The sequence below is a fragment of the Sphingobium sp. SA916 genome, from assembly GCF_002894065.1.
GTDB lineage: Bacteria > Pseudomonadota > Alphaproteobacteria > Sphingomonadales > Sphingomonadaceae > Sphingobium > Sphingobium fuliginis.
The window spans coordinates 1-56,544 of sequence record NZ_LXYF01000039.1; the positions used below are offsets into that span (position 1 = coordinate 1).

Annotated in this window: 53 protein-coding genes (1 of these 53 only partly in view); 21 read left to right on the forward strand and 32 right to left on the reverse strand. The window is 65.8% G+C overall.

Annotated features, from left to right (window positions below; all coding sequences use genetic code 11):
• Positions 1-154 precede the first annotated feature (154 nt).
• From A8G00_RS11865 to A8G00_RS11885, 5 genes are all read right to left on the reverse strand, one after another.
• The gene (locus A8G00_RS11865) at positions 155-817 is read right to left on the reverse strand and encodes an OmpW family protein (RefSeq protein ID WP_103000786.1); all 663 of its coding nucleotides are present in this window, start codon (positions 815-817) and stop codon (positions 155-157) included.
• A 336-nt stretch (positions 818-1,153) separates the two neighbouring features.
• Complete coding sequence (locus A8G00_RS11870; RefSeq protein ID WP_044660964.1) at positions 1,154-1,930, reverse strand: SDR family NAD(P)-dependent oxidoreductase; 777 nt, start codon at positions 1,928-1,930, stop codon at positions 1,154-1,156.
• A 175-nt stretch (positions 1,931-2,105) separates the two neighbouring features.
• Positions 2,106-3,077, reverse strand: coding sequence for a Gfo/Idh/MocA family protein (locus A8G00_RS11875; RefSeq protein ID WP_103000769.1), 972 nt, complete (start codon positions 3,075-3,077; stop codon positions 2,106-2,108).
• Positions 3,078-3,087: 10 nt separating this feature from the next.
• A complete protein-coding gene (locus A8G00_RS11880) occupies positions 3,088-3,816 on the reverse strand; it encodes a FadR/GntR family transcriptional regulator (protein ID WP_226870331.1) in 729 nt (242 codons plus the stop codon).
• A gap of 191 nt (positions 3,817-4,007) precedes the next feature.
• On the reverse strand, positions 4,008-5,015 hold the full coding sequence (locus A8G00_RS11885; RefSeq protein WP_065846640.1) for a family 43 glycosylhydrolase: 1,008 nt from the start codon (positions 5,013-5,015) through the stop codon (positions 4,008-4,010).
• 232 nt (positions 5,016-5,247) lie between these two features.
• Here A8G00_RS11885 and A8G00_RS11890 point away from each other — a divergent pair, with 232 nt between their 5' ends.
• From A8G00_RS11890 to A8G00_RS11905, 4 genes are read left to right on the forward strand one after another with little or no spacing between them, the layout of a single operon-like run.
• Complete coding sequence (locus A8G00_RS11890; protein ID WP_044662939.1) at positions 5,248-6,828, forward strand: sodium/solute symporter; 1,581 nt, start codon at positions 5,248-5,250, stop codon at positions 6,826-6,828.
• Positions 6,825-7,697, forward strand: coding sequence for a 2-dehydro-3-deoxygalactonokinase (locus A8G00_RS11895; protein WP_229742679.1), 873 nt, complete (start codon positions 6,825-6,827; stop codon positions 7,695-7,697). Before A8G00_RS11890 ends, A8G00_RS11895 begins: the two co-directional genes overlap by 4 nt.
• The gene (locus tag A8G00_RS11900) at positions 7,694-8,329 is read left to right on the forward strand and encodes a 2-dehydro-3-deoxy-6-phosphogalactonate aldolase (protein WP_044660966.1); all 636 of its coding nucleotides are present in this window, start codon (positions 7,694-7,696) and stop codon (positions 8,327-8,329) included. The genes A8G00_RS11895 and A8G00_RS11900 overlap by 4 nt, the downstream gene beginning before the upstream one ends.
• A complete protein-coding gene (locus tag A8G00_RS11905; protein WP_065846595.1) occupies positions 8,326-9,363 on the forward strand; it encodes a family 43 glycosylhydrolase in 1,038 nt (345 codons plus the stop codon). The genes A8G00_RS11900 and A8G00_RS11905 overlap by 4 nt, the downstream gene beginning before the upstream one ends.
• 25 nt (positions 9,364-9,388) lie before the next feature.
• On the opposite strand, the gene A8G00_RS11910 is transcribed toward A8G00_RS11905, so the two are convergent.
• From A8G00_RS11910 to A8G00_RS11930, 5 genes are all read right to left on the reverse strand, one after another.
• On the reverse strand, positions 9,389-10,567 hold the full coding sequence (locus tag A8G00_RS11910; RefSeq protein ID WP_103000770.1) for an SGNH/GDSL hydrolase family protein: 1,179 nt from the start codon (positions 10,565-10,567) through the stop codon (positions 9,389-9,391).
• Between the two features lie 30 nt (positions 10,568-10,597).
• Complete coding sequence (locus tag A8G00_RS11915; RefSeq protein WP_065846637.1) at positions 10,598-11,680, reverse strand: cellulase family glycosylhydrolase; 1,083 nt, start codon at positions 11,678-11,680, stop codon at positions 10,598-10,600.
• Positions 11,681-11,743: 63 nt separating this feature from the next.
• Positions 11,744-12,880 (reverse strand): aldose epimerase family protein, encoded by a 1,137-nt coding sequence (locus tag A8G00_RS11920; RefSeq protein WP_065846593.1) that lies wholly within the window; start codon positions 12,878-12,880, stop codon positions 11,744-11,746.
• A 19-nt stretch (positions 12,881-12,899) separates the two neighbouring features.
• Positions 12,900-13,751 carry an SMP-30/gluconolactonase/LRE family protein gene (locus tag A8G00_RS11925; protein WP_065846592.1) on the reverse strand — a complete coding sequence of 284 codons (852 nt, stop codon included), beginning with the start codon at positions 13,749-13,751 and terminating at the stop codon, positions 12,900-12,902.
• Entirely contained in the window at positions 13,751-15,541 is a 1,791-nt protein-coding gene (locus tag A8G00_RS11930; RefSeq protein ID WP_103000771.1) for an IlvD/Edd family dehydratase, read from the reverse strand. Before A8G00_RS11930 ends, A8G00_RS11925 begins: the two co-directional genes overlap by 1 nt.
• Before the next feature lie 230 nt (positions 15,542-15,771).
• Here A8G00_RS11930 and A8G00_RS11935 point away from each other — a divergent pair, with 230 nt between their 5' ends.
• The 3 genes from A8G00_RS11935 (at position 15,772) to A8G00_RS11945 (ending at position 20,488) form a co-directional block, all read left to right on the forward strand.
• Complete coding sequence (locus tag A8G00_RS11935) at positions 15,772-18,498, forward strand: TonB-dependent receptor (protein ID WP_044660972.1); 2,727 nt, start codon at positions 15,772-15,774, stop codon at positions 18,496-18,498.
• A gap of 477 nt (positions 18,499-18,975) precedes the next feature.
• Positions 18,976-20,283: an oxygen-independent coproporphyrinogen III oxidase gene (gene hemN, locus A8G00_RS11940; RefSeq protein WP_103000787.1), complete on the forward strand. Its 1,308-nt coding sequence runs from the start codon at positions 18,976-18,978 to the stop codon at positions 20,281-20,283.
• A complete protein-coding gene (locus A8G00_RS11945) occupies positions 20,273-20,488 on the forward strand; it encodes a hypothetical protein (RefSeq protein ID WP_103000772.1) in 216 nt (71 codons plus the stop codon). The genes hemN and A8G00_RS11945 overlap by 11 nt, the downstream gene beginning before the upstream one ends.
• 72 nt (positions 20,489-20,560) lie before the next feature.
• On the opposite strand, the gene A8G00_RS11950 is transcribed toward A8G00_RS11945, so the two are convergent.
• Entirely contained in the window at positions 20,561-21,649 is a 1,089-nt protein-coding gene (locus A8G00_RS11950; RefSeq protein ID WP_025548512.1) for a helix-turn-helix transcriptional regulator, read from the reverse strand.
• 60 nt (positions 21,650-21,709) lie between these two features.
• Between A8G00_RS11950 and cysD the strand changes: the two genes are divergently transcribed.
• The 3 genes from cysD (at position 21,710) to A8G00_RS11965 (ending at position 25,444) form a co-directional block, all read left to right on the forward strand.
• Positions 21,710-22,645 carry a sulfate adenylyltransferase subunit CysD gene (cysD, locus tag A8G00_RS11955; protein WP_082165964.1) on the forward strand — a complete coding sequence of 312 codons (936 nt, stop codon included), beginning with the start codon at positions 21,710-21,712 and terminating at the stop codon, positions 22,643-22,645.
• A 133-nt stretch (positions 22,646-22,778) separates the two neighbouring features.
• Positions 22,779-24,692, forward strand: a complete 1,914-nt coding sequence (gene cysN / locus A8G00_RS11960; protein ID WP_044660973.1) for a sulfate adenylyltransferase subunit CysN — start codon at positions 22,779-22,781, stop codon at positions 24,690-24,692.
• A gap of 2 nt (positions 24,693-24,694) precedes the next feature.
• Positions 24,695-25,444: a 3'(2'),5'-bisphosphate nucleotidase CysQ gene (locus A8G00_RS11965; RefSeq protein WP_099187055.1), complete on the forward strand. Its 750-nt coding sequence runs from the start codon at positions 24,695-24,697 to the stop codon at positions 25,442-25,444.
• A gap of 74 nt (positions 25,445-25,518) precedes the next feature.
• Here A8G00_RS11965 and A8G00_RS11970 read toward each other — a convergent pair whose 3' ends face one another.
• Positions 25,519-26,151, reverse strand: coding sequence for a class I SAM-dependent methyltransferase (locus tag A8G00_RS11970; RefSeq protein WP_244309861.1), 633 nt, complete (start codon positions 26,149-26,151; stop codon positions 25,519-25,521).
• Between the two features lie 210 nt (positions 26,152-26,361).
• On the opposite strand from A8G00_RS11970, the gene A8G00_RS11975 reads away from it, so the two are divergent.
• Entirely contained in the window at positions 26,362-26,661 is a 300-nt protein-coding gene (locus tag A8G00_RS11975) for a hypothetical protein (protein ID WP_253257984.1), read from the forward strand.
• Positions 26,662-26,677: 16 nt separating this feature from the next.
• On the opposite strand, the gene A8G00_RS11980 is transcribed toward A8G00_RS11975, so the two are convergent.
• The 14 genes from A8G00_RS11980 to A8G00_RS12045 form a co-directional block, all read right to left on the reverse strand.
• Positions 26,678-27,435, reverse strand: a protein-coding gene (locus A8G00_RS11980; RefSeq protein ID WP_103000773.1) for an IS5 family transposase whose coding sequence is annotated in 2 segments (ribosomal slippage) — positions 26,678-27,102 and positions 27,102-27,435 — 759 coding nt in all. Because the reading frame shifts where the segments join, the coding sequence is not laid out codon by codon here.
• A 115-nt stretch (positions 27,436-27,550) separates the two neighbouring features.
• Complete coding sequence (gene pcaD, locus A8G00_RS11985; protein WP_171009923.1) at positions 27,551-28,336, reverse strand: 3-oxoadipate enol-lactonase; 786 nt, start codon at positions 28,334-28,336, stop codon at positions 27,551-27,553.
• Complete coding sequence (gene pcaF, locus A8G00_RS11990) at positions 28,336-29,538, reverse strand: 3-oxoadipyl-CoA thiolase (protein ID WP_103000774.1); 1,203 nt, start codon at positions 29,536-29,538, stop codon at positions 28,336-28,338. The genes pcaD and pcaF overlap by 1 nt, the downstream gene beginning before the upstream one ends.
• On the reverse strand, positions 29,535-30,191 hold the full coding sequence (locus A8G00_RS11995; RefSeq protein ID WP_103000775.1) for a 3-oxoacid CoA-transferase subunit B: 657 nt from the start codon (positions 30,189-30,191) through the stop codon (positions 29,535-29,537). Before A8G00_RS11995 ends, pcaF begins: the two co-directional genes overlap by 4 nt.
• Complete coding sequence (locus A8G00_RS12000; protein WP_253257985.1) at positions 30,191-30,982, reverse strand: CoA transferase subunit A; 792 nt, start codon at positions 30,980-30,982, stop codon at positions 30,191-30,193. Before A8G00_RS12000 ends, A8G00_RS11995 begins: the two co-directional genes overlap by 1 nt.
• A 15-nt stretch (positions 30,983-30,997) precedes the next feature.
• The gene (locus A8G00_RS12005; RefSeq protein WP_103000790.1) at positions 30,998-31,888 is read right to left on the reverse strand and encodes a dioxygenase; all 891 of its coding nucleotides are present in this window, start codon (positions 31,886-31,888) and stop codon (positions 30,998-31,000) included.
• A 25-nt stretch (positions 31,889-31,913) separates the two neighbouring features.
• The gene (gene catC / locus A8G00_RS12010; RefSeq protein ID WP_103000776.1) at positions 31,914-32,204 is read right to left on the reverse strand and encodes a muconolactone Delta-isomerase; all 291 of its coding nucleotides are present in this window, start codon (positions 32,202-32,204) and stop codon (positions 31,914-31,916) included.
• 4 nt (positions 32,205-32,208) lie between these two features.
• Entirely contained in the window at positions 32,209-33,378 is a 1,170-nt protein-coding gene (locus A8G00_RS12015; protein ID WP_253257986.1) for a muconate/chloromuconate family cycloisomerase, read from the reverse strand.
• A gap of 87 nt (positions 33,379-33,465) precedes the next feature.
• A complete protein-coding gene (locus A8G00_RS12020) occupies positions 33,466-33,681 on the reverse strand; it encodes a hypothetical protein (protein WP_025548496.1) in 216 nt (71 codons plus the stop codon).
• Positions 33,682-33,686: 5 nt separating this feature from the next.
• Positions 33,687-34,994: an acetamidase/formamidase family protein gene (locus A8G00_RS12025; RefSeq protein ID WP_099186628.1), complete on the reverse strand. Its 1,308-nt coding sequence runs from the start codon at positions 34,992-34,994 to the stop codon at positions 33,687-33,689.
• A 49-nt stretch (positions 34,995-35,043) separates the two neighbouring features.
• Positions 35,044-35,388, reverse strand: coding sequence for a hypothetical protein (locus tag A8G00_RS12030; RefSeq protein WP_103000778.1), 345 nt, complete (start codon positions 35,386-35,388; stop codon positions 35,044-35,046).
• 10 nt (positions 35,389-35,398) lie between these two features.
• On the reverse strand, positions 35,399-36,634 hold the full coding sequence (locus A8G00_RS12035; RefSeq protein WP_099186626.1) for an aromatic ring-hydroxylating dioxygenase subunit alpha: 1,236 nt from the start codon (positions 36,632-36,634) through the stop codon (positions 35,399-35,401).
• Between the two features lie 134 nt (positions 36,635-36,768).
• Positions 36,769-37,296, reverse strand: a complete 528-nt coding sequence (locus A8G00_RS12040) for a nuclear transport factor 2 family protein (RefSeq protein WP_226870204.1) — start codon at positions 37,294-37,296, stop codon at positions 36,769-36,771.
• A 5-nt stretch (positions 37,297-37,301) separates the two neighbouring features.
• A complete protein-coding gene (locus A8G00_RS12045; RefSeq protein WP_065847440.1) occupies positions 37,302-39,707 on the reverse strand; it encodes a TonB-dependent receptor in 2,406 nt (801 codons plus the stop codon).
• Between the two features lie 295 nt (positions 39,708-40,002).
• On the opposite strand from A8G00_RS12045, the gene A8G00_RS12050 reads away from it, so the two are divergent.
• From A8G00_RS12050 to A8G00_RS12065, 4 genes are read left to right on the forward strand one after another with little or no spacing between them, the layout of a single operon-like run.
• A complete protein-coding gene (locus A8G00_RS12050; protein WP_025548488.1) occupies positions 40,003-41,196 on the forward strand; it encodes an aromatic ring-hydroxylating dioxygenase subunit alpha in 1,194 nt (397 codons plus the stop codon).
• Between the two features lie 13 nt (positions 41,197-41,209).
• Complete coding sequence (locus A8G00_RS12055) at positions 41,210-41,578, forward strand: hypothetical protein (RefSeq protein WP_065847442.1); 369 nt, start codon at positions 41,210-41,212, stop codon at positions 41,576-41,578.
• Entirely contained in the window at positions 41,548-42,066 is a 519-nt protein-coding gene (locus tag A8G00_RS12060; protein WP_065847444.1) for a nuclear transport factor 2 family protein, read from the forward strand. The genes A8G00_RS12055 and A8G00_RS12060 overlap by 31 nt, the downstream gene beginning before the upstream one ends.
• A complete protein-coding gene (locus tag A8G00_RS12065) occupies positions 42,063-42,365 on the forward strand; it encodes a non-heme iron oxygenase ferredoxin subunit (RefSeq protein ID WP_103000779.1) in 303 nt (100 codons plus the stop codon). Before A8G00_RS12060 ends, A8G00_RS12065 begins: the two co-directional genes overlap by 4 nt.
• A gap of 169 nt (positions 42,366-42,534) precedes the next feature.
• Here A8G00_RS12065 and A8G00_RS12070 read toward each other — a convergent pair whose 3' ends face one another.
• Entirely contained in the window at positions 42,535-43,563 is a 1,029-nt protein-coding gene (locus A8G00_RS12070) for an AraC family transcriptional regulator (protein WP_044660980.1), read from the reverse strand.
• Positions 43,564-44,091: 528 nt separating this feature from the next.
• Between A8G00_RS12070 and A8G00_RS12075 the strand changes: the two genes are divergently transcribed.
• Positions 44,092-45,312: an NAD(P)/FAD-dependent oxidoreductase gene (locus A8G00_RS12075; RefSeq protein ID WP_065847448.1), complete on the forward strand. Its 1,221-nt coding sequence runs from the start codon at positions 44,092-44,094 to the stop codon at positions 45,310-45,312.
• Positions 45,313-45,360: 48 nt separating this feature from the next.
• Here A8G00_RS12075 and A8G00_RS12080 read toward each other — a convergent pair whose 3' ends face one another.
• Positions 45,361-46,257, reverse strand: coding sequence for a LysR family transcriptional regulator (locus A8G00_RS12080; RefSeq protein WP_103000780.1), 897 nt, complete (start codon positions 46,255-46,257; stop codon positions 45,361-45,363).
• A 100-nt stretch (positions 46,258-46,357) separates the two neighbouring features.
• Between A8G00_RS12080 and A8G00_RS12085 the strand changes: the two genes are divergently transcribed.
• The 3 genes from A8G00_RS12085 to A8G00_RS12095 are packed head-to-tail and all read left to right on the forward strand — an operon-like array spanning position 46,358 to position 49,410.
• Positions 46,358-47,857, forward strand: coding sequence for a CoA-acylating methylmalonate-semialdehyde dehydrogenase (locus A8G00_RS12085; RefSeq protein ID WP_065847452.1), 1,500 nt, complete (start codon positions 46,358-46,360; stop codon positions 47,855-47,857).
• Between the two features lie 52 nt (positions 47,858-47,909).
• Positions 47,910-48,683, forward strand: coding sequence for a nucleotidyltransferase family protein (locus tag A8G00_RS12090; protein ID WP_065847455.1), 774 nt, complete (start codon positions 47,910-47,912; stop codon positions 48,681-48,683).
• Positions 48,667-49,410, forward strand: coding sequence for a metallophosphoesterase (locus tag A8G00_RS12095; RefSeq protein ID WP_025548476.1), 744 nt, complete (start codon positions 48,667-48,669; stop codon positions 49,408-49,410). Before A8G00_RS12090 ends, A8G00_RS12095 begins: the two co-directional genes overlap by 17 nt.
• On the opposite strand, the gene A8G00_RS12100 is transcribed toward A8G00_RS12095, so the two are convergent.
• The 3 genes from A8G00_RS12100 to A8G00_RS12110 form a co-directional block, all read right to left on the reverse strand.
• Positions 49,389-50,471 carry a PepSY domain-containing protein gene (locus tag A8G00_RS12100; RefSeq protein WP_103000781.1) on the reverse strand — a complete coding sequence of 361 codons (1,083 nt, stop codon included), beginning with the start codon at positions 50,469-50,471 and terminating at the stop codon, positions 49,389-49,391. The genes A8G00_RS12095 and A8G00_RS12100 overlap by 22 nt on opposite strands.
• Positions 50,471-52,621, reverse strand: coding sequence for a TonB-dependent receptor (locus A8G00_RS12105; RefSeq protein WP_065847631.1), 2,151 nt, complete (start codon positions 52,619-52,621; stop codon positions 50,471-50,473). The genes A8G00_RS12100 and A8G00_RS12105 overlap by 1 nt, the downstream gene beginning before the upstream one ends.
• Before the next feature lie 103 nt (positions 52,622-52,724).
• Positions 52,725-53,120 carry a hypothetical protein gene (locus A8G00_RS12110; RefSeq protein ID WP_025548474.1) on the reverse strand — a complete coding sequence of 132 codons (396 nt, stop codon included), beginning with the start codon at positions 53,118-53,120 and terminating at the stop codon, positions 52,725-52,727.
• 145 nt (positions 53,121-53,265) lie between these two features.
• On the opposite strand from A8G00_RS12110, the gene A8G00_RS12115 reads away from it, so the two are divergent.
• Complete coding sequence (locus A8G00_RS12115) at positions 53,266-55,290, forward strand: elongation factor G (protein WP_103000782.1); 2,025 nt, start codon at positions 53,266-53,268, stop codon at positions 55,288-55,290.
• A gap of 308 nt (positions 55,291-55,598) precedes the next feature.
• Here the strand turns inward: A8G00_RS12115 and A8G00_RS12120 are convergent, their stop codons facing one another.
• The gene (locus A8G00_RS12120) at positions 55,599-55,961 is read right to left on the reverse strand and encodes a hypothetical protein (RefSeq protein WP_025548473.1); all 363 of its coding nucleotides are present in this window, start codon (positions 55,959-55,961) and stop codon (positions 55,599-55,601) included.
• Between the two features lie 114 nt (positions 55,962-56,075).
• Here A8G00_RS12120 and A8G00_RS12125 point away from each other — a divergent pair, with 114 nt between their 5' ends.
• On the forward strand, positions 56,076-56,544 hold the 5' portion of the coding sequence (locus A8G00_RS12125) for a universal stress protein (protein ID WP_025548471.1). 347 nt of this gene lie beyond the right edge of the window; the window shows 469 of its 816 coding nt (coding positions 1-469); it begins with the start codon at positions 56,076-56,078; the stop codon falls past the right edge of the window.

A 56,544-nucleotide genomic window follows, 5' to 3' on the forward strand; every position in this document is an offset into this window, starting at 1 on the left:
AGGCGGGAGGGGGCTAGGGGGTGGGCTGGCGCGACATCAGCGTGAATTTTCAACGGCTAAGCTGGAAGCTCGCTGCGCTCGCACCCACCCCTAACCCCTCCCGCCTGCGGGAGGGGAATGTCCTGAATTGGCCAAAAGCCGCCACCCCTTCCCATCAGAACTTCATCCCCACACCCACGCCGAAGACAAAGGGATCAAGCTCCAGCTTCACCTTCTGCACCCCGGCAGCAGCAGTCGACAGCCGCGCCGTCGTATCGATGTCGATATATTTGAGGTCCAGATTCAGGAACACCCGCTCGTTAAGGTCGATGTCGACGCCGACCTGCCCCGCCCAGCCGAAGCTGTCGGACATATGCACCTTGGTCGCGCCCACAGCGCCCTCCAGCGCGTTCGACGCCTTCTCATTATAGAATAGCGTATAATTCACCCCCGCCCCGACATAGGGCCGGATCTTCCCTTCGGGCAGGAAATGATATTGCGCCGTCAGCGTCGGCGGCAGCACCCAGGTCGACGCAAGCCTGCCGATGCCCCCGGTCGTGCCGGTCCGCCCGCTCGCGCTATGCTTGGTGGTCGCGGCGATCAGCTCGAAACCGATATGGTCGGTCGCCATATAGGTGACGTCCACTTCCGGCATCACGCTGTTGTCGACCTTCACCTTCTCGCTCGGAAAGGCGGGCAGCACGCTCCCGCTCTTCTCGTTGGGCGCGACCATGATGCCGCGCAGCCGCACCAGCACATCGCCCTGCGCCGCCTGCGCCGGCGCGGCCAGAACGGCGCAGCCGGCAGCCGCCCCCAGCAGGATCGTCTTGATGGTCATGTCCTTGATCTCCATCCCTGTTTGTCGGTGCCGCCCTTCTGCCGCGCCCGAACGGACCCGGCATTGATCCTGCGCAACCGGCAATTTGACCTGCCTCAATGCCTCGGTCGCTCGCGTCCCTTCTTATGCCGACGGCGCAGTGATGGCCCGGACGACGGTGCTGTCGATCATGTCGGCCGATCTCTCTCGGCCCGCCAGTTCGGCCAAGGTTTCAGGCATGGCGTCGAACGCCAGACATGCATCCGGTGACAACGCATTCGCAGTGGGCCGACAGCAGCCATGCCTCCCGTCACCGAACAGATTCCGGTCTCCGGATCAGGCAAATGCGAGGCATTTCTACAAGCTGAGACCACCTGAGACGACCAGGACCTGCCCGCTGATGTAATCGCTCTCGGGAACGCACAGCAGGTAGATGCTGTCCGCGGCCTCCCGCGCCGTCCCCGCCCGTCCCAACGGCACGCTGTCCAGCAGGGCGTCCCGTACTGCGGAAGGAATACCGGTGTGCAGGGGCTGCCCCCCGATCGGGATGGATGCCTCCGACCCCGAAATGGGCTGCGTCAACCGCGTGTCGATGATGCCGAAGGCCACGCAATTCACGCAGACTTTCAGGCGCCCCCATTCCTTGGACAGAGTCTTGGTCATGCCCAGCAGGGTGGATTTGGCCGCGGAGTAGTTGATCTGTCCGGCATTGCCGTGGGTGCCGGCCATGGATGATATGTTGACGACCTTGCGGATAACCTCGCGGCCTTCGGCGGCTTCTTTTCGGGCCATCGTTCGCAGAGGCTCGGCAGCTGCGCGCAGGATGCGAAACGGGGCCGAAACGTGCACGTCGAGCATTGCCTGGAACTGCTCGTCCGTCTGCTTCTGGATGACGCCGTCGCGCGTGTAGCCGGCATTGCTGACGATGATGTCGAGCCCACCGAACGTCTCGAGAGCCGTGCGGACGAAGCGCTCGCCGAAGTCATCGGCCGTGACATCGCCAACGCAGGCGGTCGCTGTCCCGCCCGCATTCCCCAGCCGGCCTATACCCGCCCAGGCGCGCATGAAGTCGAGTCCGCTCGGCAGCATGAGCGCGATCCGGTCTCCCGCCCGAGCCCCGGCCCCCGCCGGCATGCCGGCGACCTGCGCTGCATCGTCCCACAGCCGATGGTTGACGCGACCTAAATCGACCCATCTCCGCCATACAAGGAACCGTTTTTGATCTTCAGGTCCGCAGGGGCAGCTATCCAGACCACACCCCCCAAATGCGAGAGACCTCTTTACGATAATCCCGATAGATAGGCAGCCATTAGAATGCGAAGGCTTCGGTGATCCGCCGCTCCGCAATCAGGAAGGCGTCGGAGACAAGCCGTAGCGGCCTTATATCCACATCGCTTTGCCCCGCTGCGATCAACTCCGCGAACCGGGCGTAGAGGCGTGCATATTCCCGGTCCGCCGCAATGCTCTCCGGTTCGCCGGGAAGTTGCAATATGCTGCCGCCCATGGCGAGGCGCAGGGTGCCGGCGTCGGTATCGACTTCTATGGACCAAATCTGCGGGCCGGTTTCGAGAAAGTCGAATATTGCGTGCACTGCGGCATCGCCGCAGCGCATCCTGAGCTCGGCGGCGATGGGAGACATGCGTCCTGCCGGCACATCCAAGCTGGCCTGCTCAAGCAGCAGTTCGTGCGGCAGGATCTCGGTCGCAATCGACAGGGCGTTGATGCCGGGGTCGAATACGCCAAAGCCCCCCGAACCGAGGATCCATTCCTGATCCGGATGCCAGCGGCGGATGTCTTCGCGCCAGTCGATCCGGACGGCGAGAATGCGTTTATCGGCAAGCCACGCGCGCGCTGGAGCCACACCCGCCGCCTCGCGCGAGTGCCAGGTTGCAAAGAGCGTCACGCCTGCGCCGTGCGCGGCCTGCGTCAGTGCCGCGATATGCGAAAGCGTCACTGTCGGCGGCTTTTCCAGCATGACATGCAGCCCGGCTTCCATGGCGGTCAGCGCCTGTGCGTAGCGCCCATCCGGCGGCGTGCAGAGTGAAACCGCGTCCAGTCGGCAGGCTCCGATCATATCCTCAATGTCATGATAGCCGTCGATCCCCTCCACGCGGCCCTGACTACTGGCAGTGGCGGCAAGGCGGAAGCGGCGGTCGGCGGCGATGGCGGGCAGATGCTGGTCCCTGGCGATCTTGCCGATGCCCACGAGACCCAATCGGACAGGCTCCACGGTAAATCCTCTTGTCTGGACAGGATGCAGGCTGAACGCCTGGCCGGCCATTGGCGCTGGTCTAGGGCAACCGATCCTCGATGAGGAGGAGCACATCGCCAATGATCCGCCGCATGGCGATCCGCGCCCCGTCGGGATCGTGCAGGACGATGGCATCGCGCACCTTGGCATGCTCGACGACGTCGGCGGTGCGGCCCTTGATACGATTGGTGAAGCGGATCGAGGTGCGCAACGCGGTACTCACCACATCCCGCAACTGGATGTAGAAGGGGTTTTTCGACGCGCGGAGCACGGCGACATGAAAAGCGATATCCGCTTCCAGCGGGTCATCCAGCCCGTTTTCCGCCGCCTGCATACGCTGCAGTCCATCGTCGATGCGCTTGACATCGTCCTCCCCCGCGACTCGCGCGGCCAGGGCGGCCGCCTCCGGCTCCACCGCCACGCGCAGCTCGTTGAACTGGCGCAGCAGGTTCACCGAAAGCTGGCGTTCCAGCATCCAGCGCAGCACGTCGGTATCGAACAGATTCCATGAGGAGGTCGGCTGCACGGTCGTGCCCTGACGCGGGCGGGCGCTCAGCAGGCCCTTGGCGGTGAGCATCTTGACCGCTTCCCGCGTGACGGAGCGGCTGACGCCATGCTGCTTGGCAAGTTCCCCCTCGGTGGGGAAGACGACATCGTCGAACCGGCCGGTAACGATGGCGCGGCCGATGCTGTCCAGCAGGCCATAGGTCAGATTGCGGCCAAGCTGCGCTGCCGGTTCGTCCACGATGAGATGAGATGCCTCTGCCAAGACGCTGTCCTTGTCCTTACCCGCTCCGATGCCATGGCAATCCATGTTAATGCCCGCTCCAGCCCAGGCAAGGTCCTTTCATATGATAAGTCAATTCATATGATAATTCCGACAGGCATTGGACGCCCCTTTGCGCACCTCTATGGGCCGGATCGTGCCGCAGGTGAGCGCGGCACGAGCACGGCCGCCTCTCACCTGCGGTTCGGAAACGCCTTCACCAGCCTATCATATTGCTCCTTGCTGATCTCGACCATGGAGCCGTGGCGCAGTCCGGCGGGCATCTCGAAGCGGTTCCATTCCGGCACGCCCGAATTGCCCGAGACCTGGAACCAGGGGCCCGTCAGGCGCGGCGCCTTGGACAGGCCATAGCTCGTTCCCGCATATTGCTCATAGTACATCAGCCAATCCTCGCCGTTCGGCGCGCGGATGACGGTCGGCGCTTCGCGGAAATTGGGGCTGACCGGCGGTCCCGGCGGCGGATAGGGACCAAGCAGGTCCTTGGCGCAGGAGATGCGCACCGTCTTGCCGGTGGTCCAGTTGTAGCTGGGATAGCGCTCATCCTTCACGATAGCGCAATAGGCGCTGCCATCGGCCTCCGGCCGGATGAAGGTGTCGATCGTCGCCATGTCCCAGTCGAACAGGCGGCGCGGCGGCTTCGCGAAGCGCTTGAGATCGGGCGAGAGGACGTAGAGCGTGCGCTGGCTCGCCCAATAACGCTCCGGGTCTTCGGGAACGCCGGGGACGGTGGCGGTGTGCCACGTCAGCAGGAACTGTCCCGACGGCTTGTCGAAGAACAGCTTGGGCGCGCCGATCCGCTGCATGGCGTGCGGCAGGCCGGGGATGTTCGACAGGTCGGGACGATAGGTGCCATAGGGTTTCCAACCGACCAGATCGTCGGAGACCCAGAAGCGGATATAGGGGTCTTCGTCGCTCTTGTTGCCGACCAGATAATAGCGCCCGTCGCCCCCGCGCGCGATCGAGGCGTGGCCGTGATAATCCTCCGACACCGGCCTGCCGCCGTTGATCTGCTCCCAGTGCAGCCCGTCCCGGCTGACCGAATAATAGAGCACGCCATAGCGCTCCTTGGTCATGTGGGCGAAGAGATAGGCCTTGTCCGGATCGACATAGGGCGTCTCAGGCGCGCCGGGCACGACCTCGGCGCGCACCGGTTTCGACTGGGCTGCGGCGGGAATTTGCATGAATGAAAGCGTGATGGCGGCCGATGCCGCAGCAAGCGCGAAAAGCGATTTGCCCCGAGCCAATTTCCGTCTCCCTTGATTGTTCGGCGGAAGATAGACCTCTCCATCGAAATATTGTCAAGATTGATATTATAAATATGTGTTTTATGAAGAAGCAGATCGGCAGGCCCGGATCACGCGATTCGCGGCCATGCGACCGGCACGTCCGTTGCTGGAAGATTGGGGAGACGAGATGGGACTGGCGACGATCGACATCAGCGTGGTCGTGATCTACGCAATCGGCATATTCGGCCTCGCGCAATGGGTCAGCCGCGACAAGGCGGGGGCCGGGCCGAAAAATTCGACCGACTATTTCCTGGCGTCGAAGAACCTGCCCTGGTGGGCCATCGGCGCCTCGCTGATCGCGGCGAACATCTCGGCGGAGCAGATCGTCGGCATGTCCGGTTCGGGCTATGCCATCGGCCTCGCCATCGCTTCCTATGAATGGATGGCGGCGGCGACGCTGCTGATCGTCGGCAAATTCTTCCTGCCGATCTTCCTGCGCAACGAGATCTACACCATGCCGCAATTCCTGGAACGGCGCTACGGCAACGGCATCCGGACGCTGATGGCGATATTCTGGCTGGTCCTCTACGTCTTCGTGAACCTGACCAGCATCATCTGGCTCGGATCGGTCGCGGTGATGAAGGTGGCGGGCGTCAACCAGGACGTGGCGCTGGTCGCGCTCGGCGTCTTCGCCTTGCTCTACCAGCTTCGCGGCGGGCTGAAGGCGGTGGCGCTGACCGACATCGTGCAGGTGACGCTGCTGGTTCTGGGCGGCCTCGTCATCGCCGTGCTGACACTGGGGGAGATCGGCGGGGGCGCAGGCGTCATCGCCGGTTTCTCGCGCCTGGTCGAACGCGCGCCCGACCATTTCCACATGATCCTCCAGAAAGGCGACCCGCATTATATGGACCTGCCCGGCCTTTCGGTGCTGGTCGGCGGCATGTGGATCGCGAACCTCAGCTATTGGGGCTTCAACCAATATATCATCCAGCGCGCCCTGGCGGCGAAATCGGTGGACGAGGCGCAGCGCGGCATGCTGTTCGCGGCCTTCCTGAAGCTCATCATGCCGATCATCATCGTGCTGCCGGGCATCGCCGCCGTCGTCCTGGCGCCCGACCTCGCCAAGCCGGACGAAGCCTATCCGACGATGATGCGGCTGCTGCCGCCGGGCCTGCTCGGCCTCGTCTTCGCGGCGCTGGTGGCGGCGATCATCGCGTCCACCGCGTCGAAGATCAATTCGATCGCCACCATCTTCACCCTCGACGTCTGGGCAAAGTTCCGCAGGATGGAGGAACCCGGCGAAAGGCGGGAACGCCATCTGGTGCTGGTGGGCCGCGTCGCCGCCGCGATCGCGATCCTCATCGCCATCCTCACCGCCCGGCCACTGGTGGGCTCCAGCGAACAGGCGTTCCAGTTCATCCAGGAATTCACCGGCTTCTTCACGCCGGGCATCACCGTGATCTTCCTGCTCGGCCTGTTCTGGCGGCGCGCCAACGAGCCGGGCGCGATCACGGCGGCGGTGGCATCGGTGGCGCTGTCCTGGGGCTTCAAGCTCTGGGCGCCGGGCGTCCCCTTCCTCGACCGCATGGGCCTGGTCTTCCTCGCGGCGCTGGCGCTGGCGGTCGCCGTCTCCCTCGTCACCCCGGCGCGGCGCGACAAGGACAGCATAGCGACCGGCGACGTGCGCTACGCCACCTCGACCGGGTTCAATGCAGGAGCGATCGCGGTGATTCTGGTGCTCTGCGTCCTTTACGCGGTGTTCTGGTGAGCGGCGCGGCGTTCATCGCGGTCGATTGGGGCACGACCAACCGCCGCGCCTATCTGATCGAGGGCGGCGAGGTCGTCGCCACCGAGCGCGACGATATGGGCATCCTCTCGGTTCCGCCGGGCGGCTTTCCCGCCGCCGTGGCGGGGCTGCGCGAGCGCCATGGCGGGCTGCCGATGCTACTCGCGGGCATGGTCGGCTCCAACCGGGGATGGCATGATGCAGGCTATGTGCTGGCTCCTGCCTCGCTCGCGGACCTTGCGGCGCGCCTTGTCTCGCCCGAAGAGGGCGTCGCGATCGTGCCGGGCGTCTGCCGCGACGGCGACGAGCGGCAGGACGTCATGCGCGGCGAGGAAGTGCAGCTTCTGGGCGCGGTTGCGGCGGGGCTGGCCCCCGGCGACGCGCTGCTGTGCCAGCCGGGCACCCATGCCAAATGGGCGCTCATGAAGGACGGCGCGCTTGCCGACTTCATCACCGCCATGACCGGCGAGATGTTCGCGCTGCTCAAGGGTCATGCGCTGATCGGCAGCGAAATGACCGGCGAGGTCGAGGCGGATGCGGATTTCCGCAAGGGCGTCGAAGCCAGCGCCGACCGGGACCTGCTTTCCGCCCTTTTCGGCGTGCGCGCCGCGGCGGTGCTGGGCAGACGCGCGCCCGGCGCGGCGGCCGCCTATGTCAGCGGCCTGCTGATCGGCAGCGACTGCCGGGCACGGATCACGCTGCCGGGGCAGCAGGTCCATCTGCTGGCTGACGGCCTGCTTGCGCGACTTTATTCCGCCGCCATCGCCATCGCCGGAGGACAGGCTGTCGTCGTCGACAGCCACGCTTCCTTCGTCGCCGGCATCACCCGCATCTGGGACATCAAAGCATGATCGATTTTTCCGACGCCTTCTCGCAACTCCCACTGGTCGCCATCCTGCGCGGCATCCGCCCCGATGAGGTGGAGGCCGCCGCCGACGCGCTGGTCGAGGCGGGCTTCCGCCTGATAGAGGTTCCGCTCAATTCGCCCGATCCGCTGCTCAGCATCGAAAGGCTGGCGCGCCGCGTCGGGGATGCCGCCATCGTCGGCGCGGGCACGGTGCTGACCGTCGATCAGGTGGCGCAGGTGCAGGATGCGGGCGGCGCGATGGTGGTTTCGCCCAACACCGACATCGCCGTCATTGCCGAAACCGCCAAGCGCGGCATGGTCTCGCTGCCCGGCTATTTCACGCCCAGCGAAGCCTTTGCCGCGCTGGCGGCGGGCGCGAGCGGGCTCAAGCTGTTCCCGGCGGAGGCGGCGACCCCCGCCGTGGTCAAGGCGCAGCGGGCGGTGCTGCCCAAAGAGGTGCCGCTGCTGGTGGTCGGCGGCATCACCCCCACCAATATGGAACCCTGGCGTCAGGCAGGCGCGGACGGTTTCGGGCTGGGATCGGCGCTGTACCGCATAGGCGCCACCACGGAAGAGATCGCCGCCAGCGCCCGCGCCTTCGCGCAAGGCTGGGCCGGACTGGAGGGCCGCTCATGATCCGCGCCTTCGCTCCCCTGACTCTGGCTCCCCTGACTCTGGCCGCCCTGCTGGCGCTTGGCGGCTGCGCCACCGCCAGCACGCAGCAGGCCGCCCCGACGCTCGCCAATCCGCTGCTATCGAGCGGGCCTGACCCGTGGATCGTCCATCATGGCGCGACCTTCTATTTCCTCGGGACCAAGGGCGACCGCATCGCCATCCGCCAGACCGACGATCTCGCGAAACTGGCCGACGCGCCCGAGCATGTGATCTGGACCCCGCCCGCCAGCGGCCCCAATGCGATCTCGATCTGGGCGCCGGAACTGCACCGGCTCGACGGCAAATGGTATGTCTATTACACCGCCGCGGAGGCCGGGCATGATGACGACGCCCATCGCGGCGTCTTCGTGCTGGAAAATGCCAACGCCGATCCGCTGAAAGGCGAATGGATCGATCGCGGGCGCGTCAACACGCGCATGACCGGGCTGGACGGCACGGTGTTCGAGCATGGCGGCAAGCGCTATTTCGTCTATTCGGCCTATGACGGGCCGGACAGCGTGCTCGCCATCGCGCCGATGACCAATGCATGGACGCTCGGCCCCGGCGAAACGGTGATCGCGCGCCCCGACCAGCCGTTCGAGCGTCAGGGCGGGCGGCAGATATTGGAGGGCCCGGAATTTCTGCCCGGCCCCAAGGGCGACCTGTTCCTCACCTATTCGGCCAGCGCCTGCTGGTCGGACGATTATGCGCTCGGCCTGCTTCACGCCCGGCCCGGCAGCGATCCCATGAACCCGGCAAGCTGGACCAAGGCGCCGCGCCCGGTGCTGGCCAAGGCGCCGCAGAACAATGTCTATGCGACCGGCCATAACGGCTTCTTCACGACCGATGGCGGCAGGCAGACATGGATCGTCTATCACGCCAATGACGGGGCGGACCGGAAATGCACCGCCGCCCGCTCCCCCCGCGTGCAGCGCATGGAATGGAGCAGGGACGGGATGCCGATCTTCCCTGTGCCCTCGCGCGCGGGCGAGGCTGTGGCAGCCCCAAAGCCGTGAAGAAGCTGCGGATTCTCCGCCCGGATCAGTTTGCCGGGCGGAGCGCCGAAAGATCCACCGCATCCCCCATGGCGCGCAGACCCGCGTCATTGGGGTGGAGGTGGTCGCCCGGATCATAGTCGGGCCGCAGGTCGGCGGGCGAGGCCGGATCGCGCACCGCTGCGTCGAAATCGACGACATCGTCGAAAATCGCCCCGGTCCGGATCGCGGCGTTCACCGCCTGCCGCGTCCGCTCCTTGGCGGGCGACATATAGCCCGCATGGAGCGCGGGCGTCATGGTCCCGCCGATCACCCTGATCCCCAGCGCATGGGCCCGCGCCACGAACTGGCGATAGCCCTGGACGAGCTGGTCGGGCGCCGTCGCCTCCGGACCGCTGTCCTTGCCCGCGCCGATGTCGTTTATGCCCTCCAGGAAGATCACATGGGTAACGTTGGGCACGCTCGCCACGTCGCGCCAGAAGCGGTCGAGCGCGGACGTCGCCCGGCCCCGGCGCAGCACGCGGTTGCCGCTGATGCCCATGTTGACGACGCCGCAGCGCCGGGCAGAGGGCAGCGCCGCCAGACGCTCGGCCAGACGGCCCGGCCAGCCGCGGGTCTGCGGCGAAAGGCCAAGGAAGCCGTCGGTGATCGAATCCCCGAAGGCGACCACGGTGTAGGGCGCCCGCTTTGCCCGCACCGACGCGAGCGAGAGATAGGATCGCACCTTGATCGGCGTGAATAGCGGCTCGGCCCCGGCGGGCGCGAACGCCATCTCCAGCCCCAGATTGGTGCGCGCCGGCCGCGTCGGCGTCGTGAAGGTGACGCTGACGATCACGTCCTGCCCGACACGGAACGGCGCGGCCAGCGGATCGCTGACGACCGTATGTCCTTCGGGCAGCGCGATCCCCGACTGGCCTGAGAAAGTGAGCGGACGGAGCGGATTGGCGCCGATCTCCGTGCCGGTGGCGGCCGAAGGATCGGCAATGCCGACCGTCGCGATCGCCAGCGGCCTGTCCCCTTCCGCATTGCTGAAACTGAGCTGCAAGGCGTCGCCGGCCTGCGTCAGCCTTACCCGGTACCGATAGGTGCCGGGCGGCTGTTCGGGCTCGCGGGCATCGCTGTCGGCCGGAGCATAGCCCCATGCCCCTGCCCACACCGACGCGGCATGGGCGGGAACGGACAGCGCAAGACCGCAGAGAGCGGTCAATAGCGGGACGGTGCGCATGCAGCTCTCTCCTCGAACCGGCTGACCGGCTTATTTCTTCGCGGGCACCACGCCCTTGGGCGCCTTGGCCAGCGAACGTATCAGGTCGGTTTCGGCCTGGCGATAGGGCGTGCCGTCGTTGCGGAAGACCTCATGGAACCAGATGGTCGGCTCATCCTGCGTATAGGGTTTTTTCCAGCTATCCCAGGGCAGGCGGGTCTGCGTCCTGCCGTCGACGAAGCCCCAGTTCATCATCGCCACATTCTCGCGCTTGCCGATCGGCAGCGATCCGTCGAAGGTCGAGCCATTGCCCCGCGCCATATATTCGGTGCACAGGATCGGGCGGCCATAGACCTTGAGCTGGTTCACGCGGTCCTGGAATTTCTCCGGCCAGTTATAGTCGTGGAAGGAGATCACGTCCGACTGGCTGAGTTGCAGCTTCTCCATCGGCGTCAGCGCGCTTTCGGTCTTCCAGTCGTCATGCTGCCACACGCCCGAGGTGAGCGGCTGCGTCGGGTCCACGTCGCGCGCCCAGCCATAGACTTTGGTGAGCAGGGCCAGGACCAGGGGCTGCTTGCCTTCCTGGCCCTTATACTGGTCGGCGCCATTGTCGGGCTCGTTCCACAGATCCCAGCCAAGCACGCGGTCGTCCTTGGCGAAGGCGCCGACGACGCCCTGCACATAGGCCTTCAGGCGCGGTTCCTGCGCGGGGTCGCGCAGCGCGGGCAGGCCCGGGCTCTGGACCCAGCCGGAATTATGGACGCCGGGGATGGGCGGGCGCTGCGGCCCCAGCACCGGATTGGGGTCCCAGCAACTGTCGAACAGCACGAACAGCGGCTTGATCCTGTGCTTCGCCGCGATCGTCAGAAACTGGTCGATGCGCTTCCTGAAACCCTCGGCATCCTGCTGCCAGAGCTGATCGTGCAGGAACACGCGCATCGTGTTCATGCCGATGCCCTCCGCAAGGCCCAGTTCGTGATCGATGCGCGCCGGGTCCCATGTCTCCGCCTGCCACATCTCAAGCTGGTTGATGGCGTTGGCGGGCGCATAGTTGGAACCGACCAGCCAGGGCTGCTTGGCATACCACGCCTTGGCTTCCACAGGCGTCCATTGCGGGCGCGCATCGGCGGGCATGGCGGTCAGCGCGGCGACGGAGGCCAGCAGGCAGGTGGTGAGAGCTTTCACGAACAGTCCCCTCTATTGTGCGACGAAGAATTTGTAGGTCATGACATTCCGGTAGGTCTTGCCCGGATCGAGGCGGACCGACGGGAATTGCGGCTGGTTCGGGCTATCCGGGAAAAGCTGCGGCTCGAACACCAGCGAGTCGCCCTCGCGGTAGATCTGCCCGCCCTTGCCGACGATCGTGCCGTCCATGAAATTGCCCGAATAAAATTGCAGGCCCGGCTGGTTCGACCAGAGTTCGAAGCCGCGGCCGGACGCCGGTTCGGTGACGCGGGCCATCAGATGCTGGTCTTTGGTGACGGCGTTTCCGACCACCCAATTATGGTCATAACCGCGCCCGTAGCGGATCTGCTCGTCGCCGCCTTCGCGCACGCGCGCTCCGACCGGGGTGGGCTGGCGGAAATCGAACACGGTGCCCGCGACGCTGCGGTGCTGGCCAAGCGGAATGGAGGTCGCGTCGGTGGGCGTGAAGCGATCCGCCGGAATGGTCAGCACATGGTCCATCGCCGTGCGGCCCGGCCCTGCGAGGTTCCAATAGGCATGATTGGAGATATTCACCACGGTCGGCTTGTCCGTGGTCGCGGTATAGCTGATCGTCAGATTGCCCTGCTCATCCAGCGCATAGGTCGCGTCGGTGGTCAGCGTGCCGGGATAGCCCTGATCGCCGTCGGGGCTGACATAACGCATGGTGACGCTGGCCGATCCGCCGGATTTCCGGCCCTGCTTCACCTCGCGGATGGTCCAGACGACCTTGTCGAAGCCCTTCGTCCCGCCATGCAACGAATTGGGACCGTTGTTGACGGGCACTGCATAGGCCTTGCCGTCGAGGCTGAATCGGCCCTTGGCGATGCGGTTGGCGACCCGGCCCACCGTCGCGCCGAAGAACTGGCCGTCCTTCGCATAGCCTTCCAGGCTGTCATAGCCGACCGCGATGTCCACGGCCTTGCCGTCGCGGCCCGGCATCATCACCGACTGGATCGACGCGCCCAGCGTCATCACGCGCACCGACATGCCCTTGGCGTTGGTGAGCGTCACCGCCTCCACCGCCGTGCCGTCCGGCATCCGGCCGAAGGTCTCGCGCCGGGCCTCGGCCGCCAAAGCGGAAGTCGACACCGCGCCCAGCAGGGCGACGGCGGTCATGGTCCTCAGCATCGTCTCTCCTCTCGAAACTTCAGTCTTGATACAGGAACGGGGCCAGCCCGCGGCAACCCGGATCGATCTCGAACAGCGCGCCGCCCTGCGCTTCCTCGACGCCATCGGCGGCGCTCGTGACATAGATCCGGTCGAGGTCCGGGCCGCCGAACACGCAATTGCTGATCTGGCTCGCGGGCAGCGCGATGCGACGGACCGGCGTGCCGTCCGGCGCGAAGCGGGTGACGCAGGAGGCGCCCCAGCACGCGACCCAGAGATACCCTTCGGCATCGAAGGTCATCCCGTCCGGCGCGCCCCAGCCCGCCTCGAAGCTGATGAACGGTTCGCGCTTGCCAAGCAGGCCATCCTCCAGCGGATAGCGGAAGATCACGCCCATCGCGCTGTCCGTATGCAGCAGGAAGCGCCCTTCGGGATCGATCGCGGGACCGTTGGGAATCGTATAGGGCGCGGCGTCGGCGCGAGTGAACGAACCCTTCGCGAAGCGGTGGAAAGCCCCTGTCGGCCCATCGCAGGCGAAGGGCATGGTGCCCAGCCAAAGGCGGCCCTGCGCATCGGCGGCGGCGTCGTTGACGCGATTGGCCTCCGGCTCGCCGGGGATCGTCGCCAGCGTCTCGCAGGAAAAGGGATCGAGCGACACGCTGGCGACCGAACGGCCGATCCCGGCCACGAAGCCGCCGCTGGCCCGCCCGATGATCCAGCCGACGACGTCCGGCGCTTCCCAGCTCTCGACCTGCCCCGTGGCCGGCGTCAGGCGGTTGATCCGCTTGCCCAATATATCCGTCCACAGCAGCGCGCCGTCGCGGACCGACCAGAACAGCCCCTCGCCCAGAATATCCACGCGGTCGCGGGCGATGACGCGCACGGGGTCCATCAGTGGCTGTCCCTCGGCAATCCGCGCGTCTGGGCGATGCGCTGATATTTTTCGGAACCTTCCAGGATCGCGCCGGTCGCGAACTGGCCCACCAGGCTGCGCTGGATTTCCTGCCAGGGCGTCTGCGATTCGGGCGTGACGGCGCGTTCGATCTCCGCAAGTTCCTCCCGCCGGCGGGCGATCTCCGCATCATCGACCAGCATGTCCGCGCTGCGGTTCTTGAGGTCGATGCGCACCCGATCCCCCGTGCGCAGCAGCGCGAGGCCCCCGCCCACCGCCGCCTCCGGCGAGGCGTTGAGGATGGAGGGGCTGCCCGACGTGCCGGACTGCCGCCCGTCGCCGATGCAGGGCAAGGCGTGGATTCCGGCGCGGATCAGCGCTGTGGGCGGGCGCATGTTCACCACTTCGGCGCCGCCCGGATAGCCGACCGGCCCTGCGCCGCGAATGACGAGGATGCAATTTTCGTCGATGCCAAGGTCCGGGTCGTCGATGCGCCGGTGATAATCCTCCGGCCCGTCGAACACGACGACGCGGCCTTCGAACCTGTCGGGATGCTCGGGATCGGAGAGATAGCGGCTGCGGAACTCCTCGGAGATCACCGACAGCTTCATCACGGCGCCCTCGAACAGATTGCCGCTGAGCACGGTCAGCCCGGCCGCCTGCTTCAGCGGGCGCCCGAACGGCCGGATCACATCCTCGTCATGGATTTTCGCGCCCGCCAGATTCTCCGCGACGGTGCGGCCATTGGCGGTGAGCGCCTCGCCGTCGATCAGGCCCGCCTTGAACAATTCGCCCATCACGGCGGGCACGCCGCCCGCCCGGTAATAATCCTCGCCCAGATATTCGCCGGCAGGCTGGAGATTGACCAGCAGCGGCACGTCCGCCCCCTGCTCCTCCCAATCCTCCAGCGTCAGTTCGACGCCGACATGGCGGGCGATGGCGTTGAGGTGGATCGGCGCGTTGGTCGACCCGCCAATGGCCGAATTCACCCGGATCGCATTGAGGAAAGCCGGGCGGGTGAGGATGTCGGAGGGCTTGCGGTCGGCCTTCACCATCTCGACAATGGCGCGCCCAGTCTCCCAGGCGCATTCCTGCCGGTCGCGATAGGGCGCGGGGATCGCCGCCGATCCGGGCAGCGACATGCCCAGCGCTTCGGCCAGCGAGTTCATCGTCGTCGCCGTGCCCATGGTGTTGCAATAGCCGGTCGATGGCGAACCCGAAGCGACCAGCTTCAGGAAGCCCTGATAGTCCAGCTCCCCCTTCGCCAGCATCTCGCGCGCTTTCCAGATGATGGTGCCTGCGCCGGTGCGCTTCCCCTCATGCCAGCCGTTGAGCATCGGACCGACCGACAGCGCGATCGCGGGAATGTTCACCGTCGCCGCCGCCATCAGCGCGGAGGGCGTGGTCTTGTCGCAGCCGATGGTCAGCACCACGCCGTCCAGCGGATAGCCGTAGAGCAGCTCGACCAGGCTGATATAGGCCAGGTTGCGGTCAAGGCCCGCCGTCGGCCGCTTGCCGGTTTCCTGCAGCGGATGGCTGGGAAATTCGATGGGAATGCCGCCCGCGTCCCGGATGCCCGCCTTGATCCGTTCCGCAAGGACCAGATGATGGCGGTTGCACGGCACCAGATCGCTGCCCGACTGGGCGATGCCGATGATCGGTCGGCCCGACTGCATCTCCTCGATCGAGAGGCCGTAGTTCAGATAGCGCTCCAGATAGAGCGCCGTCATGTCAGGATGGCTGGGATCATCGAACCATGCGCGGGAGCGCAGCTTCAGGGCCGGTTCGATCTTGCCCTCATCAGCAGAAGAAATGTTCGCCTCCCATCCATTTTACCCGATTCGGCCGCTCGCCACGCAAAGCAGCATCTCTCGGGAATGTTAAGGATGCCGCTACCATCGGCTTTTCATACAGGCAACCTATTTATCCTACAAATATGTCTTGTCCGATCAGACCGCGAGGGTTATGAGCCCCACCAAGGCCCAACACAGGGCCGAGCTGCTGTTCGAAGGGGAGGACCATGAACCGTATCGCCCGCTCACTTATCTGGACGTCTTCCGCACTGGCGATCTTCGCCGGCATACCGGCCCATGCGCAGGACGCGGCCGCGCCGGCCGACGATAGCGCCGACATCATCGTCACCGGCCAACGCGCCAGCCTTGAAGCCGCGCGCAATGTGAAGAGGAATTCCGACCTCGTCGTCGACTCGATCGTGGCGGAGGACATCGGCAAGCTGCCCGACACCTCGGTCGCCTCCGCGCTTCAGCGCATCGCGGGCGTGCAGGTGCAGAACGGCTTCAACAACGAAATCCAGAATCCGATCATTCGCGGCATCGGGGACATATTGACCACGCTGGACGGGCGGGAGATCTTCACCGGCGTCGGCCGTGGCTTCTCGTTCCAGGACCTGCCCGCCGAAGCGATCGGCGGCATCGACGTCTACAAGTCGAACTCCGCCAATCTGATCGAAGGCGGCGTCGCGGGCGTCATCGACATGAAGCTGCAGAAGCCCTTCAATTTCAGCAAGGGCTTCACGGTCGCCGCCAACGGCCGCGTCTATCGCGGCGACATTTCCGGCGAGACCAGCTATACCGGCGGTCTTCTCGTCTCGAACCGCTGGGATGCGGGCGACGGCGAAATGGGCCTGCTGGTCGACGTTTCCTATGGGCGCAACAATTTCAGCCGCCCGATCTCCTTCAACTGCGATCCGCGGTCGAGCAACCATGGCCCGGCGGGCGCCGCGAACATCGTCCTGCCCACCTGCGTCGGCGGCCTGACCGATACCGGCCACAACACCCGCCCGCAGGTCAACGCCGCCTTCCAGTGGCAGATCACGCCGGAACTGCAATTCTATCTCGATGGCCTCTACACCGGCTATCGCTCGACCTTCGCGACGAACTTCATCTTCTCGGACCTGTTTGCGGGCAGTTCGATCACCAATGCGGTCGCAGGCAATGATTGCTTTTCCGGGCTGGTCGATGCCGGAGGCTTTCCGACGACCGATGCAGACAATCCCAATAACCGGATCGAAAATCTTTGCATTGGCAAGTCGGCCACGTTCAACGGCGTGGACGTGCTCACCAGCACCCAGGCGAAGAAGCAGCGCACCGACCAATATGTGTTCGGCGGCGGTCTCAAATGGGACAGCGACACGGTGCATCTGGTCTTCGACGGCAGCTACATCCAGTCGAAGAACGCGAACCGCACGATCATCGTCGACACCGCCAAGCATGGCGCGTCGGTGGACATCATCGTCAATGACGGCGGCCACGGCACCACCGTCATGCAGGGCGATCCGCTCGGCAATCCCGACGGCTTCGTCTTCGCGAACTCGCTGTTCCAGGATCTGAGCAAGTCGAACAGCCGCCAATATGCGTTCAAGCTCGACTCGGCCTTCGACATCGAAAGCAATTTCCTGCGCCAGTTCCAGGTCGGCCTGCGCTATTCCGACCGCACCGGAACGTTCCGCGCGGTTGCGGGCGGTCCGAACTTCCCTGGGGCGAACCGCGCCACGCTGGTCTCCTCGGTGGGCCTGCCGTCGGACTTCATGGTGCTTTCGCCGGACTCGATCCCGTACATCAACAACGGGGCCCACTGGTACACGCCGAACCCGGACTATCTGCTCAGCAACACGGATGACCTGCGCGCACTCTATGGCGCCCCCGCCGGCGATCCCGCCTGGGACCCCACGCGCAACTATGAAGCGGCCGAGAAGACCTGGGCGGCCTACATTCAGGGCAAGTATCAGATCGACCTCGGCGGGTCCTCGTTGATCGACGGCCTGGTCGGCGTTCGCCTGGTCGACACCAAGCGCACGCTGGACGGCACCTCGCGCGTGATCGGCGCGGGTCCGAACAATACCGACCTGTTCAATCCGATCAGCCGGGGCACCCGTGACTTCTACGCCCTTCCGAACGCCAGCATCCGCTTCCGCGCCACGCCGAACCTGCAGTTCCGCGCGAGCTACGCCAAGACCGTCGCGCGGCCGACCTTTGGCGACCTCAACCCCGGCCTGTCGCTGGCGGCTCCCGGTGGCAACCCGAACGTCAGGCTGGCCGGTTCGGGCGGCAACCCGGACCTCAAGGCGCAGATGTCCGACAATTTCGACGTCACCGCCGAATATTATTTCGGCCGGTCAAGCTATGTCTCGGTCGCCGGCTATTACCGCAAGCTGAAGGATCGCGTCGCGCCCTCCAACTCGGTGCAGGTCATCAACGGCCAGACCTACCTGATCACCCAACCGCGCAACCTCGGGTCCTCCAAGCTCAAGGGCATCGAAGTCGCGGGCCAGGCCTTCTTCGACTTCCTGCCGGAAGGTTTCGATGGCCTGGGCGTGATGGGCACCTTCACCCTCGCTGACAGCGAGGTGACGACCCCCGGCGATCCGCTGGAAGGCAAGGAACTGCTCGGCGTCTCCAAATATAGCTACACCGCCGGTGCGCTCTACGAGAAGTACGGCATCACCGCGCGCGTCGTCTATACATGGCGCTCGGGTTACAACGAGTCGCTGTTCGGCGCCGGCACCCTTACCAGCCCGGATTACGACAGCCAGTTCAACAAGGTCAAATCCAATGGCCGCCTCGACTTCTCGGTCGGCTATGACGTGACGCCGAACATCACCGTGACGGTGGACGGCGTGAATGTGAACGGCGGCAAATATTACAGCTATTTCGACTCGCCGGCCTTCCCGCACGACATCCGCATCGATGACAAGTTCTACGGTGCGAGCGTCCGCGTGAAATATTGACGCCACCCTTCCGGGGGCGGGGCGGACTGCACGCCGCCCTACCCCTCCAATGCCCCCGGCGGATCGGGCGGGACGGCGATGGCCGTTCCGCCCTTTTTTTTCCAGATCATGCGCCGCAACTTCACCGTCCACCTTTGCCGTGGAATTCGCCGATCGATAGTCAGGTAGGACCTACGTCCCTGCCCTGCGTGATGCCGACCGCCGCGCACCATCCATAAACGAAGGCTTCCCAGAGTATCGCCGTTGATTTTGAGGCACATCAAGACGCGCTGGCGATCATTCGGCTACATGGCTTTCAACGCTTGTGACCGACACCAGCTGAAGCGTCAGACATCTCTTCGACGGAGCTATCGCCATGTTCATCGCGCATCGTGCCGCGAAATCCCCTGCGCTGGCGAACAGAGCGCGGCAACAAGCCGAATGCTGCGGAAATCCGTGGCTTTTGGCAGATATTCGGCGCGTTCCTGAGTGGAAATGATGTGGACCTACCATCCCGACCTGCTCGCCCGGCCCGTGCCGCGCTACACCAGCTATCCCACCGCCGCGCAGTTCAACGGCGATGTCGGCGCGGCGGAGCTTGCCGCCCGGCTGGACGGGGTGGAAAGGAACGACCCGCTCTCCCTCTACGTCCACATCCCCTATTGCCACGACATATGCTGGTATTGCGGCTGCAACACGGGCGCGGCGAACCGCGTCCAGCGCCTCACCGCCTATGTCGAATCGCTGGAGCGGGAGATTGCGACCGTCGCCGCCCGGCTGAACGGCAAGGGCCGGGTGCAGCGCATCGCCTTCGGCGGCGGCAGCCCCAACAGCCTGCCGCTGGTCGATTTCGTCCGGCTGCTCCAGCAACTGCTGCTCTGCTTCGATGCGCATCATGCCGAACTGTCGGTCGAACTCGATCCCCGCCGCCTCGATGGGCCATGGATCGCGACCATGGCCGCCATGGGCGTCGACCGGGCGAACCTCGGCGTCCAGACCTTCACCCCGCATGTCCAGGCGCGGATCGGCCGCATCCAGCCGCTCGACATGGTGGAGCGCGCCGTCGACCGGCTTCGCGCCGCCGGCATCGCGACGGGTTTCGACCTGATGTACGGCCTGCCCGGCCAGACGCCGGATGACCTCGCCGCGACGCTGGAGGCCGCCATCGCCCTGCGGCCCGCCCGCATCGCCCTGTTCGGCTATGCCCATATGCCCCGGCTGCTGCCCCGCCAGCGCCGCATCGACGCCAGCGACCTGCCCGATCTCGCCACCCGCTTCGCCATGGCGGCGCAGGGCCATGGGACGCTGACCGGCGCGGGCTATGTACCTATCGGCTTCGACCATTTCGCCCTGCCCGAAGACGGCATGGCCCGCGCCGCCCGCCTAGGCACGCTGCGCCGCAATTTCCAGGGCTTCACCGACGACCCGGCGGAGATATTGCTGGGTCTGGGCGCCAGCGCGATCAGCCAATTCCCCGACCTCATCGTCCAGAATGAGAAACAGGCCGGTCCCTGGCGCGAACTGGCCGATGCGGGCCGATTATCCGCCACCCGCGGCACGCCGCGCACGCCGGAGGACCGCCGCCGCGGCCGCATGATCGAGGCCCTGCTCTGCCAGGGCGAGGCGCATGTCGGCACCGCTCATCCCATGCCCGATTTCAGCCGCTTCGAGGAACTGGGCCTTGTCCGCGTCAGCGAAGGCCGGGTGGCGCTGACGCGGGACGCGCTGCCCTATGCGCGCAGCATCGCCGCCTGCTTCGACGCCTGGCTGGAACCGGCGGAAAAGCGCTTCAGCCATGCGGTCTAGCGCGCTGGCCCTGCTGGCCGTCATCCCGCTGACGACAGTCCATGCGCCCGCCGCCGCCATGCCGAACCGCTGGTATTGCGGCTCCGCGCCGCCGGGCTGGACGCCCCCCTGGCAGCGCAAGCCCGCCACCCCGGACGACAAGAACGCCCCCTGCCATGTCATCCCCTGCGACCGGAAGAAAATCCGCAGCGAAACCTGCCGGTGACACGACCACGTGCTCCTGCGCAGGCAGGAGCACCTTGCGCTTAACGGCAACCGCCCGCACCGCCAAACCCCATCAGGCCAGGGCCAGCACGCTCGTCAGAATATAGCGCACCAGTTCCGCCTGCCCCCGCGCTCCGGTCTTGGCGTAGATCTTCTTCGAATAATTCCGCGCCGTCTCCACCGTCAGCCCCAGATCGGCGGCCGCCTCGCTGATCGACATGCCCTGCGCAATGGCCCAGGCCAGCCGCGCCTCGCTGGGCGACAGGCCGAACAGGTCGACCAGCTGGTCGCACCGGTCCGCCTGCGACCAGCGGTCCCCGCTGATATAGGCGATGGCGACAGGCGCAGACTGGGCGGACAGCGACCGGTCCTGGATCGGCCGCACCAGCATGTCCATCAACGGATCGCGGCTCAGGTTGATCGCCCTCGGCCGCGCGTCCCGATCCGCCGCGAAGCTCTTGACCAAGGCGGTCAGTTCCCGGTCGACCGCCGGGGAAGCCGGCGTCAGCCGGTCATAACGCCCCCGGCGCAACAGCCGCGACCGCTGGAAAAGCTGCTCCAGATGCGGCGTCATGTCGACGATGCGGCACTGGGCGTCCAGCGTCAGCCAGCCGAAATTGAGCCGCCCGAACGCCTCCGAATTGACCGAGGAACGGAACTTCTCCCGCTCGAAGGCGACGAAGCTGCGCAGCGCGATGCGCAGATGCGGCACCAGCGCGGTCAGCAGCGCGCCGACGCCCGACCCCACTTCCCGCCCCCCCGCGCAGCTCAGCCAGGCGTCCATGCCGCTCGGCTCGGTGACGCGGACCGAACGCATGTTGGTGATGCCCAGCGGCTCCAGAAATTCGGCGCGATAGCCTTGCTGCACCCTGTCGCCGGGGTCGAGCAGTTCGTCCAGCGTATAGACCCGCGCCTCCCGCATCCGCCGATAGGGCAACGGATCGCGCCCATATTTCTGGTTGAACAGCCGGTCGAGATGCAGCGGCGTCGGCGGCCCGGCATAGAGTTCGACGATCCGCTCCTCATCCACCGGGCGGAAGGCCAGGCTGGCATAGGCGGCCCCCGACCGCGCGCGCAGCCTGTCGAGGAACCCGTGCCAAAGGGGTTGCTCGAACATACCCTCATGGAGAGCCGCCAATAATCCGCCGTCGTCCAGTCGCATGGCTAATATGTATATCCTCCCATATGGGAGGTCCAGAGCTTCGCCACTTCTGCCATCAGGCTGTCACGAAACAAGGCGGTGAACATGATCGATTCGAAAAGGCTGACGCATCTGGAGCGTCTGGAGGCGGAAAGCATCCATATCCTGCGCGAAGTGGTGGCGGAGGCCGAAAAGCCGGTGATGCTGTACAGCGTGGGCAAGGACTCGGCCGTGATGCTGCATCTGGCGCGCAAGGCCTTCTACCCCTCGCCGCCGCCCTTCCCGCTGCTGCACGTCGACACCACCTGGAAATTCAGGGCGATGTACGAGCTGCGCGACCGCATGGCGCGGGAATCGGGCATGGAACTGCTCGTCTATCAAAATCCCGAAGCGCAGGAACGCGGCATCAACCCGTTCGACCACGGCCCGCTGCACACCGACATGTGGAAGACGGAGGGGCTGAAGCAGGCGCTCAACCTCTACGGCTTCGACGCGGCCTTCGGCGGCGCCCGCCGCGACGAGGAAAAGAGCCGGGCGAAGGAACGCATCTTCTCCTTCCGCACCGCCTCGCACGGCTGGGACCCCAAGAACCAGCGGCCGGAACTGTGGAACCTCTACAACGCCCGCAAGAACAAGGGCGAGAGCATCCGCGTCTTCCCGATCAGCAACTGGACCGAGCTGGACATCTGGCAATATATCCACCTGAACGACGTCCCCATCGTGCCGCTCTATTTCGCGGAGGAACGCCCGACGGTGGAGCGCGACGGCATGCTGCTGATGGTCGATGACGAACGCTTCCCGCTGAAACCGGGCGAGGAGCCGGTGATGCGCTCGATCCGCTTCCGCACGCTGGGCTGCTACCCGCTGACCGGCGCGGTCGAGAGCGAGGCGAAGACCTTGCCGGAGGTCATCCAGGAAACGCTGCTCACCACCACATCGGAACGGCAGGGCCGCGCCATCGACAAGGACGCAGGCGGCGCGGGCATGGAGAAGAAGAAGCAGGAGGGGTATTTTTGACGAGCCGCCACCCCAAGCCGTCATCCCAGCGAACGCTGGGATCTCAGGCCCCATGGCAGACCCTCTCGCAGACCGACCCTTCGACCCAGATCAACCAGATGCCAGCCTCCGCTGGCATGACGGGACAGATGACATGACCGACACGCTCGACGACCCCATCTACAAGACCGACGCCCTCATCGCGGAGGACATCGACCAGTATCTGGAGGTGCACCAGCACAAGACGATGCTGCGCTTCATCACCTGCGGGTCGGTGGACGACGGCAAGTCGACGCTGATCGGCCGCCTGCTCTACGACAGCAAGATGATCTTCGAGGATCAGCTCGCCGCCCTCGAAGCGGACAGCAAGCGCGTCGGCACCCAGGGGCAGGAGATCGACTTCGCTCTCCTCGTCGACGGCCTCGCCGCAGAGCGGGAACAGGGCATCACCATCGACGTCGCCTATCGCTTCTTCGCCACCGAAAAGCGCAAGTTCATCGTCGCCGACACGCCCGGCCATGAGCAGTACACCCGCAACATGGTGACGGGCGCGTCCACCGCCGACCTTGCCGTCATCCTGATCGACGCGCGCAAGGGCGTGCTGACGCAGACCCGCCGCCACAGCTATCTGGCGCACCTCATTGGCATCAGGAACATCGTCCTCGCCATCAACAAGATGGACCTGGTCGACTATGACCAGGCGGTCTATGACGGCATCGTCAAGGATTATACCGATTTCGCCCATAGCATCGGCATCAAGGCCTTCACGGCCATGCCCATTTCCGGCTTCAAGGGCGACAATATCACCGGCCCGTCGGCAAACACCCCCTGGTACAAGGGGCCCGCGCTGATCGAGCATCTGGAAACGGTCGAGGTCGATCAGGTCTCCGACCAGCTCAAGCCGTTCCGCATGGCGGTGCAGTGGGTCAACCGCCCCAATCTCGACTTCCGCGGCTTTTCCGGCCAGATCGCCACCGGCACGATACGCAAGGGCGACGCCATCCGCGTCCTGCCGTCGGGCAAGACCAGCACCGTCAGCCGCATCGTGACGCTGGATAGCGACCTTGACGAAGCCGTCGCCGGCCAGTCCGTCACGCTCTGCTTCACAGATGAGGTCGACTGCTCGCGCGGCGACGTGATCGCGGCGTCCGACAACCCGCCCCAGGCCGCCGACCAGTTCGAGGCGACCATCGTCTGGATGGCGGATGAGGAAATGCTGCCCGGCCGCCCCTATTGGCTGAAGATCGGCACGCAGACCGTCACCGCCACGATCCAGCAGCCCAAATATCAGGTCAACGTCAACACGATGGAGCATCTGGCGGCCAAGACGCTGGAGCTGAACGCCATCGGCGTCGCCAACCTGTCCACCGACCGCCAGATCGTGTTCGAACCCTATGAGACGAACCGGACCTTGGGCGGCTTCATCCTGATCGACAAGATCACCAACGCCACCGTGGCGGCAGGCATGCTGCACTTCTCGCTTCGCCGCGCGCAGAACGTCCATTGGCAGGCGACCGACGTCACCCGCGAATTCCACGCGGGCCTCAAAAACCAGAAGCCCGCCGTGCTGTGGTTCACCGGGCTTTCGGGGGCGGGCAAGTCGACCATCGCCAACCTTGTCGAAAAGAAGCTGGCGCGGATGAACCGCCACACCTTCCTGCTCGACGGCGACAATGTCCGCCATGGGCTGAACAAGGATCTGGGCTTCACCGACGCCGACCGGGTGGAGAATATCCGCCGCGTGGGCGAGGTGGCGAAGCTCATGACCGACGCCGGCCTGATCGTCATCACCGCCTTCATCTCGCCCTTCCGCGCTGAACGCGAGATGGTGCGCCAGATGATGAAGCCGGGCGAGTTCATCGAAGTGCATATCGACACCCCCCTCGCCGATGCGGAGGCGCGCGACGTCAAGGGCCTCTACCGCAAGGCGCGGTCCGGCGAGCTCAAGAATTTCACTGGCATCGACAGCCCCTATGAAGCGCCCGAAAATCCGGAAATCCGGATCGACACCACCGCCATGACCGCCGAAGAAGCGGCCGAAGCCATCATCGCGAGGCTGATCCCATGAGCATGACCGACGCCGATCTCGCCGCCCATCTGGCCGACATTGCGGGGCGCCTGCTGCTCACGGTGCGCGACAGCGGCCTGTTCAGCGCCGGGGCGCTGGGCAAGGCGGGCGACCAGACCGCCAACCAGTTCCTGGTCCATGCCCTGCGCGAACAGCGCCCGGAGGATGGCCTGCTGTCGGAGGAGATGAAGTGCGACGGCTCCCGCCTCGGCAAGTCGCGCGTCTGGATCGTCGATCCGGTCGACGGCACGCGCGAATATGGGGAGGAACGCGCCGACTGGGCGGTGCATGTCGGCCTGTCGGTGGACGGCGCGGCGACGGTGGGCGCGGTGGCGCTGCCCGGCCTCGACGGCGGCATCGTGCTGCGCACCGACCAGCCCCGCCCCATTCCGCCCGCACCGGAAAAGCTGCGCATGGTGATCAGCCGCACCCGCCCCGCCGCCGAAGCGGTCGCCGTCGCGGAAAGGCTGGACGCCGAACTCGTCCCCATGGGCAGCGCGGGCGCAAAGGCGATGGCGGTGATCCTGGGACAGGCCGACATCTATCTCCATTCGGGCGGCCAATATGAATGGGACAGCTGCGCCCCGGTCGCCGTCGCCCTCGCCCATGGCCTCCATTGCAGCCGCCTCGACGGATCGCCGCTCGTCTACAACCGGGAGGACGTCTATCTGCCGGACCTGCTCATCTGCCGGAAGGACCATGCGCGCCAGGTGCTGGACCTGATCGCCGACCTGGCCCCCACCGGCAACTGAAGTCCCCGCCGCAAAAGGACGAAATGGGGAGGGGGCCGGAATTCCCCCTCTCCCGCAGGCGGGTGTCCCGCCCATTATCCCCTGAACGGACGCGCCGCCCAGTAAAGATGGCATGGCGGCACATTGCGCCATTCGAAACCCGTCTGGACCGTCTCGAACCGCCGCTCCAGCAGGGGCTGCACGGCCTTCCGCATCTGATAGGCGAGGAACCGTCCATCCGGCGCCAGCGCCCGCGCGCTCGCCTCCATCAGCCGCTCCGCCCGGTCCGGCGCCAGAGTGGAGAAGGGCAGGCCCGACAGGATGCAATCCGCCTCGTCCAGCCCATGATCGGCCATGATGGCGCGCACGGCATCGGCGGAACCGGTAACGGCGATCAGCCGCCTGTCGGGCGTCGCCTCGCGCAGATGATCGATGAAGCCCGCGCTGGTGTCGATGGCCAGCAACCGCGCATGGCCCGGCAGCCGGTCCAGCAGGGCGCGGGTGAAAATGCCCGTGCCCGGCCCATATTCGACCACGCAATCCATCCGGCCCCAGTCGATGGGGGACAGCATGCGCTCGACCAGATAGCGCGAAGCGGGAAAGGCGGAGCCGACCGCCATCGGATTCCTGAAGAACTCCCGAAAGGCGAGAGCCAGATATTCCGGACCGCGGCCCTCGGCGGCGCCCCATGCGCCCCGCGCCACCCTGTCTTCGAACGATGTCGCCACGATTGCTTCACTCTCCCGTCCTGTGATGCCGCAATGCCCGCGCATCGAAGCTTGCCCGGAAAACCCATGGGATCGGAGGCGGGTTCCTCGAAAACCGCCTTACATGGATCAGGAACCGGCCGCCGCCCGGCGGAAGAAGGGTGACAGCGCGCACCATTGCGCTATCGCAGGGATCGACTTTAAGGACTCGGGCGTCATCGCCGGAAGGCAATGGAGACAATCGACATGCAGCAGGTGGACCCGATGAGCGTGGCGCTGGGCTATTGGAGCCTCGGCCTGGAGGCGGCGATGGTGATCGGCCTTCGCCTGCCCCGGCTGTTGGCCGGCAATCCGGCAGCGGCGCTGGAGGCGCAGAAGATGGTGGCGGAGAAGATCGAAGCCGCCGCCCTGCTGCAGTGGAAGGCGATGACCGGCGCGCTCGGCGCGACGCCGCTTTCCGTCATGCACGCTTCCACCGCCCATTATCGCAAGGCCGTGGGCAAGAACCGCCGCCGCCTGACCCGTCGTTAGGCTCAGGACTCGTTGATCAGAGCCAGAAGAGCACGGTGGCTGCGAGAGCGAGGGCGGAGAAGAATACGGTTGGGCAGCGGTCGTAGCGGGTTGCCACGCGACGCCAGTCTTTCAGGCGGCCGAACATGATCTCGATGCGGTTGCGCCGTTTGTATCGGCGCTTGTCGTAATTGACGGGAAAAGAGCGGGATTTCCGGCCCGGAATGCAGGGCTTGATGCCCTTTTGCTCGAGCGCGTCCCTGAACCATTCGGCGTCATAGCCCCGGTCAGCCAGCATCCACTGCGCCTTGGGCAGATCATCGAGCAGGGCTGCCGCGCCGGTGTAATCGCTGACCTGGCCGGCCGTGATGAAGAAGCTCAAGGGGCGGCCGTTGGCATCGGTGACAGCGTGAAGCTTGGTATTCATGCCGCCCTTGGTCCGTCCGATCAGACGGCCGAGATCCCCTTTTTTACCCCAAGGCTGGAAGCCGTGCGGTGAGCCTTGAGATAGGTTGCATCGATCATGACGGTCTGAGGCTCAGCCTTCTGGGCAGACAGGCCCTCCATCATGCGGGTGAACACGCCCATCGCGCCCCACCGTTTCCAGCGGTTATACAAGGTCTTATGCGGCCCGTATTCCCTGGGCGCATCACGCCAGCGCAGGCCGTTGCGGTTGACGAAGATGATCCCGCTCAGCACCCGCCGGTCATCAACCCGGGGTTTGCCATGGCTCTTGGGGAAATAAGGCGAAAGACGCGTCATCTGCTCGTCCGTCAGCCAGTACAGGTCGCTCATACTCAGTCTCCTCACGGAGCCTGAATCACATCGCTCTCTGCCAATCAATGGGTCCTGAGCCTAGGACCGACCCCTCGGTGAAGCAGGACGCCGTCCAGGCAGGACGGACTTCGGCTCAGCCAAGAAACGCCGTCACCGCCTCTGCAAAGGCCTGGGGCTGCTCGACATTGGCGAGATGCGCCGCCTCCAGCATCGTCAGCCGCGCCCCCGCTATCGACCGGCCCAGCGCCTCGCTGTGCGGCGGCGGGGTGGCCGGGTCCTTCGTGCCCCCGATCACGAGCGTCGGCGCCTCGATCAGCGTCACCGTCCGCCGCATGTCCATGTCGCGGATCGCCGCGCAGCAGCCGGCATAGCCCTGCGGATCGGTCGCCTGCAGCATCGCGGCGACAGGCGCGATGGCGTCCCCGCCGCGCGCGGCGAAGGCCGCGGTGAACCAGCGCTCGACCGAAGCCTCCGCCAACGGCGCCATGCCCCGCTCGCGCACCAGCGCGATCCGCGCGTCCCAGGCGGCGGGCGGCCCCATGAAGCTCGACGTGTTGGCCAGCACCAGCCGCCGCAGCCTGCGCGGCTCCCTTATGCCCAGCCATTGCCCGACCATCCCGCCCAGCGACAGGCCGCAAAAATCCACCGCGTCGATCCGCAACGCATCGAGCAGCTCGATCGCGTCCCGCCCCAGCCGGTCGATGGAATAGCCGCCCGCCGGCGCATCCGACGCGCCATGGCCGCGCTGGTCGTAGCGCAGCACGCGGAAGGCCCGCGTCCATGCCGCCATCTGCGGCGTCCACATCTCCAGCCCGGTGCCCAGCGAATTGGACAGCAGCAGGACGGGCGCATCCTCCGGTCCGTCCATCCGCCATGCGATGCGGCATCCGTCGCCGGTCGTGACGAACCGCTTCTCCATCAGACCCGCTCCACCGCCAGCGCCAGCCCCTGGCCGACGCCGATGCACAGCGTCGCTAGGCCAAGCCTGCCGCCCGTCCGTTCCAGACGATGCACCAGCGTCATCGCGATGCGCGCGCCCGACATGCCCAGCGGATGGCCCAGGGCGATCGCCCCGCCATGGGCGTTGACGCGCGGGTCGTCGTCGGCAAGGCCCAGCCCGCGCAACACCGCCAGGCTCTGGCTGGCGAATGCCTCGTTCAGCTCGATGGCGTCGAACCGGTCGATGGACAGGCCCAGCCGCGCCATCAGCTTCCTCGTGGCCGGCACCGGCCCGATGCCCATGACGCGCGGCGGCACGCCGGCGCTCGCCATGCCCAGGATGCGGGCGCGGGGCGTCAGTCCATGGGTCTTCGCCGCCGCCTCGCTGGCGACGATCATCGCCGCCGCGCCGTCATTGACTCCCGATGCGTTGCCCGCCGTCACCGTGCCGTCCGGCCGCACCACCGGCTTCAGCGCCGCCAGCATCCCCATCGTCGTGTCCGGGCGGGGATGTTCGTCCGCGTCGACCGCGGTTTCGCGACCCTTGCGGTCCGCGACGGCGACCGGCACGATCTCCTCGGCGAAATAGCCCGATGCCTGCGCAGCGGCGGCCGCCTGCTGGCTGCGCAGGGCGAAGGCGTCCTGATCGGCGCGCGATATGCCGAAATCGGCCGCCACATTCTCGCCCGTCTCAGGCATGGAATCGACGCCGTAGAGCGCCTTCATCCGGGGATTGACGAAGCGCCAGCCGATGGTGGTGTCATGGATCGCATTGCTGCGCGAATAGGCGCTCTCCGGCTTGGGCATGACGAAGGGGGCGCGGCTCATGCTCTCCACCCCGCCCGCGATCATCAGTTCGGCGTCGCCCGCGCGGATGGCCCGCGCGGCGGAGCCCACGGCGTCCAGTCCGGACGCGCAGAGCCGGTTGACCGTCGATCCGCCGACGCTGTCGGGCAACCCCGCGAGCAGCGCGGCCATGCGCGCGACATTGCGGTTGTCCTCCCCCGCCTGGTTGGCGCAGCCCAGGATCACGTCGTCGACGGCGGCGGGATCGACGCCGCTCCGCCCGATCAGCGCGCGCAACGGGATGGCGGCGAGATCGTCGGCGCGGACGCCCGCCAGGCTTCCGCCATAGCGGCCGATGGGGGTGCGCACCGCATCGCAGAGGAAGGCCTCGCTCATGCGGCGACGGCCACGCCGGCGACGTCGATCGGCGCGCCGGTGCCCGCCGCGATCTCCTGCACGGTGACGCCCGGCGCCGTTTCGACCAGCCTCAGCCCGCCTGCCCTGCGGTCCACCGCGATCACGCCCAGATCGGTGACGATCAGGTCGACCACGCCCCTGCCGGTCAGCGGCAGGGTGCAGCACTCCAATATCTTCGGGCTGCCGTCCTTCGATCTGTGGTCCATCACCACGACCACGCGCTTGACGCCCGCGACCAGGTCCATCGCGCCGCCCATGCCCTTCACCATCTTGCCGGGGATGGTCCAGTTGGCGAGGTCGCCGTTCGCCGCCACCTCCATCGCGCCCAGCACGGCCATGTCGATATGCCCGCCCCGGATCATCGCGAAACTGTCCGCGGAGGAGAAGAAGCTGCTGGTCGGCAGCGCGGTGATCGTCTGCTTGCCGGCGTTGATCAGGTCCGGGTCCGCCTCCCCCTCATGGGGAAAGGGGCCGATGCCCAGCATGCCGTTCTCGCTCTGCAGCGTGACGTTCACCCCCCGGGGCACATGGTTCGCCACCAGCGTCGGAATGCCGATGCCCAGGTTCACATAATAACCGTCGCGCAGTTCCTTCGCGGCGCGGGCCGCCATCTCGTCGCGGGTCCAGGGCATCAGGCCGCCCCTCCCACGGTCTCGCGCGCGCCCCCGGTTTCACGCGCCCCGCCGGTCTCACGCGCCCCCCCGGTCTCACGCGCCCCCCCGGTCTCACGCGGACGCGTCGTCAGCTTCTCGATCCGCTTCTCGTTGATGGTGCTCAGCACGATGCGGTCGACATAGATGCCGGGCGTATGGATGCAGTCGGGGTCGAAACCGCCCTCGGGCACGATCTCCTCCACCTCCGCCACCGTGACCCTGCCAGCCGTCGCCATGTTCGGGCTGAAGTTGCGCGCCGTCTTGCGGAACATCAGGTTGCCCGCGGGGTCCGCGCGCCACGCCTTGATGATGGAAAGGTCGGCGCGCAGCCAGGTCTCCCGCACATATTCCTCCCCCTCGAAGGTCTCGACCGGCTTGCCCTCCGCCACCATCGTGCCCACGCCCGTCTTGGTGTAGAAGGCCGGGATGCCTGCGCCGCCCGCCCGGATGCGCTCGGCCAGCGTGCCCTGGGGGTTCAGCTCCAGCTCCAGTTCTCCCGAAAGATACTGGCTCTCGAACAGCTTGTTCTCCCCCACATAGGAGGAGATCATCTTGCGCACCTGGCGGCTCTCCAGCAGCATCCACAGCCCGAACCCGTCGGCCCCCGCATTGTTGGAGATGATGGTGAGGTCCTTCACGCCCGATGCCCGGATCTCGGGGATCAGGCTTTCGGGATTGCCCGAAAGCCCGAATCCGCCCGACATGATCGTCATGCCGTCGAACAACAGGCCTTCCAGCGCGCGCCTCGGACTATCGACAATCTTCTGCATGGAAAAGCCTCTTGCTCAAACCGCTGCGCGGGCCCGTAACGAAAAACCCTCCTCGGTGGAAGCGCCGGCCTTCTGCAGCTCGAAATCGAAGACGATGGTGGCGGCATCGCCCTGCCGGTTCGGCACGGGCAGCAGGCCTTCCCGCGTGGCGAAGGCGAAATCGTCCGCCGCGAACGGATCGTCCCCGAAGTTGATCTGCGTCGTCAGCGTGCGATAGCCGGGCGCCTCGACGAAGAAATGCACATGGGCCGGGCGGTTGCCATGGCGGCCCAGCGCTCGCATCAGCCGGTCGGTCGCCCCGCCGGGCGGCACGCTATAGCCGTTGGGCATCTTCGAATGGAAGCTGTAGCGCCCGTCGCTGCCGATCCGGATGCGGCGGCGGTTGTTGAAGGGCGTCTGCTCGCCGGTCGGGTCGAAATGCGAATACCAGCCCTGCGAATTGGCGTGCCAGACGTGCAGGATCGCACCCTCGACAGGCTCCCCCCCGGGCCCCCTGATCACGCCGCTCATGTACAGCGTGCCGGTATCGTCGGGATCGTCGCTCAGGTTGACGTCCCCCTCCACCAGCGGCGCGCCCGCGACATAGAGCGGCCCTTCGATGGTGCGCGGCGTCCCCCCGGTCCTGCCCGTCTCGGCATCTCGGGCGTCCATCAGCAGGTCCATGAAATGCTCCAGCCCCACGCCCGGCACGATCAGGCCGAATTCGGCGGCGCCTTCCTGGAAATACTGGATCGCGGCCCAGAATTCGCTTTCGCTCACATCATGGCGGACGATGGTCCTCATCACCGCTTCGGCCAGCTCGCGGACGATGGCCTTCAGCCGCCTGTCGCCGCCTTCGGCATCGAGGCCGCTGGCCCGGTCGAGCAGGGCCTGGACCGCTGCGCCGTTCACGAAATCTTCGGTCATGTTCACCTCTCCGGAAGTTTGAATATCAGCGATCGTCGTCATGGAGCGACGAAGGATGGCGGCACAGCGCCGTCACCTTCACCTCCATGAAGGGATAGAGCGGCAGGCTGGTCAGCAGGTCGTGGAGCTGCGCATTGTCCTCCACATCGAAGATGCTGACATTGCTGTACCGGCCCACCACCCGCCAGATGTGCCGCCATGTCCCGTCCCGCTGCAACTGCTGGAAACGCGCCTTTTCCGCCGCCTTCAACTGCTCGAAGCGCACCGGGTCGTAACCGTGCGGAACATGGACATCCATGGTGACGTGAAACAGCATCGGCCTATCCCTTCGCCTGTCCGGAAAGAAGGACGATGGTGCGCGCGGGCGCGTCTCGGCGGAAGGCGGCGACCGCGTCGGGGTTCAGCGCGATGCCAAGGCCCGGCCCGTCCGGCACGGCAAGGCTGTAGTCGGAATAGTCCAGCGGCTGCGCCAGCACCTCCTCGGTCAGCAGCAGCGGCCCGAACAGCTCCGTCCCGAAGGCGAGATCGGCGAAGGTCGCGAACAACTGCGCCGATGCGACCGTCCCCACGCCCCCCTCCAGCATGGTGCCGCCATAGAGCGCCACGCCCGCCGCTTCGGCAATGGCCGCCAGCCCCCTGGCGGCCGTCAGCCCCCCGGCCTGGGCGATCTTGATCGCGAACACGTCGGCGGCCCCGGCGGCGGCATAGGCAAAGCCCGTCTCCGGCCCGTACAGCGCCTCGTCCGCCATCACTGCCAGGCGGCCCATCGCGGTCAGCCGCGCCATGCCCGAAAGGCTGCTCGCCCTGATCGGCTGCTCCACTAGGTCGACGCCCGCATCGGCCAGCATCGCCAACCCGCGCTTGGCCGTCACCTCGCTCCACGCCTGGTTCACGTCGACCCGCACGCTGGCCCGGTCGCCCAGCGCCTTCTTGATCGCCGCCACATGCGCGACATCGGCCTCCAGCGGGCGCTTTCCGATCTTGAGCTTGAAGGCGTCGTGGCGGCGCGACGCCAGCATCGCCTCCGCCTCCTCTATGTCGCGCGCCGTATCGCCGCTGGCCAGCGTCCAGAGCACCGGCAACCGGTCGCGCACCCGCCCGCCCAGCAATTCGCTGACCGGCACGCCCAGCCGCTTGCCCTGCGCGTCGAGCAGCGCCGTCTCCACCGCGTTCCTGGCGAAATGATTGGCGGCGATCTCCCTGCGCAGCCGGGCCATGATCGCGGCCGGGCGCGTGGCGTCCGCCCCGGTCAGGACCGGCGCGAAATAGGTGTCGACGGCCAGCTTGATGCCCTCCGGACTTTCCGCGCCGTAGCTGAGGCCGCCGATGGTCGTTCCCTCGCCTATCCCCTCCACCCCGTCGGAACAGACCAGCCGGACGATGACCATCGCCTGCGACCGCATCGTCGCGACCGACAGCACATGCGGCCGGATGGTCGGCACGTCGAGTATGAAGGCCTCGACGCTATCGATGGTGATGGAGGACGCCATGAATTCTCCGTTGCAGTCCGGAACAGATAGAAAGGCCGATCGGCAAGGGAAAATGCCGTTTCGGTTCGATTTCATACCGGCAAGGTATCAGACACCCGGCTCGATGCTCTCGACGCGCCGCACCAGCCGGGCGGCCATGGACGACCGGACCGGCCGCCCCGCGATGATCTTGCGCCAGCTATTATAGCTGATGCCGAACCGCGCGTTCAGCGCCTCGTCGGTCCGGCCGGTCTCCAGATGCAGCATGCGGTCCACCACATCCCGGCCGATGACGACCGATCCCGGCATTTTCGCCCCGCTCATGGCGATCACGCCTGCGCGCCATATTGCTGGCGGACCAGCTCCGCCACGCCCATGCGCTCTAGGATCGGCGTCGGACAGAGGAAGGTGACGCGCACCACGCCGGGCAACCGGCTGATCTCGATCGACCCGGCGATGGTCGCGCGATTGAGGATCTCGTCATAGGGCAATCCCGTCACTTCGGCGGCGCGGGTCAGCCCGTTCCTGGTCGCGTCGTTCAGCGTCGGCCCCGAACCGATGAAGGTGATCGGCGCATTGTCCTCTATCACCTTCTGCCCATGGCGCTCGGCCAGCCGCCCGACCGCCGCGCGCTCCTCCCGGCTCATCGGCTGCGCCAGGAAGGGCAGATCGTCGCGATGCTGCAACAGGATCGGGCCGTCCAGCTTCAGCCCCTTGATCACCTTCACTTCCAGCTCGACCACGCCCGACACGTCGGTGGCATGGCCGGCAATCTCGCCATTGCCCTGCTGCGCATGCATGTCGCCCATATAGACGCCGCCGCCGGGCACCTTGACCGGGCAGATGAGGATCGCGCCCTCCCGCACCGAATTGGTGTCCATATGCCCGTCCGTCTTGTGCCGGTCCAACTCCTCCTGCGTGAAGCTGTAGCCATGGGGCGCATCGATCAGGAACGACCCGAAATCCCCCGCATTATGCGAATCCGGCAGGTCGCGGGACGGCACCGTGCCGATATTGCCCAGGAAAGGCCGCATGCGGCTCGCCAGGCCCGCAATATCCGCCCGCGCCAGCGCCAGGATCGAATGCTGGCCCGCCCCGTCCGGAATGGCCGCAATATTCCGCGCATCCCCGGCGATCCGTTCCGCGACATCCTTGCTCACGGTCAGCGCCACATTGTTTTCCCGGTCAAGCACGATGACATAGCCGTTGGAAAAGCGGAACGCATTCACCTCCGCCCCGCAATTGTCGCAGCGCACCGCCTCGTCCCCAATGCCTTCGATATGGCTGGACGGCGCGGTCGTGCCGCAGCTCGGGCACAGCTTCGCGACGAAGGGATCGCCCACATAGCGCCCCTCGACAAATTCCATCACGCCCGAAGAGGTGGCGAGCGACGTCACCCGCACGGTCTTCAGCGTGATGGCGATGGCGTCCCCGACCTCCGCCCCTTCAACCAGCACGGGACGGGTGACTTCATGCCCGCCCTGGAATTTCGGCGTGATCATCGGCCCCCAGCAGCCCGGCGGCGTGCCGGTGCGGATGGTGCCGCCGTCGCGAACCGTCCCGGCCGGCGCGATGCCCGGCCCGACGATCCCGCCGCTATAGTCATGAACCTCGATATGCGAACGCGCGTCAGACATTGGAACTACCCTTTGTTGCTATGGGACCGCTCAGTTTCCGTGGGAACGTTCAGAGCGCGGCATCGCCATCCATGCGCACGAAGCGCCGCGCATCGAAGCTGAAGGGAACGGCGCTGCTGCCCCCGTAAAGCTCATGATGCGGCGACGCCTCGGCAAAGGCGCAGGCCAGTAGGAAGAGATTATGGACATCCTCCGGCATGCCGCTGGCCGGATGCTCCGACAACAGCCGCAATATTGCGTCCAGACGCGGCATCATCGCCTCATACAGCGCCCTGAAATCGGCGGCGCTGGCGCTCCAGCGTATCTCGCTGCGCTCATTCTCGCTGGGCCGCGCCCAATGGGCGGCCAGCGGCGCCAGATCGGCAAAGGGCGCGGGGAGTATCAGGTCCGTCATGCTAAAATCCTCAAGCCGCGAGATAGGTGTCGAGCGTGCGCGCCGCGTGGCGGATCAGGAATTCCTGATCCATCAACTGCATCGCGTCGATCGATCCGGACATGATGCCGGCGAAAGTGTCCTCCATGGTGGCGGTATCCTCCAGCCAGGCATTCCGATGCAGCGCGTTCACATGCTGCTGCGCCACCTGTTCCGCCGCATTCTGGGCGGGCCGGAAATAGTTGATCCCCTCCCACAGCGTCCGCCCATGGTCGAGCGGCCAGAATTGATGCGTGAAGAAGGACATGCCCGGATAGCCGCAGCCCGACGCCAGATGGATGATGAAATTGGGGAAGAGATTGGGCAGCTCGAACTGGAAATCCGCCCGCCGCTCCGGGTTGATCGCGAGCGGCAACTGGTCGGGCCGCGGGCGATGGCGCTCGGTCGTGCTCAGCATCGACGCGAAGGCCAGCGTCGAGGGCGCCGTGTCCATCCCCGCCCCATAGATGGTGGAGGAGGCATGCGGCCCCATCAGCTTGAAATCGCCATGCTCCACCCCCTTGAAGCCCGGCAGCGACCCGGCATGGATGGTCGGCACATGATAGCCTTCGCTGAAGGCGTAATGGGCGACCTTCCAGTTGCAGTTCAGCACCGTCGAATAGCGGAAGGCGGTGGTCGATTCCGCATAGGGATAGCCGCCGAACAACCGGCCGAAGTCACCCAGATATTCGGTCAACGTCTGCGCCGGTTCCGCATCGAAATGGATGAAGACGAAACCTTCCCAGCTATCGCAATGGATTTCGCGCAGGCCAAGACAGGCGGTATCCAGCTTGCCGAACTTCTCCTTCATCGGCACGGAACGCAGCGGCCCGTCGGTCGAAAACACCCAGCCATGGAAGCGGCAGGTGACGACATTGGCGCGCGACCGCCCGAAAGTCTCGAAACCGCTGCTCGGAACGACCTTGTTCCCGCGATGGGTGCAGACATTGTGGAAGGCCCTGATCCGCCCGTCCTTGCCCCGCACGATCAGCACGGATGCGTCCGCCACCGGCAGTTCCTTGACCTTATAGTCGCCGGCATGGGGCAGTTCCCAACTTGTCGCGACCTTCAGCCAGGTCTTGCGGAAGATTTTCTCGCGCTCCAGTTCGTAAATGGCCGGATCGCTGATCGCCCGCACCGAGACCGGATCGACGCCCAGTTCTTCGCGAATATCATCGACGCTGCGGTTGATATGGCGCAAGTCTTCCGCCGTGCATGTCGTGGTCATCCTACTCTCCGATATTTCCCGTAAACTCTATCGCTTCTTCGCCACAGGACCCAGGGCAACAGCGTGCCGACCCGCCCCCGTTCGGGCTGAGCCTGTCGAAGCCCTCCTCTTTCCTGGCAGGACATGCTCCAACATCACGCATCTCCCAAAGCCTCTGGCTTGTCCCGCCACCCATCGGGATAGTGGGAGATCAGATCGGCCCGCAGTTCCAGCGCACCGAACCGCCAGCCGCCCGCCATCTTCCGCACGTCCGCGACATAGCGCCCGCCGATCCAATAGGCCCGCCCGCTGGCTGAGGTCGCAACCTCCCACAACATGAATTCCACGTCCGCCCGCTCATAAGCGGGATCGAGCGTCACCTTGGGCGAAACCAGATAATGCAGGGTCCATCTGAACCCCTGCTCCGCATTGCCCGCCACACCCTCAGCGATGGCGTCCCCGCCCGACAATAGCCCGTATCGGTCGACCCGGAAGACCGCATCCTCGGTGAAAAGCGGCCGCAGCATCTCCGCCGAAGGCCCCGCATCGAAGGCCCGCGAAAGGTCGACGATCAGCGCATCGATGTCGCGCAACGCCTCCAGCCGCTCGACCCTGCGTTCCCATATTTCCGCCATGCCGTCCTCGCCCGCCAGGGCGGACGCCGGGAAGACCGGCGCCCGCATGATTGTCAGAAGGTCCGCCGCGCGCTCAGGAACCATTCGCGGGGCCGCCCGAACGCCCCCTCCGTGATCCCGCCGAAGGAATCCACGAAGCCCGATCCCAGATAGACTTGCTTGGTCAGGTTCTTGACGCCCAGCGTGATCAGCCAGCTTTCCGGCTCGTCGCTATAGCCGATGGAGGCGTTCACCAGATGATAGCCCTTCTGGATCAGCAGCGGGCTGTTCACCGCGTCATTATAGACCTTCGACCGGTAGGACCAGTCGACCCGCGGCGTGAACCGGCCCACCCCGTCGACCCGGATGTCGTAGGAAGCCCCCGCGCTCAGCGTCCATTTGGGCGCATTCTGCAAATGGGAATCCCTGGTCACGCCGCTGTTGAGCGCCCGAATGTCCACCTGCCGATATTTCGCGTCCAGATAGCCGAGCCCCGCCTCCAGCTTCAGCGCCTCGGTCGGCCGGGCCTGCACTTCCAGCTCCAGCCCCTTGATGCGCGCCTTCGCCGCATTCTGGATGATCGGCGCGAAACCCAGACGCGGATCGTTCACGGTGATCTGCAGATCGTCATAATCGTTGACGAAGGCCGCGCCATTCACCCGCAGCCGCCGGTCGAACAGGTCGGACTTGAAGCCGACTTCGTAGGTGGTGCTGGTCTCCGGCCGGAAGGACGGAATATTGGCGAAGGGCGGGAAGACGCGCTGGGTGAAGCCGCCGCCCTTGAACCCCTGCGAATAGGATGCGTAGGTCAGGAATTCGGGCGACCAGCGATAGGAAAGGCTGGCCATCGGCGTCCAGGCGCGGTCCTTGATCGTCGTCCGTCCGGGCGGGCCCATCAGCGGATCGCCGTCCTGCAACCCCGACCCGTCGGGATTGAAGGGCTGCCCCGTCAGGAAGCCCGCCGCCACGACATATTGATTGCCATTGTCGAATGTCTTCTTGTCCTCGGTCCAGCGTATGCCGCCGGTCAGGCTGAGATTATGGACGATCTCGAACGTCGCCTGACCGAAGGCGGCAAGGCTCCGTCCATCGAGGATCGCACCGCTCATGAAGACGGCGTCGACAATGTTGACCAGATCCTGGTGATTGCCGCTTTCCTTCGAATAATAGCCGCCGACGACCCAGTTCAAACGACTGTCGAGCGCATCGCCGATCAGTTGCAATTCTTCCGAAAACTGATCCTGCTTCCAGTCGCTCTTGGTCTGGACGATGCTGGCCGGGCTATGATCGGAATCGCGGGTCCAGAAACCCGTCACCTTGCGGTAGGCGGTGATGGACTTGGCCGACACATTCTCGCCCAGCCGCCATTCCACCGTGCCGGAAACGCCCCAGATATTGAGGTCCGACGCCGACTGGTAACGGCGCTTCCCGAAATTGTCGAAGACGCTCGACACCGCCCGGAACGTGCCGCCATGGCGATAGGGCGCCTGCGCCCACTGGCTGTTGTAACAGCGCGTGTCGGACAGCCGGGCCGGGTTGGACAGGTCGGTGCAGATGCCCGCCGCGCCCGAATAAAGGCCGTTCCACACCTGCGCCGCCGGCGCGTTCTCATCGACCGCGAGCATGACGTTGGGCGCGGTTTCCTCCCGCGACCGCGTGCCGTCGACGGCGATGTTGATGGAAAGCTTGCTCGTCGGCTCCAGCCGCAGCGCGAAACGCCCCGCCATCGTATTGGTGTCGCCCAGGTCCGGCGCCAGCGGCACCGTGCCTTTCACATAGCCGTCGCGCATATGATAAAAGCCCGAAAGGCTGGTATAGACCCCCTCGGCCAGCGGCACGTCGATCGAGCCCTTGATCTGCACCCGGTCGTAGCTGCCGGTCGTCAGCTCCAGGCTGGCCCCCGGATCGTCGGCGGGCTTCTTCGTGACCACGCTCACCGCGCCCCCGATGGTGTTGCGGCCGAACAAAGTCCCCTGCGGCCCGCGCAGCACCTCGATCCGCTCGACATTGAGGACGTCGAGCACATTGCCGACCCCCCGCGAAATATAGACGCCATCCAGATACAGTCCCACGCCCGGATCGGCGGAAAGCTGATAGTCATTCTGCCCGATGCCGCGAATGAAGATCGCCGCCGTGGCGTTGCTGGCCGATACCGGCACCGAACTGTTGAACTTCACATTCGGCGTGAAGTCTCCGATCTGCGTGACATTATCGATCCCCCGCTGCGCCAGACCTTCCGAAGTCACCGCCGAGATGGAGATCGGCGTATCCTGAAGCGACTCCGCGCGGCGACGGGCGGTGACGGTGATTTCCGCGATACCGCTATTCTGGCTCGCAGCCGGGTCTTCCGGCGCCTGCTGCGCCAGAACGGGCGCTCCGGACGCCAGCGCCAGCCCGGCGACCAGCGCGCGCACCGAACCCGATTGCAGACGCCGGGCCGCGCGGCCGGACGATATGGGTTTGCAGCTTTCATCTTCCATATTTGACTCCCCGTCTCGATTGGCATTTTGTTTTTCTGGTACCGCCATAATCGAACCCAGATCGGCCAGCCGCGCTAGCCTGATCCCGCGAAGTTCATCATCTGAGCGCGACGGAGTGAGGAACCGCGAAAAAGCCCTTCCGCACCGCTTCCGTCCCCCCGCGCCTTTGATGCGCCCCCAGGCTAAGGCGCACCGGATCGGGCTAGCGGGGCATGGCGCGCGCCGACATCATCCATGCCGATTTCACGCATTCGGAAGCCGCAACGACAACCGATGCAACGGCAAGGACAGGATGATGAACGACGCGCATCGCTGGTTACACGAACATCCCGAACTGGGATCGGGCCCCATCTCCATCGAACCCTATATCGACCCGGACTGGTATGAACGGGAACGGGAGAAGATATTCAGGAAGGTCTGGCTCTGCGTCGGCCGCGTCGACGAAATCCCCGACAGGGGCGATTACAAGGTCAAGCGCCTCGCCGCCGCCGACACGTCGGTCATCCTGATGCGCGGCAAGGACGATGTCGTGCGCGCCCATCACAATGTCTGCGCCCATCGCGGCAACACCGTCGTCACCGAAACCGGCCCGGAAACCTTCGGCCGCAGCAAGGCGGCCATCGTCACCTGCCGTTTCCACGGCTGGGTCTATGGCGCGGACGGCGCGCTGAAACATGTGCCGAGCGAGGAACGCTTCTACCCATGTTTCGACAGGCAGCGGAACGGCCTCACCCCGATCCATACCGATGTCTGGGAAGGCTTCATCTTCGTCAACCTGGCCGAAAATCCGGACAACAGCCTGACCGATTTTCTGGGCGACTATGCCGCGCATTTCGCGGGCTTCCCCTTTGCCGAACTCAGCTACCAGTTCACCTACCACACCGAACTGGAATGCAATTGGAAGGTCGCGCACGACGCCTTTGCGGAGGCCTATCATGTCGACACCATCCATGCCGGCTCCTTCCCCAACACCTTCTCCACCGGGCTGCAAAATGTGAAGCTGATGGGCCCGCACCGCAGCTGCGCCGTCTGCCTGACGCTGGGCGCGAAACCCACCCCGGTCGCGGGCATCGCCAATAGCATCGCCGGCGCCTCGCTCGTCACCCAGCGCGCCGAAACCATGCTGCCCCCCGCGATCAACCCGGACAAGCGCGACGATTTCGCCTTCGAACTCAGCGTCCTCTTCCCCAACACGCTGATCCACGTGTCGGAAGGCATCTGGTTCACCCACCAATTCTGGCCCATCGCCCATAACCGCACGCTCTGGGAGGGCCGCTATTATGTCCGCCCGCCAAAGACCAACGCCGAACGCTGGGCCATCGAACATGCGATGACGCTCCAGCGCAACGCCTGGCTGGAGGACACCGCCACCATGGAGGACACGCAAAGGGCGATGCAGTCCCGCGCCAAGCTCGTCCAGAATCTCCAGGACGACGAAATCCTCATCCGCCACAGCGCCGCCGTGGTCGACCGATATGTCAATGCGTGAGGGGGAAAAGACCATGACGCAACCCACTTTGCCCACCGGCTTCGAAGACCTCTCCCTTTGCCTCGACTGGAACCTGCCGACGGCCGACCAGCGCCAGCGCAAGCGGCAGGCGTCGAACGCGGCGGAACTGCGCGCCTTCTACGACCGCATGCTGCCCCGCCTGCCGGACGCGCTGGCGGAGGTCGACCGCTTCCCGCTGGGCGCGCTGCCGGAAAGCCACCACCCCCTCTACAATCTCGCCCTCTCGCTGGCCGAGGTCGCCCCGCATATCGAACTATATTCCGGCTCCCCCGGCGTCCCCTATGCGTTCGAGGAGGCGCGCTTCGTCGCCGTCCATGGCGGGCAGGAGACATGGCGCGGGCTGCGCCCGATGGCCGCCTGAATATGGCCCCCCTGCCCATGGAGGAACGGCTGTTCCGCATCGAAGCGCGCCAGGAGATGGAAGGTCTCGTGGCGCGCTACGCCCACGGCGCGGACCGAAGGAACGATCCGGCGATCATGCGACCGCTGTTCCACGCGGACGCCACCTGGTCGGCGGAGGGCTTCGCCACCTTCCACGGCGCCGCCGCCATTGCCCAGGGCCTCGCCCGCATCGCCGCCGAACAGGTGCTGTGGTCGATCCACTATATGGTCGCCCCCCATGTCGAATTTATGGAAGACGCCCGCTCGGCGCGCTGCCGCTGGTATCTTTGGGAACTGTCCACCATGGCCGGGGACTCCGGCCCGGAAGATCGCTGGCTGGGCGGCTGGTACGACAGCCTGACAATATATGAGGAAGAAGAATGGAAATTCACGTCCGTGAAGCTGGACCTGCGCGTGCAGGGCGTGGCGACGCCCCCCTGGGCGATCAAGAAAGCGTTCGCCCCATGATCCGCCTCTGCGCAATCGACGATCTCAGCGAAGACGAAGTGCACCGCGTCGAACTGGACGGCGGCCACGGCATCGCCGTCTATCTGCTGGACGGGGAGGTGTTCGCCACCGACGACCTCTGCACCCATGGCGAAGCCTCGCTGGCGGAAGGCGAGGTAGAGGATGGCAAGATCGTCTGCCCCTTCCACCTCGGCAGCTTCGACATCAAGACCGGCGCGGCCTGCGCGGCCCCCTGCTCCATCGCGCTCAAAACCTATGCGGTAGAGATCATCGACGGCGCGGTGCATATCGCGCCCTGATGGTCGGTGCAGCGCTTAAGTCAAACCTCCACCCTGTTCCTGCGAAGGCAGGAACCCAGTCCCGCCGCTGGAACTGGACTCTCACGAGCCACTCGTCTCGTTCGAGTGCCTTCGCAGGAGTACGCTGCGCCTCAATCCCACCGGAACAGAACTGACACGCGCCCGCCCCTCACCCCTTCAACTGCCGCAACGTAGCCGAGGGCCGCTCCCCGAACCGCTCCGCATAGTCACGCGCGAATTTGCTCAAATGGCTGAACCCGCAGGCCAGCGCGACATCGGTCACGCTATGCCCCTCCTCCACGCCGCCCAGCAGCATCTTGCGCGCCAGGTCCAGCCGCACATTTTTGAGGTAAACCATCGGCGTCACCCCGCGAAACCGCCGGAACCCCGCATGCAGCGACCGCGCGCTGACCCCGGAAATCTCGATCATGTCGATCAGGGAGATCGCCTCGCACGCATGGCCCCGCACGAAATCCTCGACGCGCCGCACATAATAGGGCGCGGGCCCGGATGGCGCGCTGTCGAACAGTTCGGAATGATTGTGCGGCACCGCCGCCAGCAGCAGGCGCTTCAGCGTATCCTCCACCGCGCCGCTCGCGCGGGGATGGGTATAGCCCGTCAGCCCGTAATCGATGTCGTCGCAGATAGTACGGACCAGATGGGCAAAGGCCTGCGCCGCCCCCACCAGCGGCACCGGCCGGGTCGAAAAGACCAGATCGTCCGGCCGGAACCCCAGTTCGCTCGCCAGCACCTGCTCCAGATCGGCCTTGGGTATCTTGATGGTGAAATGCTTGTAGCCCGCCTCGAACGTCTGGCGGAAATGCGAATCCGGGGCCAGCACGCACATCTCGCCGGGCGCCAGGCTGAAACTGTCCCTGTCATGGGTGATGAAGGACGTGCCCGTCAGCGAGAATTGCACCAGATAGATCTGCCCCATCTGCGGCACGTCGATGGAAATCCGCCCGAAGGGATTGCCATAATCCTGCGCGTTGAAGGTCAGCGCCTTGAGCTGCGCCTGATTGTGGCGGAAATCGATCGGCGGCCGCCCGCCCTGCACGTCCAGCCTGTGGGGGCAGAACATCCGGCTCATATGCGCCTCGACATCGCCCGCGTCGGTGCTGCTGAACCTGTTCCACTGAACCAGCGGAAGCGCCTCGCCATTCCAGAAGCGGCTCGGCGCAGCCATTTGCGTCAACATGCTCGTCCTCCCTGGCCCGGTCCCCGACCCGGCTTGAAACGCCTGCCTCGCTCCGGTGGACGCTGCCCACCCCGGCGACGGATCATCGACACGGCCCTCCCTCGGCTGCATCGACATCCGGAAAATGACGCGCCGGACATGGCGGTCCCGCGATCCGGAACGCAGCGTGCCGGAAGCGCGGACGACCGCCATTTGCAGGCCGTCATGGCTGGATGTCGTTACAGCCTCGTCCCTTTCGCGATGACACTCTTATTACAGGGCCGGGTCAAGCCTGCCGCCCGAAAAGACCGCGCGATCAGGGCAAGGCCTGCGCTCAGGGGATAGTTGCCGCGGCGATTTTGGCCCAGCTTCGAAGCATCGGCATGGGCTGTCGCCGGCCCGAACGATCCGCAATGTCGATGAGAAACAGGCCGTTGCCCCTCGCCGCCCGGCAATCCGTTCGCGCGGCGCGGCGGCGGCGCGCCCGCGACGGCCCGGAAACGCGCCGGATCGTCGCCCGGCGACCGCGCACAGGGGAGGAGAATCGCATTGAACGAGCAAACGGACGTCCTCATCGTCGGCGGCGGCCATGCGGGCGCGCATCTGGCCATTGCGCTGCGGCAGAAGGGCTTTGCCGGCAGCATCGCCGTGGCGGGCGAAGAGGACTGCCTGCCCTATGACCGCCCTCCCCTCTCCAAGGCCTATCTGGTCGGCGCCGTGCAGATCGACCGGCTGCTGCTGCGGGACAGCGGCTATTGGGACGAACAGCGGGTCCGGTTCGAACTGGGATGCAGGGTCCGTTCGCTCGATCCCGCCGGGCGGCGCGCCGAACTGGACGATGGCCGGACGATCCGCTTCGGATGGTGCGTGCTGGCGACCGGCGGCAGGGCGCGCACCCTGCGCTGCCCCGGTTCCGGCCTGCCGGGCATCCATCATCTGCGCACCGTCGCGGATGTGGACGCCATTCGGGCGGGGCTTCGCGGCGGCGGCCGCGTCGGCCTCGTCGGCGCGGGCTATGTCGGGCTGGAGGTCGCGGCGGCGGCGCGCGAAATGGGGCATGAAGTCGTCGTCATCGAGGCGCAGCCCCGCGTCCTCCAGCGCGTCACCTCCCCCCTGCTCTCCGATTTCTTCGAACGGCAGCATCGCCGCCGGGGCGTCGACCTGCGCCTGGGCGAACGGATTGCGGACTTTTCCGGCGCGGATCGCGTCTCTGCCATCCGCCTGGCCTCGGGCGGGGAAATCCCCGTCGACATCGCCATCGTCGGCATCGGCATCGATGCGGAAACGGCGCTCGCGGAACAGGCGGACATCGCCTGCGACGGCGGCGTGCTGGTGGACGGATATTGCCGGACCTCGGCGGAAGGCATATTGGCGATAGGCGACTGCGCGCGGCACCCCAATCCCCATGCGGGCGGGCTCTGGCGGCTCGAATCCGTGCAGCATGCGATGGATTCCGCCGCCACCGCCGCCGACACCATATTGGGGGCGCCGGCCGAATATCGCGCGCTGCCGACCTTCTGGTCCGACCAGTATGACATCAGGCTGCAATCCGCCGGCCTCAACCGGGATGCCGACGACATGGTCGTGCGCGGCGATCCGGAAAACGGTCCGTTCACCGCCCTCTATCTGCGCGGGGGCCGGGTGATCGCGGTCGACGCCATCAACAGCCCCAGGGATTTCATGGGCGCCCGCACCCTGATCCTGAAGGGCGTCGCGGTCGACCGGACAAAGCTGGCCGATCCCGCCATCCCCGTGAAGATGGCGGCCTGAACGCCCGATCTCCCGCCGAAGGCGGCGGTCGGGGATCGGCCCGCGCCCCTATAAGCGCTCCCGCATCTCCCGCGTCACCTCCTCCAGAAAATCCGCCGCCGCCCGCACCCTGGGCAGCCTCTGCAGATCGGCATGCATCACCAGCCAATAGCTGCGCCACACCTCCATCGACTCCGGCATCGACTCCGGAAACAACTGCACCAGCCGCTCGTCCTCCGCCGCCGCGAAGACGTGCAGCACGCCCAGCCCCATCCCCGCCGCCACCGCCGCATGCTGCGCGGCGCTGGAACTGGCGCGGAAGACGATGGCCGCGCCGGGCAACAGCTGGTCCAGCGCGATCATCTCCGCGAACCCGGCCAGTTCCTCGATATAGGAAACGAAGACATGACGGCTCAGGTCGCCCCGCCCCGTCGGCACCCCCTCCCGCGCCAGATAGGCTTTCGACGCATAGAGGCCCAGGCGGTAATCGGCCAGCTTGCGGGTCACGAACCGTCCCTTGGGTGGCGGTTTCAGCATCACGGCGATCTCCGCCTCCCGCCGCGACAGGCTGGCCGCCTTGCTTTCGGACGCAAGCTCCAGCGTCAGGCGCGGATGGCGCTCCCGCAACTCGGCCACGCGCGGCGCGATCAGATGGCTGGCAAAGGCCTCCGGCGTGGCGAGCCGCACCGTTCCCTCCACCTCCCGGTCGCGCCCCGCGACGCTGCTCATCGCGGCGAGCAGCTCGCTCTCGATCCGCTCGGCATGGGAAACCAGCGCGAAGGCGGCGGGCGTGGGCGTCACCCCGCGCGGGCTGCGGTCGAACAGCCGCGCGCCCAGCGTCGCCTCCATATTGGTCAGGCGCCGGGCGACCGTGCTATGATCCACCCCGACCCGGCGCGCGGCGGCCAGCATGTTGCCCTCCCGCATCACGGCCAGGAACAGGCGCAGTTCGTCGGAATTCAGCATGGGCAAATCCGCACAACCAATGTGTCCACATACCCGTATATCTGCAAAGCTGACCCGTCTATACCAAAGCCATCCACCGGCAGGAGAGGAAACCGGAAAAATGCGTTCAATTACTCATTTCATTCATGGACAATCCGCCCCGCTCGCCGGCGCCCGCCTGTCCGACGTGCTGAACCCCGCCACCGGCGCGGTCCAGGCGCAGGTCGAACTCGCCACCGCCGCCCATCTCCAGAAGGCGGTGGATTCCGCCCTCGCCGCCCAGCCCGAATGGGCCGCCACCAACCCGCAGCGCCGCGCCCGCGTCATGTTCCGCTTCAAGGAACTGATCGAACAGAATATGGACGAACTGGCCGTCCTGCTCTCCTCCGAACATGGCAAGGTCGTCGCTGATGCCAGGGGCGACATCCAGCGCGGCCTGGAAGTCGTCGAATTCGCCTGCGGCATCCCCCATCTGCTGAAGGGCGAATACACCCAGGGCGCGGGTCCGGGCATCGACGTCTATTCCATGCGCCAGCCGCTGGGCATCGCCGCTGGCATCACCCCCTTCAACTTCCCCGCGATGATCCCCCTCTGGATGAGCGCCATGGCCATCGCCTGCGGCAACGCCTTCATCCTCAAGCCCTCGGAACGCGACCCCTCCGTCCCGGTGCGCCTCGCTGAACTCGCCATGGAGGCAGGCATGCCCGCCGGCATCCTGAACGTCGTCCATGGCGACAAGGAGATGGTCGACGCCATTCTCGACCATCCCGCCATCAAGGCGGTCAGCTTCGTCGGATCGTCCGACATCGCCAATTACGTCTATGCCCGCGGCGCGCAGAACGGCAAGCGCGTGCAGGCGATGGGCGGCGCCAAGAATCATGGCATCATCCTGCCCGACGCCGACATGGATCAGGCAGTGGCCGACATCGTTGGCGCGGCCTATGGTTCGGCGGGCGAACGCTGCATGGCGCTGCCGGTGGTCGTACCGGTGGGCGAGGCGACCGCTGACGCCTTCCGCGCCAAGCTGCTGGACGCCATCGAAACGCTGCGCCCCGGCATCCCTACCGATCCCGACGCGCAATATGGCCCGCTCGTCACCGGCGTGCACAAGGCCCGTGTCGAAAGCTATATCCAGATGGCCGCCGACGAAGGCGCGGAGATCGTGGTCGACGGGCGCGGCTTCTCGCTTCAGGGCTATGAGGAGGGCTTCTATCTCGCCCCGACGCTGATCGACCGGGTAACGCCGCAGATGAAAAGCTATCAGGACGAGATTTTCGGCCCGGTGCTCCAGATCCTGCGCGCCCAGAGCTTCGAGGAGGCGCTCAGCTATCCGTCGAAGCATCAATATGGCAATGGCGTCGCCATCTTCACCCGCAACGGCGACTATGCGCGCAAATTCGCCGCCGATGTCGAAGTCGGCATGGTCGGCATCAACGTGCCGATCCCGGTGCCGGTCGCCTATCACAGCTTCGGCGGCTGGAAGCGTTCGGGCTTCGGCGATCTCGACCAGTATGGCATGGACGGCGTGCGCTTCTACACCCGCACCAAGAAGATCACACAGCGCTGGCCCGATGGCGGCGCGGTGATCGACCAGAGCTTCGTCATCCCGACGATGCGATAGGCTTCTGCCCGGCAGGGGAACGGAAGCGCCCGCTTGTCCGTTCCCCAGGGTGATGAGCCAGTACCCCGTCACCTTCGATCCCCCGCCGGAGGCTGCCGAATTCTACGCCGAAAGCCTTGCGCATCTGGTGGAATCCGGCATCCCGTTCATGCTGTCGGGCACCTATGCGCTGGGATGCCATACCGGCATCATGCGGCCGACCAAGGATCTGGACGTCTTCTGCAAGCCCGGCGACGCGCCCCGCATCCTCGCTTATTTCAAGGCGCTGGGACATCGCGTCGAATTCGAGGATGAACGCTGGATCGGCAAGGTCTGGCGCGACGGCAATTTCTTCGACGTCATCTACAACATCTCCTCCGCCAGCCTGCCCGTGACGGAGGAATGGTTCCGCGATGTCTCCCATGCGGAGGTCTATGGCACGACGGTGCGGATCACGCCGCCGACCGAATTCATCCTCTCGAAGGTCTTCATCCAGGACCGCTACCGCTATGACGGCGCGGACGTCGCGCATATCATCCTGCGGCAGCATGAACATATCGACTGGCAACGCCTGCTGGACGCGATGGAACTGCACTGGGAAGTGCTGCTCATCCACCTGCTGAACTTCCGCTTCATCTATCCGACGGAACGCCATTGCATTCCGCTCTGGCTGTTCGAGGAATTGCTGGGGCGCTTGCAGACCCGCGCCGAACTGCCTGTCCCCAATCTGCGGGTGTGCCGGGGACGGCTGCTGTCGCCGCGCGACTATCTGGTCGACATCACCGATTGGGGCTTTGCCGACGTGGTCGGCAAGGGGCTGGAGGAGAGCCATGATCGCAACCAGTGAGCCGCGGCCCAAGGACAGCCTTGTCCTCGCCGCCGTCGGGGACCTACATGTCACCGATGCGTCCGAACATCGCTACCGCGCCATGTTCGAGGAGATTTCGGCTCAGGCGGACATATTGGCGCTATGCGGCGACCTCACCAATTTCGGCAAGACGCGGGAGGCCGAAATACTGGCCGAAGACCTGCGAAGCTGCACCATTCCGACGGTCGCGGTACTGGGCAATCACGACCATGAATGCGGCCAGCCTGAGGTCGTGGCGCAGATATTGCGCGGCGCGGGCGTGACCGTGCTGGACGATCAGGCGGTCGAGATAAAGGGCATCGGCTTTGCCGGGGTAAAGGGCTTTGTCGGCGGTTTCGGCCGGGGGGAGCTTGGCGCTTTCGGGGAAAGCGCGATCAAGGGCTTCGTCGAGGAATCGATCAACGAGGCACGCAAACTGGAAAATGCGCTGCGATCCCTGCGGACGGAACGGACCGTGGCCGTGCTGCACTATGCGCCGGTGGTGGACACGGTGCAGGGGGAGCCGCAGGAGATTTTCCCCTTTCTCGGTTCCTCACGGCTGGCCGAGGCGATCGACAGGTTCGACAATGTCCGCTTCGCCGTCCACGGCCACGCTCATCGCGGCGCCTTTGAGGGGAAAACGCCCGGCGGCGTTCCGGTCTATAATTGCGCGCAGTTCGTCCTGTCGGAGCGGTTCGACCGTCCCTACGCGCTGATCGCCATTTGACGAGCACGCGCCGGATTTACGGGACGCCTGAACCAGAAGGTCCAGACTGTCAGCGTGCCGAGCAGCGTCATCGCCAGGCCCGACAGGGTCATGACCAGCCTGAACGCCAGACCGCCGACCTTCGCCGCGTGGAGCGGGTAGAGCAGATTATAGCCCTTCACCGCCATCGGCAGCGTCGCGGCATCGCGCGCCGCAACCAGCGCGCCGCTGTCCGCCGCGAACCAGAGGGTGGTGCGGCCATTGGGCAGCCATTCCTGCGGCCGCCGCATGCGGATTGCGATCAACCCATTATCCTTGCGCGGCAGGCTGAGGCTGCGCAACTCCGCATCGGGAAAGCGCGCCTTGGCCGTCATGACCATGGCCGCCCAGTCAAGCCCTTCGCCGAGTTTGGCGTCGCGCGGCGGCGGTGGAGCGAGCGCCTTGTCGATCTGCGCTGGCGCCCCCGGCCCGAACAGCAGCGCCGCCATCGGCCGGAACACCAGCACGGCCCCTGTGACCAGCGACAGCAGCAGCAGCGGCGCGACGACGACGCCCAGATCGCGGTGATGCCGCACGATCGCAGGGCGGCTCATCCGCGCCGGCCATAGGCGCCATTCGAAAGTCCGCCGCGTGCGCCACCAGAGGATGAGGCCGGTGAACACGAAGAACAGGCCGCAAAGCGCGGCGATGCCGATCACCCAATCGCCCGTCTCGCCGGAAAAGAGATGATGGTGGAAGTCGAACAGCCAGAGTTCGGGCCGCTCCCACTGGCTGCTCCACCGCGTCACCATGGCACCCCGCTGGTCTGCATAGGCGCCGCCGCCATTGTCGAACAGCAGCTTCAGCAACCCGAAATCATCGGACGCATAGCTGATCGACTGGGGCCGTCCCGCCGGATCGGCCATGATGCGCTGCGTCGTCTCGGCCAGTTGGCGGACATCCTCCACGCGCGGGTCGCCGGCATGGGGCGCCAGGGTCCAGGCATTTTTATGCACCAGCAACGCGCCGCTAAGGCCCAGAAGGGCGAGCAGCAGCCCGATCAGCCCGCCGGTCCAGCGATGGAGGGTGTCGATCAGCTTCACTAGAACCTATAGTCCCATGAGAGGGTGAAATTGCGGCCGCGTCCCGCGAAATAATGGGCGTTGTCATTGGGCCGGACGGTCTGGCTGTAATAATCGATGTAGAATGTGTCGAAGATATTCTGCGCCGCGAGCGTCAATGCCCCGAACCGGGTCTGGTAACGCAGCGACAGATCGGTCACGTCATAGCCGTCGAACCGGTAGAGCGGCGGATAGGCGCCCGGCGTCCGTTCGAACTGCCGGGACAGGAAGAATTGCGTCTGGATGCGCGCTGAAACCGGACCGTGCACATAGCTGGCGGCCAGGTTCAGACGGTCAGGCGAGATATTGGCGCCGTCCAGATCGCGATCCACCTTGTCGATGCCATTGTCCGATCCGTCGGTGCGACCGATCAGATGGGCATAGCCGGTCGAGAGGGTCAGCCCCGGCAAAGGCGTCCTGGCCGACAGGTTCAGTTCCAGCCCCTGTATTTCCACCCGCTGACGCTGGACCTCAAACACTCCGCCGCTCTGCACCAGCAGCGATCCGTTCTTGCTGGTCGACCAGAAATAGGCCGCGCTGGCGTCGATCGGGCCTCGCTTCACTTCGAATCCGATCTCCCGGTTGTTGGAGACGATCGGGCTGATATTCACATAATCGTCGATGTCGACGCCGGGCGTGGCGACTGCCCGGGCGATCCGGCCGACATCGGGCACGGTATAGCCCTCGGCATAGCTGGCATAGGCGCGGATGCCGGCCCAGGGTTCCAGGATCACGCCACCATTGAGCAGCGTATCGCTGAAAGTCGGCCTGCCGCCCGCGACGTCGACGCCCCCGCCATAGGTCCAGAGGGTATGATAGTCGTCGATGCTGATGCGCACATCCTCATGACGCAATCCGCCCGCCACGCGCAGCTTCTTGTCGAACAGCGCCAGATTGAACTGGGCGAAGGGCGCGAGGCTGCGATAGTCGGTCGGCGGCACCCAGGTCCGACCGGTCGCGATCAGCCGCTGTTCGGTCAGGTCATAGAGCGCGTCGAAGCCGATGGTGGCGGTCAGCGCCTCGAACCCCGGCATCGCGCGTTCATAGCTGATCTTGCCGCCATATTTGCGGCTGCGGTTCTGCGACTGGTCGAACAGCGTATCCCTGGGCGCGATGCGCGGGTCCTGGAAGCTGGCGATCGGCGCCACCTCCCCGCCATAGGTGTCGCGCGAGCGGTTGAAGAAGAGCTGGGCGATGAAATTGCCGCCCCACAAATCGCTGTCGGTCAGTGTCACCGCCGCGCTTTCGGTACGGTTGGTGGCGGGAACGCCCGGCGGCGTGCCGCGCACAGAGGTGGTCGGCCGGTCGACGCGATAGTCACCGTCCGCTGCGACATAATCGCCCTCTCCCTTCAACTGGAAGCGGCTCATGGTCAGGTCCAGCCGGGCGCTGTCGCTGAGCGCATAGCCGAAGCGGCCGAACAACGACCAACTCCGGCTATCCTGCGTCTCGCCCTGGGTCAGGTCGGTGCCGACGCGATTGCCATGGCCGTCGTAAAAGGCGCCGCGCTTCTCATAGGCTGCGCCCACCGTCGCATCCCACCGCCCGGAACGCCAGCCGATCAGCCCCGCCACCTTGCCCCCGATGCCGTCGCTGCGAAAGCCGGTGTCGGCATTGCCCTGCACCAACATCCGGCCGGTCAGTCCATCCGCCTGGGGAGGCGCAACGGTCACCTGGTTGACGATGCCGCCCGTGCCGCCGATCCCCTGCAGCGCATTGGAGCCGTAGATCAGCTCCACCCGGTCGATGAAGAAAGGATCGATGGTGAAGCCATCCCTCGCTCCGTCGCGCAGCGGAGCGGTCTGCGGAATGCCGTTGATCGCATAAAGCGGCGAGCGGCCGCGCAGCGTCTCCCCCGCGCCGGACAGCTTCTGCCGCGTCGGCGAGAAGGAGGGGGTCAGCGCGGACACCGCATCGACGATGGACCCGCCGATTGCGACCTGCTGGTTGAGCGTTTCCTGATCGATGACGTCGATGGTCAGCGGCAGGGCGTTGGCGGGCAGGATCGTGCGCGCCGCAGTCACGATGATCGGGCCGGCATCCTCGGCTGCAGGTTCGGACTGGGCCAGCGCAGGCTGGCTCAACAGCGCGAGCGCGCTGGTGGCGAACAGGACAGACGAGCGGATATGCATTCTTTCCCCCATAAGGCTGCTCGTCCGCTAGCCAAATGAGCAGGATGTTGCAAGTCATTAGCAGTATAAGAAGGGTGTTTTGCGGGTCGGGCCTGCGTGCACCCTAGCTTTCGATCAACGCTTTCAAGGCCTTCAGGTCGCGGTTGATCCAGCGGATGTCGGCGGCGAATCGGTCATCGTCCATGTCCGGTTGGCGGAACAGCGTGAGCATGACTTCCGCCCCTTCGCCATTCTGCACGACGCGCAGCGGGACAAACACCTCCTCGCCGTTGCCCAGGTCGACATGATGATCCATCACGCCATAGACATTATGCGGCGTGAAGCGGATGCGGATCGGCCCTTCAGGGCCATCGGCCAGCCAGTGCGCGCCTTCCTGCCGCAAGCCGGATTCGGCAAGGCCCGACGCCCAGCGCGGGAAATATTCCGGCCGCCAGATGATTTCGTAAAGTGCGCGCCAATCGCGGGCGATGGTGATGCTGAAGGTCCGGGCGGGCAGCATGTCGCTCTCCAATGAATCGTTGCGCGGGGCCATAGCATGGGATGGACGATCTCGCCCTTGCGTTCCGGCCGATATGGGACGAACATCCCTGCTTCCAAGCGACCGGCTTCATCAAGAGAGACGGATGGATTGGAGGAGAGCCAGGATGAGCGGCTGTTACACCCGGGCCATCGCGCTCGTCGGACCCGCCGGGGCGGGCAAGACCAGCCTTGCCGAAGCGATGCTGTTCATAACCGGCGCGATCCCGCGCCAGGGATCGGTTCAGGCGGGAAACAGCACGGGCGACGCCAGCCCGGAGGCGCGCGAACGGGGCAGTTCCACCGAACTCAACCTGATGCATTTCGAATGGATGGGCGACCGGTTCGCGCTGATCGACGTGCCCGGCGCGCCGGGCTTCGCCGCGGATGGGGCATCTGCGCTCGACATGGCCGACCTTGCCGTCGTGGTGATCGATCCCGATCCCGAGCGCGCCGCGCTGGCCCAGCCGGTGCTGCGCAGGCTGGAGGGCGCGGGCATCCCGCACGCCTTGTTCGTCAACAAGATCGATCAGGCGCGGGGCAGCATAGAGGACCTGTTGACGGCGCTCGCGCCGATGAGCGCCGCCGCCCTGGTGGCGCGCCAGATCCCGATCCGCGCCGGGGAACGAGTCGCGGGCTTCGTCGACCTCGCGCTGGAGCGCGCCTATCATTATGAGACGGGCAGGAAATCGCAGCAGGTCGCGCTCGCCCCGCATGTGAAGGACGATGAAAGCGCGGCGCGTTTCCACATGCTGGAACAATTGGCCGACCATGACGACCTGTTGCTCGAACAATTGCTGTCCGACGAACAGCCCAGCCTGGAAACCGTCTTTGCCGATCTGGCGCGGGAGACCGCCAGCGGCCTGATCGTCCCGGTGCTGTTCGGTTCCGCCTCCAACGGTTTCGGCATCCGACGGCTGTTGAAGATGCTGCGCCATGACACGCCCGCGCCCGCCCGGACGGCGGAGCGACTGGCGATCAGGGGCGAAGCGGCGCAGATCTTCAAAATCTCCCACGCGGCGACGGTCGGCCGGCTGGCGCTGGCCCGCATCTTCGGCGGCGCACTTGCCGACGGGGCGGAGATGGCCGACGGCAAGGGGCGGCCATTAAGGCCCGGCGGATTGTTCGCGATCCAGGGCATGGCGACGGCGAAGATCCCGGCGGCCGAAGCCGGCTCCATCGTCGGCATCGCCAAGGTCGAGGCCGTTCAGGCAGGCGAGCTGATCGGCATGGCCGGCACGGCCCCGCAGCCCGGCCTGCCGGTGGAGAAGAGGGCGGCGAACTGCGCGCTGGCGATCGCGGCGAAGGACCATAAGGACGAGGTGCGGCTTTCCACCGCCCTCAACCGGCTGGCCGAAGAGGATGCCGGGCTGCACTGGGACCAGGATGAAGGTTCGCGGGAGACCCTGCTGCACGGCATGAGCGAGGACCATCTCGCCGTCGCAATCGACCGGCTGAAGCGGCGTTACGGCGTCGCCGTGTCCGTTCAGGCGCCGACGATTGCCTATCGCGAATCGATCCGCAAGGCCGTGACCCAGCGTGGCCGCCACAAGAAGCAATCCGGCGGCCATGGCCAGTTCGGGGACGTCGTGCTGGAAGTCCGTCCTCTCGAACGGGGCGAAGGCGTGCGTTTCGAGGAACGGATCACTGGCGGCGCGGTGCCCCGGCAACATATTCCGGCGGTCGAGAAGGGCGTGATCGACGCCGTCGCAAGGGGGCCGCTCGGCTTTCCCGTCGTGGATGTCTGCGCGGTGCTGGTGGATGGATCGTTCCACAGCGTCGACAGTTCCGAACTCGCCTTCCGCACCGCCGGGCGCATCGCCATGGCCGACGCCCTGGCGGCGGCGTCACCCTATCTGCTGGAACCGGTCGCCCATGTGACGATCATGAGTCCGGGCGCCGCCACGTCCCGCATCACATCCGCCATTGCGAGCCGCAGGGGCCAGATGTTGCGGATGACGATGCGGGACGGCTGGCACCATTGGGACGTGCTGGAGGTCCTCCTCCCCGAGGCTGGGTTGCAGGGGCTGGAAGCCGAGATCCGCTCCATGAGCCAGGGCATGGCGCATTATGAGGCGCATTTCGATCATCTGGCGGAGGTCAATGCGAAGCTGGCCGACAGCATCGTGCAGCGGGCGAAGGAGCCGGCTTAGAGCCAATCGACATTCAGATGATGACGAGCCGAAAATGGCGGTTTTACGTCGAAGTTCACAGTGTACGCGCGCGCGTGCCAGCGCGCGCGTATGCGAAGGCGGGATTTTGATCGGACGTTTCAAAGAGGGACGCGAGATAGCGCGGCAGGGACGGAATAGGACAGGCCGAATGGGCCCTGTTGGAGAAATAGGATGTTTTTGGAGGAAGCTGTTGCGGTTGGGTGACGCATTTGAGGATGGCCGCGCGCAGACGCAATGGGAACGGGCCTAGGCTCAGGACCCAAAGCGGCGGTCCGGCGCGCCTGCGATCAGGCCGGGCTGAGCCCCTTCACCACGAAGGGCAGGCATTCCCCGTCCGGGTCGGTCAGGGTCAGATAGGCGCCCGGATGGATGGCATGCGCGTCCAGCCGGTAGATTTTCTCGTCATCCGCCTCCCCCGGCTCATAGGACAGCGCCCAGCCATGCCGGGTGTGCAGCAGCGTACCGTGCCGGTCCGGCTCATTGGGCCAGAACCGCCGCGCCGTCGCCAGTTCGGGATGGATGCGATATTCCCTTTCGTCGATCACGCCGCCGCTGCCGAGCGGCAGGCGCAGGACATAGCTTCGCGCTGCCGATCCGTTGGGAAAGGCCGGCGTCCGGGCAAGTTCAAGGCGTATGGTCGTCCAACTCATGACCATTGCAATCGGATTCCGCGGCGGAAAGAGATATAAGGATTATTCCTGATGGCGACCGCGCCGGGGCAGTCCTAGCCAGAGGGTGAAGAGACGCTTGCCGGGAGACAGACGATGAAATCGGTCCTGCTGCACATTCATGAAGATCATGGCGCGGAAAGCCGCTTGCAGGCGGCCTGCGATCTCGCCCGCGCATCGGGCGCGCATATCCATTGCGTGCAGGTGACCGCCATGCCGGATTTCGTGGCGGCCGACATGTATGGCGGCGCGTCCATGGCCCCCGCGATGATGGCGGAGCTTTACGACATCGATGAAAAGGCGCGAATGCGCACCGAGGATCGGCTGCGCCGCGAGGACGTGAGCTGGGACTGGCGCCATGTGGAGGGCGATGTCGTCCATGGCCTGCTGTCCGCCGCGACGCTGACCGACGGCATGATCGTCACGCTGCCGTCCGGGCCGCGCCGGGAATTCGCCGACCCGCTGCATCTGGCCGCCGATCTGGCGCTGGCCGGGCGGGTTCCCGTGATCGCCGTGCCGCAGGAGGCGAAGTCCTTTCCGGTGACGGGCCGCGCCGTCGTGGCGT

What these genes read in the sequence shown, in the direction of transcription:
- A8G00_RS12085 (WP_065847452.1), top strand. Translation starts at nt 46,358, where the DNA reads ATGCGTTCAATTACTCATTTCATTCATGGACAATCCGCCCCGCTCGCC.
- hemN (WP_103000787.1), top strand. Translation starts at nt 18,976, where the DNA reads ATGTGGACCTACCATCCCGACCTGCTCGCCCGGCCCGTGCCGCGCTAC.
- A8G00_RS11965 (WP_099187055.1), top strand. Translation starts at nt 24,695, where the DNA reads ATGACCGACGCCGATCTCGCCGCCCATCTGGCCGACATTGCGGGGCGC.
- A8G00_RS12070 (WP_044660980.1), bottom strand. Translation starts at nt 43,563, where the DNA reads ATGTTGACGCAAATGGCTGCGCCGAGCCGCTTCTGGAATGGCGAGGCG.
- A8G00_RS12110 (WP_025548474.1), bottom strand. Translation starts at nt 53,120, where the DNA reads ATGCTGCCCGCCCGGACCTTCAGCATCACCATCGCCCGCGATTGGCGC.
- A8G00_RS12035 (WP_099186626.1), bottom strand. Translation starts at nt 36,634, where the DNA reads ATGACCACGACATGCACGGCGGAAGACTTGCGCCATATCAACCGCAGC.
- A8G00_RS11865 (WP_103000786.1), bottom strand. Translation starts at nt 817, where the DNA reads ATGACCATCAAGACGATCCTGCTGGGGGCGGCTGCCGGCTGCGCCGTT.
- A8G00_RS11920 (WP_065846593.1), bottom strand. Translation starts at nt 12,880, where the DNA reads ATGCTGAGGACCATGACCGCCGTCGCCCTGCTGGGCGCGGTGTCGACT.
- A8G00_RS11890 (WP_044662939.1), top strand. Translation starts at nt 5,248, where the DNA reads ATGGGACTGGCGACGATCGACATCAGCGTGGTCGTGATCTACGCAATC.
- A8G00_RS11995 (WP_103000775.1), bottom strand. Translation starts at nt 30,191, where the DNA reads ATGCCCTGGACCCGCGACGAGATGGCGGCCCGCGCCGCGAAGGAACTG.
- A8G00_RS12065 (WP_103000779.1), top strand. Translation starts at nt 42,063, where the DNA reads ATGATCCGCCTCTGCGCAATCGACGATCTCAGCGAAGACGAAGTGCAC.
- A8G00_RS12030 (WP_103000778.1), bottom strand. Translation starts at nt 35,388, where the DNA reads ATGACGGACCTGATACTCCCCGCGCCCTTTGCCGATCTGGCGCCGCTG.
- A8G00_RS11925 (WP_065846592.1), bottom strand. Translation starts at nt 13,751, where the DNA reads ATGGACCCCGTGCGCGTCATCGCCCGCGACCGCGTGGATATTCTGGGC.
- A8G00_RS12005 (WP_103000790.1), bottom strand. Translation starts at nt 31,888, where the DNA reads ATGACCGAAGATTTCGTGAACGGCGCAGCGGTCCAGGCCCTGCTCGAC.
- A8G00_RS12050 (WP_025548488.1), top strand. Translation starts at nt 40,003, where the DNA reads ATGAACGACGCGCATCGCTGGTTACACGAACATCCCGAACTGGGATCG.
- pcaD (WP_171009923.1), bottom strand. Translation starts at nt 28,336, where the DNA reads ATGGAGAAGCGGTTCGTCACGACCGGCGACGGATGCCGCATCGCATGG.
- A8G00_RS12040 (WP_226870204.1), bottom strand. Translation starts at nt 37,296, where the DNA reads ATGCGGGCGCCGGTCTTCCCGGCGTCCGCCCTGGCGGGCGAGGACGGC.
- A8G00_RS11975 (WP_253257984.1), top strand. Translation starts at nt 26,362, where the DNA reads ATGGAGACAATCGACATGCAGCAGGTGGACCCGATGAGCGTGGCGCTG.
- A8G00_RS11905 (WP_065846595.1), top strand. Translation starts at nt 8,326, where the DNA reads ATGATCCGCGCCTTCGCTCCCCTGACTCTGGCTCCCCTGACTCTGGCC.
- A8G00_RS11950 (WP_025548512.1), bottom strand. Translation starts at nt 21,649, where the DNA reads ATGCGACTGGACGACGGCGGATTATTGGCGGCTCTCCATGAGGGTATG.
- A8G00_RS11910 (WP_103000770.1), bottom strand. Translation starts at nt 10,567, where the DNA reads ATGCGCACCGTCCCGCTATTGACCGCTCTCTGCGGTCTTGCGCTGTCC.
- A8G00_RS11875 (WP_103000769.1), bottom strand. Translation starts at nt 3,077, where the DNA reads ATGGCCGGCCAGGCGTTCAGCCTGCATCCTGTCCAGACAAGAGGATTT.
- A8G00_RS11870 (WP_044660964.1), bottom strand. Translation starts at nt 1,930, where the DNA reads ATGCCGGCGGGGGCCGGGGCTCGGGCGGGAGACCGGATCGCGCTCATG.
- A8G00_RS12105 (WP_065847631.1), bottom strand. Translation starts at nt 52,621, where the DNA reads ATGCATATCCGCTCGTCTGTCCTGTTCGCCACCAGCGCGCTCGCGCTG.
- A8G00_RS12015 (WP_253257986.1), bottom strand. Translation starts at nt 33,378, where the DNA reads ATGGCGTCCTCCATCACCATCGATAGCGTCGAGGCCTTCATACTCGAC.
- A8G00_RS12080 (WP_103000780.1), bottom strand. Translation starts at nt 46,257, where the DNA reads ATGCTGAATTCCGACGAACTGCGCCTGTTCCTGGCCGTGATGCGGGAG.
- A8G00_RS11915 (WP_065846637.1), bottom strand. Translation starts at nt 11,680, where the DNA reads ATGCCCGCCGATGCGCGCCCGCAATGGACGCCTGTGGAAGCCAAGGCG.
- A8G00_RS12120 (WP_025548473.1), bottom strand. Translation starts at nt 55,961, where the DNA reads ATGAGTTGGACGACCATACGCCTTGAACTTGCCCGGACGCCGGCCTTT.
- A8G00_RS12095 (WP_025548476.1), top strand. Translation starts at nt 48,667, where the DNA reads ATGATCGCAACCAGTGAGCCGCGGCCCAAGGACAGCCTTGTCCTCGCC.
- catC (WP_103000776.1), bottom strand. Translation starts at nt 32,204, where the DNA reads ATGCTGTTTCACGTCACCATGGATGTCCATGTTCCGCACGGTTACGAC.
- A8G00_RS12060 (WP_065847444.1), top strand. Translation starts at nt 41,548, where the DNA reads ATGGCGCGGGCTGCGCCCGATGGCCGCCTGAATATGGCCCCCCTGCCC.
- A8G00_RS11885 (WP_065846640.1), bottom strand. Translation starts at nt 5,015, where the DNA reads ATGCAAATTCCCGCCGCAGCCCAGTCGAAACCGGTGCGCGCCGAGGTC.
- A8G00_RS12045 (WP_065847440.1), bottom strand. Translation starts at nt 39,707, where the DNA reads ATGGAAGATGAAAGCTGCAAACCCATATCGTCCGGCCGCGCGGCCCGG.
- A8G00_RS12020 (WP_025548496.1), bottom strand. Translation starts at nt 33,681, where the DNA reads ATGAGCGGGGCGAAAATGCCGGGATCGGTCGTCATCGGCCGGGATGTG.
- pcaF (WP_103000774.1), bottom strand. Translation starts at nt 29,538, where the DNA reads ATGAGCGAGGCCTTCCTCTGCGATGCGGTGCGCACCCCCATCGGCCGC.
- A8G00_RS12000 (WP_253257985.1), bottom strand. Translation starts at nt 30,982, where the DNA reads ATGCAGAAGATTGTCGATAGTCCGAGGCGCGCGCTGGAAGGCCTGTTG.
- A8G00_RS12090 (WP_065847455.1), top strand. Translation starts at nt 47,910, where the DNA reads ATGAGCCAGTACCCCGTCACCTTCGATCCCCCGCCGGAGGCTGCCGAA.
- A8G00_RS11935 (WP_044660972.1), top strand. Translation starts at nt 15,772, where the DNA reads ATGAACCGTATCGCCCGCTCACTTATCTGGACGTCTTCCGCACTGGCG.
- A8G00_RS11900 (WP_044660966.1), top strand. Translation starts at nt 7,694, where the DNA reads ATGATCGATTTTTCCGACGCCTTCTCGCAACTCCCACTGGTCGCCATC.
- cysN (WP_044660973.1), top strand. Translation starts at nt 22,779, where the DNA reads ATGACCGACACGCTCGACGACCCCATCTACAAGACCGACGCCCTCATC.
- A8G00_RS12115 (WP_103000782.1), top strand. Translation starts at nt 53,266, where the DNA reads ATGAGCGGCTGTTACACCCGGGCCATCGCGCTCGTCGGACCCGCCGGG.
- A8G00_RS11945 (WP_103000772.1), top strand. Translation starts at nt 20,273, where the DNA reads ATGCGGTCTAGCGCGCTGGCCCTGCTGGCCGTCATCCCGCTGACGACA.
- A8G00_RS12055 (WP_065847442.1), top strand. Translation starts at nt 41,210, where the DNA reads ATGACGCAACCCACTTTGCCCACCGGCTTCGAAGACCTCTCCCTTTGC.
- A8G00_RS12025 (WP_099186628.1), bottom strand. Translation starts at nt 34,994, where the DNA reads ATGTCTGACGCGCGTTCGCATATCGAGGTTCATGACTATAGCGGCGGG.